The following is a 57,671-nucleotide window of genomic DNA, read 5'->3' on the forward strand; positions in this document are numbered from 1 at the left end:
CCGAGCAGCCGCAGGCCTTCCTCGTACACGGGCACCCATCGCGTGGAGTACGCGTCGAGCATCTCGCGATACGCCTTCGTGGCAACGGACCGCCACTTCGCGTCGATGGTCAGCGAGAGCTGGAAGAGCCAGTACCGCGCCAGTCGCGTGCGCATCCGGAGGTCGTGCGTGGCGATTTTCGTGATGAGGTCGGTGAGTTCGAGCTCTCCCGCGCGCACCCTGGGCAGTTCGGCGAGTGCCCGGCGCGGTCCGTAGTCGAGGAAAAGCCCCCAGCGCGGCGCCGTGCAGGTGTACTTGATGAGGCACATGAAGAAGTTCGCCATACCGCCGTGGCTCGGCCAGCGATCCTTGAACGCGCCTTCGCCCACGCTCACCGCGCAGGGCAGGTCAGCGGCGAGCGCGGCAGCCCTGCGCACGACAACGGTCCGCGTCAGCCGTGCACCGGCGAGCTCGTCGCGGCTGCGGCGGCTGCGGCCGGACAGCTGGTCGTCGATCTCCTGGAGCCCGCCCTCCAGGAACACCATCGTGGCGGCGTAGACGGACCGGCGCGGGTTGCGCGGATCCGCGAGGCTGGGCCGGGAAATGTGCTCCCCGAACACCTCCGGCCAGTCGACTTCGTCGTTGAAGTGCACGGCACCCCCTGGAGATCACCTCATTCCAGCACGCGCCCGGCGCATCAGCAACGCCCTGACGAGCCTCCTGAACAGGAGGATGACGAACAGGACCGCTGCCGACATCGTGTAATCACGAGCAGCCGGAAGGGAAGACCGATGCGCATCGTGGTGGAGACATCGTTGTTGTCCATTCGCGTGGCCGAGGTGCTGGTGGTCCTGCTGACCGCCGTCGTGTGCGGGCTACGGCGACGCAAGGGCCCTCCACCGTGAGGCACGGCTCGGTGATGTAGCGCGAACCCGGTGCCCGGCCCGTCGAGCAGAACACCCGGAACGGCAGCCGCGCACGCCCAGCCCGATCGTCGTCTGCCCCTCGAACTGCCCCGCCCACGCGACGTGGCGGAACGTGCTGTACCCGCTGACATCGTCGGTGGAGCCGGGGCTCGCCTCCTTCGGCAGGGAAACCCCAGGTGATGCCGCGGGTTGTCGATCACGTGGCCGTCAATACCTGTCTTGCGCGCATTTGCACAAGCTCCGCCTGTGTGAACGCGTGCAGACCGTCGTGCACGCCTTCCGGCACGGTCCGATGGCCTGAGGGAATCGTCGGGTTATTGGTCCGGTGTGGACAATCAGGGGCCGATGCGGACTTCTGAAGTGCATATTCCCGGCTGACGTCGTCGAATCGGTGAATTTGAAATGTCCACCAGCCGAGTTCATCTCACCGTAATCGCACGGTTACACGGCGTGATCGAACGGTCTTTCGTTCAATTGAGGGTGAGTGGGCTCAATGGGTGATTTCCTGGTCCTTTCGGCGTTCTGACTGGATCGTGCCGATGGGGCGCGCAGGAGTAGGCCGCTGACTTTATTCGCGAGTAGGTTGCGGCCGTGCCACCTGGACTGGTCCATCGTGTGGTGACGGTCTCCTGGTTGGCGTGTCCACAACCGGTTGACTGGCGGCTGAGCTGTGGTAAGAGGGCTGGTCGCCGGGGTGCGCCCGTTCGCGGGTTAGCCTTTTAACCTAACGTGACGTGCGCTGCCGTGTCTGCACTTTCAGCTCTGGCTTAAAGGCCGAGAAGTGTTCGCGGTGAAAGACTTTCGCTCTCTTCAATGAGGTGCGGCGGTTTCCCTCTCGAGTATGTAGGCTGGGATGGACGCACCTGACGCGCGGTCCTGGGGGAACGTTTGCCTGCGCTCAGGAGATCAGGGCTGCCCTGGTCTTGCGGACAAACACGGGCTGGGAGGAGCTTTAACCTTCAGGTGCTCCGTTCGGTCCACATTGGACTGGTCCCGAATCGGCTGAGTTCGCGATCGACGCGTCAGCCGAACGGGCCAACAACCGGGGGGCAGGGTTGCAGAGGATTCATTTCACCAGCGAGGATCTGGCGCGGGTGAAAGTCTCGGCGACGTTGGGCATGGGTGCGGAGACCGTGTTCGCCATGGAGTCGCTCGGACGTACACGAGGTGGTTTCTTCGGGATCTGGCGCGAGCGCGTGGGCGAGCGTCTGGGCAAACGTGCCGGTCGCATCGAACGCATGCTGCACGCGCTGCGGCCGGTCCCGGATTTGTTGTGGCTGGTGGACGGAGGTTTCAAGGCTGACGAGAGAGCACTGGGCAAGGTCGGGCTGAGTCGCGAGGACGTGCTGGAGACCGCGCACGGGTTCTGCCGCGTGGCCGTGTCGCCCTACTGGCGGCAGGTGCGCGGCTATCTCGAGACGGTCCGCGACGTCAGGGGGCGTCTGGCGATGACCGGGGGTGTGGAACGCCTGCTGGGGACGTTGCACCCCAAGGTGCGATGGCGCTCGTCGGTGCTGGAAGTGCCACACGACCAGGAGATCGACGTCCACCTCAACGGCCGCGGGTTGCTGCTGGCGCCGTCGCTGTTCCTGCACGACGGTGCGGCGGCCGTGCTGATCGGCGCCGAGTGGGACGAGTCCAGCCCGATCCTCGTGTTCGCCGCGCCGCCCGTCAGCGCGGCGGCGAGCGCGGCGACGGCTTTCTGGGACGTCACCGAACGCGGCGAGCAGGCGCTGGCCGCGCTGGTCGGGCGGACGCGTGCGGCGGTCCTGCAGGAGCTGGTGGAGAGCTGCACCACCGGCGAGCTGGCCGAACGCCTGAACATCTCGTCGGCCAGCATCAGCCAGCACACGTCGGTGCTGCGGGAGGCCGGCCTGATCACCAGCCGCCGCAACCGGAACACCGTGCTGCACAGCGTGACGCCGCTCGGCACCGCGCTGCTGGAGTACACGACGTACCAGTTCATGGAAGCGGCGGCTGGTGAGTGAGCGTCACGCCCGTGCGGCGGTCTCCCGCGGACGAAGATCCGTCCAGTGGCCCGACACGTAGTCGAGACACTCCTGCCTGGTGCCCGGCCCGTGGACCTCGGTCCACCCGCTGGGCACCGGGATCGCCAGCGGCCACAGCGAGTGCTGGCCCGCCGAGTTCACCAGCACGAGGTAGGTGCCGTCGGGGTCGTCGAAGGGGTTGCTGCTCATGGGAATCTCCTTTTGTGTCAGCCGGTCGCGAAGGTGCGTGCGACCGCCAGGAAGGCGTCGTTGTCCGCGGGGTTGCCGATCGTGACCCGCACGCCTTCGCCGGCGAACGGGCGCACCATCACGCCGTCGGCCATGCAGTGCGAGGCGAAGGCGGCCGCCCGGTCCGCGAGCGGCAGCCACAGGAAGTTGCCCTGTGACGGCACGAACTCGTGCCCGAGCGCGTGCAGCCCCGCTCCGACGCGGTCGCGTTCGGTGCGCACGAGCCGGCAGCGTTCCGCCAGTTCGTCGGCGGAGTCGAGGCTGATCAGCGCCGCGGTCTCGGCCAGGGTGCTGACGCTGAACGGCACACCGACCTTGGTGACCGCCTGGATCAGGTTCACCGGTCCCGCGCAGTAGCCGATGCGCAGTCCCGCCAGGCCGTAGGCCTTCGAGAACGTCCTGAGGCTGACGAGATTGCCCCGGCCTGCGGCCTCGCGCACCAGCTCCAGCCCGTCCGGGATGTCCGGGTCGGTGACGAACTCGTGATAGGCCTCGTCGAGCACCACCACGACGTGATCGGGCGTGGCGGCGAGGAACTTCGCGAGCGCCTCCCGGTGCAGCGCGGTTCCGGTGGGGTTGTTGGGATTGCAGATGATGATCATGCGGGTCGTCGGCGTCACCGCGGCCAGCATGGCGTCGAGGTCGTGCGTGAGGTCGCCGGCCAGCGGCACCGGTCGCGGCTCCGCGCCCGCCACGCGCACGAGGATCGGGTAGGCCTCGAAGGAACGCCAGGGGTACACGATGCTGCTCGGTCCGTGCACCACCGCTTGCATCAGTTGCAGCAGTAGCGTGGCCGACCCCGCGCCCACCGCGACGGAGCCGGCGGGGACGCGGAGGTGCTCGGCGAGGTGAGTCGCGACCGCGTGCGGGCTGACGGGGGGATACCGGTTGATGTGCTCGAGGCCTTCCGCCAGCGCGGCGGCCACCCGCGGCAACGGCGGGAAGGCGGTCTCGTTGTTCGACAGCTGGACCCGCGCGGTCGTGGGCAGCTGCTGGTAGAGGGGCAGCGCGTCGAGGTCTGGGCGAACCAGGATGGTCATCGGGTGCTCCGGTTCAGCTCAGCTCGAACACGACGGCTCCGGCGAGGCTTTCGACGTGGTGCGCCTCGACGCACTTCCACCCGGCCTCGTCGAAAACGTCCAGCCATTCGTCCAGCGTCGGCAGGTACACGTCCATCATGGCGTGGCCGAATTCGAAGGCCAGCGTGAACACCGGGATTTCGTCGTCCGGCACGCCGGTGGTGCGCACGTTGTCGCCGAGCAACAGCCTGCGGGCGGACGGGAATGCCTTCCGCAGCTGCTGGAGCGAGGTGATGCACCGTTCCCTGGGCCAGAAGTCGTGGCCCATCATGAAACAGGTGAGCAGATCCACGTCGGCGAATTCTGCGGCCGGCTCCAGCTGCCGCACGTCGGCCTCGATGAACGTGAGCCGGTCACCCATGCCGGCCTGCTGCGCCTCGGTGCTCGCCATGTCGATCGCGGGGCTCGCGATGTCGATTCCGATACCACGCGCACCGGGGTGGCGCTTGAGAATCTGGAGAAGTCGCTCACCACTTCCCGAACCAAGGTCGGCGACCACGGTCGGATCGAAGTCGAGACCTTCGAGGACCGGCCAGAAAACCGGGTCGTAGAACTGCGCGTTCGCTTCCCGGCACGCGGCGCTGATGGCCTTCGCGTCACGCCGGTAGAAGGCGCCGGTGCGGTTGCCGTTGCGCAGCACCGCCGGGATTTCCGCGAACAGCGGGGCAGAACCCCGCATGAGCCAGTGGAACAGCGATTTTGCCTGGTAGACCTCGTCGAAGTGCTCGCCGGTGGCCACCGTCGAGCCGTCGCGCCGCACCACCCCGACACTGGCGAGAGCCACGAAGAGGCCCATTGTGGACTGCTCGTGCAGATCATGCCTCGCGGCGAATTCGGGTACGTCCAGCGTGCCGGACTCGCGCAGTTCCGCCAGCGCCCCCAGTTCCCACGCCGCGGCGATGGCGGACGCGGCCACCGCCGAGTTGAAGATCTGCGCGGTCGCCCGCGTGGTCGTGCTGGTCATGGACAGCCTCCTGTCGCGCGGCGACGCCGCGACTCCGATTTTCGGAAACGGTGGTACAGGCGGGCGTCGAGAACTCGCTCGGCGTTCACCGAATGTTTGCCCGGCAATGCCGGAACACGTGTCCGGTCCATCGCAGGCATTGCCGCGTGCAGGACTGCGAACGGCACGGTTGCCCGGCCACAACAGCCTTGCGCAGGACGCCGCAGGATTCCACCTCCTTTAGGTACTGCCGAAAAGCCCAGCTCGGCGGAGCCCGGCAGCGAGTCCTTTTTGGTCTCGGCTTAAAGACGTTGCCGTGGGTGGGCCGCCGAACAACACTTCCGGTGGGCGGGCCACATGGGGGTGTGGTGTCCGCATTCTTCCCGGGGGAATCGACAGAACGGAGCGGCAGCGTGGATACCGTCATGCCCACGGTCGTGCACGAGCTGTTCGAGCAATGGGTCCGGCGCACGCCCGACGCGACCGCGGTGTCCGCGGCCGGGCTGAGCCTGACCTATGCCGAACTGGACGCGCGCGCCTCGCGGCTGGCGCGTTTCCTGGCCGGGCGCGGCGTCGGTCCCGGCGTCGTCACCGGCCTGTGCCTGGACCGCGGCGTCGACCTCGTCGTGGCCGAGCTGGCCGTGCTCAAGGCGGGCGGTGCCTACCTCCCGCTCGACCCGGGCTACCCGGCCGAACGGCTGGCGTTCATGCTCGCCGACACCGCCGCGCCGCTCGTGCTGACCGAGCGGCGGCTGCGCGACCGGGTTCCGCCCGGTGCCGCCGCCGTCGTCTGCCTGGACACCGACGCGGACCTGATCGCGGCGCAGCCCGCGGAGTCCCCCGAGGTCGAGGTCACGGGCCGCGATCTCGCCTACGTCATGTACACCTCGGGCTCCACCGGGCAGCCGAAGGGCGTGCTGGTCGAGCACCGCGGTGTCGTGCGGCTCGTCCGCGGCCAGAGCTACGCCGCGCTGACTCCCGCCGATGTCGTGGCGCACCTGGCATCGGTGTCGTTCGACGCGTCGACCTTCGAGGTGTGGGCTGCGCTGAGCAGTGGCGCGAGCCTCGCCGTGGGGCCGTCCGGTGCGGTGTCCGTGGCCGAGCTGGGCAGGTTCCTCTCCGGCTTCGAGGTGAGCGTGCTGTGGCTGACCGCGGGCATGTTCCACGAGGTGGTGGACGCGGACGTCACCGTGTTCGGCGGGTTGCGCTTGCTGCTTGCGGGTGGCGACGTGCTCTCACCCGGCCACTGCGCGCGGGTGCTGGCGCGGTTCCCGGATCTGGGGCTGGTCAACGGCTACGGGCCGACCGAGGGCACCACCTTCACCGCCTGCCACCGGATCACCGAGGTGACCGGTCCGGTGCCGATCGGCGTGCCGCTGGACGGCACGACGGTGCGGGTGCTGGACGAGAACCTGCGGCCGGTGCAGGAGGGCGAGCTGTACATCGGCGGTGACGGGCTCGCGCGGGGCTACCTGAACCGTCCCGCCCTCACCGCGACCCGGTTCGTCGCCGCGCCGTCTGGCGAGCGGCTGTACCGCACCGGTGACCTCGTGCGGGTGGACGACGCCGGCCGGCTCGAGTTCCTCGGCCGCACCGACGACCAGGTCAAGATCCGCGGCTTCCGCGTCGAACCCGGCGAGACGCAGACCCGGCTGCGGCAGTGCCCCGGCGTCACGGACGCCGTCGTGGTGGTGCGCCGCGGTGAGGCGGAGGGTGCTCGCCTGGTCGCGTACGTCGTCGCGGACAGCGGTGCGGGCGTCACGCCGGCGCTGCTGCGCGAGCGGCTGACCGGGGTGCTGCCGGAGCCGTTCGTGCCGTCGGAGTTCGTGCTGCTGGACCGGTTCCCCTTGACGCCCAACGGAAAGGTGGACCGCGCCGCGCTGCCGGAGCCGGGACGCGGGGCCGAGTCGGGTCATCGGGCACCCAGCGGTGAGGTCGAGACCGCGCTCGCGGAGATCTGGGCCGAGGTGCTGCCGGTCGACCGCGTGGGCGCGGGGGACGCGTTCTCCGCGCTCGGCGGCAACTCGCTGCTCGCCGTGCGCGTGCTGGCGCGCATTCTCGCCCGGTTCGGTGTCGAGCTCACCGTCGCGGACCTGTTCGACGCGCCGACGCTCGCGGAACTGGCGTCGAAGATCACCGCGCGTCCCGCCGCCGAGGTGACCGCGGCACCGCACCACACGCCCGGTTCGGTCTTCCCGTTGTCGTTCCCGCAGGAACGCCTGTGGGTCGCGCACGAGCTCGACCCCGGCGCCGTCGACAGCAACGTGCACTTCGCCTACCGGATCAGCGGCCCGTTCGACGCCGCCGCGCTCGCCCTGGCGTGGCGCGAGGTGGTCGAGGCCCACGAACCGTTGCGCACCACCGTGGACAGCGGACGGCGTCAGGTGATCCGTCAGGAATCGGCGGCCATCACGGTGACCGATCTCCGCGGGCAGGACGCCGCCGAGCTGGACCGCCTGCTGCACCAGGAGGTCGCCACCCCGTTCGACCTCGCCGCCGGACCGGTGGCGCGGGTGCGCCTGATCAGGGTGGCCGACCAGGAGCACGTCCTCGTGCTGGGCGTGCACCACATCGCGATCGACGGCTGGTCGATGGGCGTGCTCGCGGGCGAACTGGGTGAGCGGTACGCCGCCGCGCTCGAGCGGCGGGCGGCGCGGATCGAGCCGCTGCCCGCGCGGTACGCGGACTTCGCGGTGTGGCAGCGCGCCGCGCTGACCGGCTCCGCGCTGGCCAGGTCGCTGGACCACTGGCGGCACGAGCTGGAGGGCGCGGCACCGCTGCAGCTGCCGACCGACCGGCCGCGTCCCGCGGTGCGCACCTCCGCCGGCGCCGAGCACCGCTTCCGGCTTCCCGCGGGCCTTTCCGCGCGGCTCGGGTGGCTGGCGGAGGCGCACGGGACCACGTTGTTCACCGTCCTCGTGGCCGCCTGCCAGGTGTTGTTCGCCCGCTACAGCGGCCAGCGCGACGTCGTGGTCGGCACGGCGGTGTCCGGTCGCGGCCGGGTCGAGTTCGAGCGGCTGGTGGGGTGTTTCATCAACACGCTGGCGCTGCGCTCGACGGTCGACGCGGCGCTGCCGTTCACCGAGTTCCTCGGCCACGTCCGCACCACCGTGCTGGAGGCGTTCGCCCACCAGGACGTGCCGTTCGAGCGTGTCGTCTCCGAGGTGCGTACCGACCACGACCCCAGCCGCACGCCGCTGGTGCAGGCGCTGGTGGTGCTGCAGAACACCCCGGCGGAGCCGCTGCGGTTCGGGGACGCGCGGGTCGAGCGGCAGGCGCTCCCGCACGTGTCGTCGATCTTCGAGCTGACGGTGGAGTTCACCGAGCTCGACGACGGCATGGACGTGATGGTCGAGTACAACACCGACCTGTTCGACGCCGCGCGGATCGAGCGCATGGCCGGCCACCTGCACGTGCTGCTGGACCAGCTCGCCACGACTCCCGACCTGCCGGTGGGAGAACTGTCCCTGCTGACCGCGGGGGAGCGCAGGCAGCTCGCGGAGTGGAACGACACCGCTGTCGACCACGACCTGGACGTGAGCGTCCACGAGCTCGTCGCGCGGCGGGCACGGCGTGATCCCGGCGCGGTGGCGGTGGTCTGCGGGGAGCGGGTGCTGACCTTCCGCGAGCTCGACGAGCGGGCCAACCGGATCGCGCACCACCTCATCGGCCTCGGCGTGGGCCCGGACGTGCCCGTGCCGGTGTGCCTCGACCGCGGCGCGGACTTCGTGGTCGCGCTGCTCGGGGTGCTCAAGGCCGGCGGCGCGTACGTGCCGCTGGACCCGGACAGCCCGGCGGCCCGGCTGGCGTTCGTCGTCGGCGACACCGGGGCGCGGGTGGTGCTGACCCAGCGCTCCGTCGCCGCGCGAGTGTCCGAAGTAGACGCAACGGTCGTGCGCCTTGACGACGACTGGCCGGTCATCGCGGCGAATCCCGCTACCGCACCGGAAACGGGCGTCGCGGCGACCGATGTCGCGTACGTCGTCTACACCTCGGGTTCGACCGGCAGGCCCAAGGGCGTGATGGTCGAGCACCGCTCGTTGGTCAATCTTTGCCTCTGGTACCACGACTACTACGACGTCACCCCGGACGACCGGTCGTCGCACCTGGTCGCGCAGGGGTTCGACCCCGTCGCGCTGGAGATCTGGCCGGCGCTCACCGCCGGTGCCTCTGTCGCCGTGGCGACGCCGGACGTGCTGGACGACCCCGCTGTGCTCGTCCGCTGGCTCGCCGGGCAGGGCGTCACGCTGTCCGTGGTGATCACGCCGCGCGTCGACGCCGTGTTCGACCAGCTCGAGCGGGTGGACACGAAGCTGCGCGTGGTGATCGCGGGTGGTGACGTGCTGCGCCGCCGCCCGAGCCCCGAGTTCCGGTTCCTGATGGTGAACCACTACGGCCCGACCGAGGCGACGGTGCTCGCGACCGGGTCGCGGGTCGCGCCGGAGGGCACCGTCGAACCCGGTGTGCTGCCGACCATCGGCGTGCCGGTCGCGAACACGACGGTGCACGTGCTCGACCCGCACGGCAACCAGCTGCCGGTCGGCGTTCCCGGCGAGCTGCACATCGGCGGTGTCTGCGTCGCCCGCGGTTACGTCAACCGGCCCGAGCTGACCGCGACCCGGTTCGTGCCGGACCGCTTCTCGCCGGATCCCGACGCGCGGCTGTACCGCACCGGTGATCTGGTGCGCCGGCTGCCCACGGGCGAGCTGGACTTCCTCGGCCGCGTCGACAACCAGGTGAAGATCCGCGGCTACCGCGTGGAACCCGGTGAGGTCGAGGCCGTGCTCGCCGAGCACCCCGACGTCGCGGCGGCCGTCGTGGTGGCACGGGAGGACGCGCAGGGACGCGTGCGCCTCATCGGGTACGTCGTGCCGTCGGGACGTGACCCGGAGGTTTCGGTACTCCTCGACCACGTGCGTGGCGTGCTGCCGGAGTACATGGTGCCGGCCGCGGTCGTCGTGCTGGCGGAGTTCCCGCTCACGTCGCGGGAGAAGGTGGACCACGCCGCGCTGCCCGAACCCGAGGCCGTCGGCGTCGTCACCCACGTCGAGCCGCGCACGGAAGTCCAGCGGGTGCTCGCCGGGATCTGGGCCGAGGCGATCGGCGTGCCGCAGGTCGGCGTCGAGGACAACTTCTTCACCCTGGGCGGCGATTCGATCGTGGCCATGCAGGTCGTGGCGAAGGCGCGGGACGCCGGATTCCGGCTGAGCGCACGGGACCTGTTCCAACGCCCGACGATCGCGGCGCTGGAGGTCGTGGCGACGGGAGAACCTGTTGCCGCGCCGTCGGTCCGGTTCGAAGGACGCGCTCCGCTGACTCCGATCCAGCGGTTCTTCTTCGACACGTTCACCCCCACTGCGGCTTTCCACCAGCACGTGACGCTGGAACTGCCTCCCGTCGCGCCCTCCGCCGTGCGTGCGGCGGTCGAAGCACTTGTGGCGCACCACGGCGCGTTGCGCACCCGGTTCTTCTCGGAGAACGGCCAGTGGTGGCAGGAGGAGACCGCCGCGGGCGCGGCGTTCGAGACCGTCGACGAGGTCACCGCGGAACGCGCCGTCGAGATCGCCTCGGCCTCCACCGACATCACCGAGGGCAGGCTGGTGGGGGCAGTCCTGGCACAGGGGCGCCTCACGCTGGCGGTGCACCACCTCGCCGTGGACGGCGTGTCGTGGCGCGTGCTGATCGAGGACCTGCGGGTCGCGCTCGACCAGGCCTCGCGCGGCGAGCGGATCGTGCTCGACGCGACCACCGACTCCCCGCAGGCCTGGGCCGGCAGGCTCGCCGGCCACCTGGCCGCGGGCGGGTTCGACGACGAGCCTGCCCATTGGTCCGCGCTGGACGGCGTGGACGTGACCGTGCCCGTGGACGGAACCGGGCCGAACTCGGTGGAGAGCACCAGGATCGTCAGGGCGGGTCTCGACGCGGACACCACCGCGAAGCTGCTGCGCGAGGTGCCGAAGGCGTACCGGACCGAGGTCGGCGACGTGCTCGTGGCCGCCCTCGGGCGGGTGCTGGCGGCGTGGACCGGGCAACGGCGCGTGCCGCTCGGCATGGAGGGGCACGGCCGCGAGGAGTTGTTCGAGGACCTGGACATCACGCGGACGGTCGGCTGGTTCACCACGCGGTTCCCGCTCGTGGTCGAGGCGGGCGGCGACTGGGACGCGGCGTTGAAGTCCGTGAAGGAGCAGGTGCGTGCCGTTCCCCGGCGCGGACTGGGCTACGGCGTGCTCCGCGACGCCGGACGGGTACCGGAGCTGGACCCGCAGGTGGTGCTGAACTACCTCGGCCAGTTCGGCTCCGCCGCGGGTGATTTCGGCTCCGTCTCGGAGATCGGGCTGCACCAGCACCCCGGCGACACCAGGCCGCACCTCGTCGACGTCGTCGGCACGGTGCGGGGCGGTCGTCTGGAGTTCCGCTGGTACTACTCGGCGAACGTGCACGACGAGCAGACGATCACGGGGCTCGCGAACCACCTCGTCACCGAGCTCACCGCCGCCGTCGCGCACTGCCTGACTCCGGGCACCGGCGGGCGGACGCCGTCCGACTTCCCGCTGGCGGCGCTGGACCAGTCCACAGTGGACGAGATCGTGGGGACGCGTCGAGACGTCGAGGACATCTACCCGTTGACGCCCATGCAGAACGGCATGCTGTTCCACAGCCTGATGGACACCAGCGGAACGGCCTACTTCGAGCAGATCTCCGCGGTTCTGGACGGCGTGCGCGACTCGTCGGTGCTGGCCGCGGCGTGGCAGCGGGTGGCCAGCCGGGTGCCGGTGCTGCGCACCGCGTTCGTCTGGGAGGACCTGCCTGCGCCGTACCAGGTCGTGTACGAGCACGTCCGGATTCCGGTGACCGTGCTGGACTGGCGCGGCTTGGCGAAGGCCGAGCTGGACGCCGCCGTCGCGCACTACCTCGACCAGGACCGCAAGGCGGGACTCGACCTCGGTGAGGCGCCGCTGATGCGGGTGGCGATCATCCGCCTCACCGACGCGCGCGTCCGTCTGGTGTGGACGTTCCACCACGCCCTGCTCGACGGCTGGAGCGGGATGCAGGTGCTCTCCGAGGTGCTCGGGGAGTGCGCGGCCGAGGCGGTGCCCGTACCCAGGCGCCCGTACCGCGACTACGTGGAATGGCTGGCGCGGCAGGACTTCACCGCCGCGCGCGAGTACTGGCAGCGGGCGGTGGCCGGGTTCGAGGCCGCCACGCCGCTGCCGTTCGACCGGCCGAAGTCCGGCCTGCACCGCACCGTGTCGTCGGCGCGGCTGCGGGTCGCGCTGCCGGAGGACCTCACCGCGCGCGTGTACGCCACGGCGAAGCGGGCGCAGGTGACGATCAACACGGTCGTCCAGGGCGTGTGGGCGCTGCTGCTGTCCCGCTACAGCGGCGAGACCGACGTGTGCTTCGGCGCGACGGTCGCCGGGCGGCCCGCCGATCTCGCGGGTGCCGACCAGATCGCGGGCATGTTCATCAACACCCTCCCGGTGCGGGTGAGCGTCGACCCGGACGCCGACGTCGTCACCTGGCTGCGCGACCAGCAGGCGGGGCAGGCTGCGGCCCGGCAGTACGACCACGTGTCGCTGTCGGAGGTCGTGGAGTGGTGCGGGCTGCCGCGCGGCCGCGACCTCTTCGACAGCATCGTCGTGTTCGAGAACTACCCGGTCGACCCCGCCGAGGGCGATGCACCGTCCATTGTGGACATCGGCTCGACGAGCGGCACCAACTACCCGCTCAACGTGGTCGTCTACCCGGAGGACGAGCTTTCGCTGCTGCTGCACTACGACCCGGCGTTGTTCGACCCGGCCACCGTGGCGCGGATGGCGGGACACCTGCGCATGGTGTTCGAGTCGGTCGCGGACTCCGGCGGCCGGCGCGTCGGCGAGCTGTCCCTGCTCACCGAGGCCGAGCGGCGGACGCTGCTGACCGAGTGGGCGAGCACCGGGCCGGCTCGGACCGGCGGTCGTCTGCACGAGGTGATCGGCGCTCGCGCCGCCGCCGCGCCGGAGGCGGTCGCGGTGGTGCACGACGGGGTCGCCACGACCTACGGCGAGCTGGACGCGGCGGCGAACCGGCTGGCACACCACCTGTCCACGTTCGGAGTGGGCAGGGACGTGCTCGTCGGTGTGTCGGTGCCACGCAGCACCGACCTGGTCGTCGCGGTGCTCGCGGTGCTCAAGGCCGGTGGCGCGTACGTGCCGCTGGACCCGGACTACCCCGCCGAACGGCTGACCACGATGCTCGCCGAGACCAAGCCGCGTGTGCTGCTGACGCTCGAAAACCAGGCAGGCCGGTTCGCCGGGTCCGATGTGGACATCGTGCTGCTCGACCGCGACCGCGCGGACGTCGAGGCCCGGCCGGCCACCGCGCCGGACGTCGCCGGTGACGACCGGGATCTGGCCTACGTGATGTTCACGTCCGGTTCCACGGGCACGCCGAAGGGCGTGATGGTGGAACACCGGTCGCTGTACAACGTCGTTCAGGCGATCAACGAGACGTACGGCCTCACTCCGGACAGCAGCGTGCTGCAGGTCTGTTCGATGAGCTTCGACGGCGGCGTGCAGGACATCTTCAGCACGCTGGTCGCGGGCGCCACGCTCGTGCTCTCCGGCCCGGACGCGTTGCACGACCCGGCGGCGCTGGCCAGGCAGCTGCGCGCGGACGGCATCACGGTCGCCTCGCTGCCGCCCGCCGTCCTCGCCGCGCTGGATCCGGTCGAGCTCTCCGGACTGGAGTGCGTCGGCACCGGTGGCGACGTGTGCCCGGTCGAGCTGGTCGAGGCGTGGGCGCCCGGCCGCACGTTCGTGAACATCTACGGCCCGACGGAGTCCACCCTCGCGGTGACGCTGTTCCCAGCCCGGCCGGGCGCGGGACATCGCAGCGTGCCGCTGGGCGAGCCGATCGCGGGTGTTCGCCTGTACGTGCTGGACACCGGTCTGGCGCCGGTTCCGGTGGGCGTGACCGGTGAGCTGTACATCGGCGGTGCGGGGCTCGCGCGCGGCTATGCCGGCCGGCCCGACCTGACGGCCGAGCGGTTCGTCGCCGACCCGATCGGCGCGCCGGGTGAACGCCTGTACCGGACCGGCGACCTGGTGCGGTGGCGGCCGGACGGGCTCCTGGAGTTCGTCGCGCGCACCGACGAGCAGGTCAAGATCCGCGGGTTCCGGGTGGAGCCCGGCGAGATCGAGAACACGCTCATCCGGCACCCCTCGGTCGCCGAGGTGGTGGTCACCGCGCCCAGGACGGAGGCGGGGGCCAGGCAGCTGGTCGCCTACGTGGTGCCGGCGCCCGATGCCGCCGAACCCGTCGGCGACACCCTGCGCAGGCACCTGTCGAAGTCGCTGCCGGACTACCTGGTGCCCTCGGCGTTCGTGCGGCTGCCCAGGCTGCCGCTCACGCCGAACGGCAAGGTCGACCGCAGGGCGCTGCCGCGGCCGTCGCGGACCGACGTGATCGCCGCCGCCTACCGGGCACCCGCCAACCCCACCGAGGAGGCGCTGTGCCGGGAGTGGGCCGAGGTGCTCGGCCGCGACGAGGTGGGAGCGGACGACGACTTCTTCGCCCTCGGCGGTGACTCGATCAGCAGCCTGCGCCTGATGTCGCGGGTGCGGCGCTCGTTCGGCGTCGAGGTGTCACCGCGAGACCTGTTCGACGCGCCGACCGTGGCCGGGCTCGCGGAACGGATCGTCGACCTGGTGCTGGCGAAGCTCGAGAACGACCTGGCGCTCGGCGCGAGCGGCCGGAACTGACGTGGGGGACGAGATGGGCCTTTCGCCCGAGCAGGAGAAGCGGATCGCGTCGCTGCCGGAGCACCTGCGGGAGCTGGCCCGGCGCACGCTGGCGGGCGGGGCGGCGGAGGCGGCCGACCGCATCCCCGCGGTGCGCGGGGACGACCTGCCGGCTTCGGCCGCGCAGCAGCGGTTGTGGTTCTTCCACGAGTTCGAGCCGGAGAGCGTCGAGTACAACGCCCCGCTGGTGCTGCGGCTGACCGGCGAGCTCGACGTCGTGGCGCTGCGCCGCTCGCTGGACCTGGTGGTGCGGCGGCACGAGTCGCTGCGCACGACGTTCGGCTCGGTGGACGGGCGGGTGCGGCAGGTCGTGCACCCGCCGGCCGAGGTGCCGGTGCTCGTCACCGACCTGACCGGCGCGGGTCCGGAGGCGCTGGACGAGGTGCTGCTCGCCGAGGTGACCACGCCGTTCGACCTGCGCACCGGGCCGTTGTTCCGGGTGGGCCTGGTCAAGCTCGGTGCGACCGAGCACGTGCTGGTGCTCGGCATGCACCACATCGTCGGCGACGGCTGGTCCACCGGCATCCTGCTGAACGAGCTGACCGCGGCGTACACGGCGGAGGTCCGCGGTGAGCAGCCGGCACTGCCGGAACTGCCGGTGCGGTACGCGGACTTCGCGGCCTGGCAGTGGGAACGCCTGCGCGGCGACGCGCTCGCGGGCCAGCTCGACCACTGGCGCGCGAAGCTCGACGGGCTGGCGCCGGTGGACCTGCCGTCGGACCGCCCCCGTCCCGCCGTGCGCACGTCGGCGGGCGCGGTGCACCGGTTCGAGGTCGCGGACGAGGTCGCACAGGCGTTGCGAGCACTGGCGAAGCGGCGCGGGGCGACGCTGTTCATGGTGCTGCTGGCCGCGTCGAAGGTGCTGTTCTCCCGGTACGCCGGGCAGTCCGACATCGCGGTGGGCACGGTGACCGCTGGCCGCAACCGCGACGAGCTGGAGAACCTGGTCGGGTTCTTCGTCAACACCGTCGTCGTGCGGTCCACCGTGGACGAGGAGCGGTCGTTCGCGGACTTCCTCGACTCGGTCCGCGAGACCGTCGCCGACGCGCTCGCCCACGACGAGGTGCCGTTCCAGGCCGTGGTCGAGGCGCTGCGGCCCGAACGCGACCCCAGCCGCCCGCCGCTGGTGCAGGTGATGGTGAACCTGCAGAACGCGCCCGCCGGGCTCGACGGCGCACCGGGCCTGGTGATCGAGGACGTCCGCCCGCCCGCGCTCGCCACGAGTCTCGACGTCACGATCGACTTCCACGAGGGGCCGGAGGGCATCACCGGTTTCCTGGAGTACAGCACCGACCTGTTCGACGAGTCCACTGTGGACGGGATGGCGCGCGACCTCGGTTTCGTGCTGGAAACCGCGGCGGCCCAGCCGGAGCGGCCGATGCGGGAGCTGCCGCTGCTGCCCGCCGCCGAGCTGGAACGGCTGATCGCGGACGGCACCGGCGAGACCGTCGAGTTCGGTGCGCCGCGTCCCGTGCACGAGCTGGTCGACGAGCGTGCCGCGGCCACCCCGGACGCGATCGCGGTGCGTTCCGGCGACGCTGAGCTGACCTACCGCGAGCTGCGGGCCCGCAGCGCGAAGCTCGCCCGCCACCTCGCCGGACTCGGCGTCGGCAGGGGCACGCTGGTCGCGCTGTGCCTGCCCAGGGGCGTCGACGTCGTGGTCTCGCTGCTCGCCGTGCTCAAGGCGGGCGCCGCGTTCGTGCCACTGGATCCCGCCCACCCCGCCGGACTGCTCGCCCGGCTGCTGAGCGACGCGGCCGCGCCGGTGCTGATCACCGAGGACCAGGTCGCCGGCCGGCTGCCGGACACCGGTGCGCGGATCGTCCGCGTGGACACGGCCGAGTGGGAAGCCGAGCCTGCGGAACCGCTCGACGTCCAGGTGTCGCCGGACGACCTCGCCTACGTCATCTACACCTCCGGCTCGACCGGCACACCCAAGGGCGTCCTCGTCGAGCACGGCAACTGCCACCACACCGCGCACGCCTGGAACGCGCGCTACGGGTTCGACGTCCGCCCGCCGCGTTGCCTCTCCGTGTCGAACCCGTCGGTCGACCTGTTCGTCGGCGACGTGCTGTTGTCGCTGCTGTTCGGCGGCACCCTGATCATGTGCCCGCAGGACGTGCTGGGCGACCCGCGCGCACTGGTCGCGCTGATCGAGGACAGCGGTGCCGACGTGCTGGCCACGGTTCCCTCGGTGGCCAGGACGATCACCCGCGAGCTCGCCGCGCGCGACCGGCGCCTCGACGGGCTGCGGCTGCTCGCGGTCGGCTCCGAGGGGTGGCAGGTGCGCGACTGCGCCGAGCTGCTCGACCGGTTGTCGCCGGAGACCACCGTGGTCAACGCCTACGGCGTCACCGAGGCGACCGTGGACAGCACCGCGTTCCCGGTGACGGACGGCCTCGGCGCCGGTCCGTTCGTGCCGATCGGCAGGCCGCTGCCCAACACCAGGACCTACGTCCTCGACGCGTACGGCCGCCCGGTGCCCGCCGGTGTTCCCGGTGAGCTCCACCTCGGCGGTCCCGGTGTCGCCCGCGGCTACCTCGGCCGCGACGACCTCACCGCCGAACGGTTCGTGCCGGACCCGTTCGCGGGCGCCCGCATGTACCGCACCGGCGACCTCGTGCGACGGCTGGCCGACGGCACGCTGGTGTACCTGGGCCGAACCGACCAGCAGGTCAAGGTCAACGGGTACCGCGTCGAACCGGGCCAGATCGAACACGTGCTCGGCGAGCACCCGGCCGTGCAGGCGGCGGCGGTCGTCGCCCGCACGGCCGGTCGCACGCGCATCGACGCGTACGTCGTTTTCGTGCCGGGCGACGAGATCGCGGTCCACGACCTGCGCTCCCACCTGGCCGACCTGCTGCCCGCGCCCGCGCTGCCCGCCACGATCACCGTGCTCGGCGAGCTGCCGCTGACGGCGAGCGGCAAGACCGACTACCGCGCGCTGCCCGAGCCCGACGCGGCCGACCGGCAGGTCACCCACACCCCGCCTGTCACAGAAGCGGAGACCGCACTCGTCCGGATCTGGGCGCGGGTGCTGGACCTCGACCCGGAGACGCTGGGCACCACGCACAACTTCTTCGACCTCGGTGGCGACTCGATCCTCGGGCTCCAGGTCGTCGCGCAGGCGCGGGAGGCCGGCCTGCTGCTCACGTCGAAGCAGATGTTCCTGCACCAGACGATCGGCGAGCTCGCCGCGCGGGCGGGTGCGGTCGAGGCGGAAACCGTTGTGCCGCAGGTCGCCGAGGGCGAGGCACCGCTCACCCCGATCCAGCACAACTTCTTCGAGGAGACCCCCACCGCGCGCGAGCACGCGACGCAGTCGGTCTACCTGGAGCTGGCGGAGCGCGTCGACGCCGATGAGCTGCGCGCCGCGTTGCGGACGCTGGCCGAGCAGCACGACGCTCTGCGGCTGAGGTTCGAGGAGGCCGACGGGGAGTGGCGGCAGCGCTACGCGGACGACGGTGAGCACATCCCGCTCACGACGGTGCAGGACGAGGAGCAGGTCGCCGAGGCCCGAACGGGTCTGCGGCTGGACGACGGACCGCTGATGCGCGCGGTTCTGGTCGAAACCGGTGGCGCGCAACGGTTGTTCCTCACCGCGCACCACCTGGTGGTCGACGCCGTCTCGTGGCGGGTGCTGCTCGGTGATCTCGAGCGCGCTCATCGCGGTGCGGACCTCGGCCCCAAGTCCACCTCGTACGGCGAGTGGGCGCACCGGGTGCGCGACCACGTGGCCGCAGGGGCGTTCGACGCCGAGCTGGACCACTGGCGGCAGGCCGAGCAGACCGGCGCCCCGCTGCCCGTCGACGGCGCCGGGGAGAACTCGGTCGCATCCGAGCGCGAGGTGACCGTCCGGCTGTCCGAGTCCGTCACGTCGGCGCTGCTGCGCGACGTGCCACCGGTGTACCGGACTCAGGTCGACGACGTGCTGCTCAGCGCGCTCGGCACGGTGCTGGCCGACTGGACCGGCGACGACACGGTGCGGTTGCTGTTGGAGGGCCACGGCCGCGAGGACCTGTTCGACGGCGTCGACGTCAGCCGCACGGTCGGCTGGTTCACCACGCTGTACCCGGTCGTGCTGACCGTGCGGGAACGGGACTGGGACACGGTTCTCAAGTCCGTCAAGGAACAGCTCCGCGCGGTGCCCCAGCGCGGTTTCGGCTACGGCGCGCTGCGGTACCTCGCGGACACCGATCTCGGGCCCGGCTGGCCGCAGATCGCGTTCAACTACCTCGGCCGGTTCGGCGCGGAGTCCGGCGGCGGACTCTTCGGAGCGTGGCTGGACGTGCCGGGCAGCGACCGCGCGCCGAACCACACCAGGTCGTGCCTGCTCGACGTCACGGGACTGGTGCGGGACAACCGCCTGGAGTTCCGGTGGTCGTACTCGGCGAACCTGCACCACGAACGCACCGTGCGCGACCTGGCCGACCGGTTCGCCGACGCGCTGACCCGCATCGCGGAGCACTGCGCCCTGCCGGAGGCCGGAGGGTGGACGCCGTCGGACTTCCCGCTGGCGGCACTTGACCAGTCCACTGTGGACCGGATCACGGCCGGTCGCGCGGTGGAGGACGTCTACCCGCTGACGTCCGTGCAGCGCGGCATCCTCTTCCACTCGCTGACCGGTCACGGGTCCGACGTCTACCTGAGCCGGTTCGGCATGGTGCTCGACGACGTCGAAGATCCCGCGGCGCTGGCGCAGGCGTGGCAACGCGTCGTCGACCGCACCCCGGTGCTGCGCACCGAGATCGTCTGGCAGGACGTGCCGGAGCCGCTGCAGGTCGTTCGTGCGCCTGGACTTCGCGTGCCGATGGAGCACCACGACCTGCGTGGCCTGCGTCCGGACGAGCAGCGGGCGAAGGTGGAGTCGTTGTGGGACGAGCACTCGGCCCGCGAGCTCGACCTCGGTACGGCACCGTTGATGTGGCTCGCTTTCCTGCGCTTGGACGACACACGTGTGCACGTCTTCTGGTTCTCGCACCACATCCTGCTCGACGGCTGGAGTTTCGCGGGAGTGCTGTCCGACGTGTTCGAGCAGTACGCCGCCTTCACCGGCGCCCCGGCCGCACTCACCCCGAGGCGTCCCTTCCGGGACTACGTGGAGTGGCTCGCGGAACAGGACGTCCCCGCGGCAGAGGAGTACTGGCGGGGCGTGGTGGCCGGGATGACCGCCCCGACACCGCTGCCGTTCGACCACGCTCCCTCCGGCGCGCACCGGTCCCGCACCTCCGGCCGGATCGAGGTCGGCCTGCCCGCCGGTCTCTCCGAGCACGTGCTGCGGTTCTGCCGCGAGGCGCGGCTGACGCCGAACACCGTGATCCAGGGTGCGTGGGCGGCGTTGTTGTCGCGTTACAGCGGCGAGTCCGACGTGTGCTTCGGTGCGACGGTCTCCGGCAGGCCCGCCGACCTGGCGGGGGCGGGCGACGTGCTCGGCCTGTTCATCACCACCGTTCCCGTGCGCGTGGACGTGACGGGAAGCGACGACCTCGCCGGCTGGTTGCGGGCGCTGCAGGACACCGTCGCCGAGTCGCGCCAGTACGAGTACGTCTCGCCCGGCCAGATCCAGGGCTGGAGCGAGGTGCCGAGCGGCGTGAACCTGTTCGACAGCATCGTCGTCTTCGAGAACTACCCGTACGACGAGGCAGCGGCGTCGCGCAACGGCATCACGGTCCGCGAGTACGTCGGTGACGAGCAGACCAACTTCCCGCTCGCGCTGACCGCGCACCTGAGCGACTCGCTGCACCTGTTCCTGAACTACGACCCCGAGCTGTTCGCCGACGAGACCGTCCAGGCCGTGGCGGGCCATCTGAGCACCGTGCTGACCGCGTTCGCGGACGGTGCGTCAGGTCCGGTGGCCGGCCTGCCGTTGCTGGACGTGCGGGAGCGCGAGCAGCTGCTGGTCGGGTGGAACGGGCGGGAGACCTCGGAGGTCGCGGAGACGCTGCCCGAGCTGTTCGAGGCGAGGGCACGCGCGGTGCCGGACGCGGTCGCGATCACCGACGGCGCCACCACCCTGACCTACGCCGAGCTCAACGCCGCGGCCAACCGGCTCGCCCGCGTGCTGGTCTCCCGCGGTGCCGGACCGGGCCGGTTCGTGGCGCTCGTGCTGCCGAGGTCCGCCGAGCTGGTGGTGGCGGTGCTGGCCGTGCTGAAGGCCGGTGCCGGCTACGTGCCGATCGACCCGGACTACCCCGAGCAGCGCGTCCGCGAGGTGTTCGTGGACTCCGCCCCCGCGGTGATCGTCGCGACGTCCGGGATCGACGCGGACGTGCCCGTGGTGGTGCCGGCGGAGACCGAGCTGGCCGGACTGTCCGATGTGGACCTCGACCACGCCGGTCTCACCCCGGCACATCCCGCCTACGTCATCTACACCTCCGGGTCGACGGGCCGGCCGAAGGGCGTGGTCGTCCCGCAGTCGAACGTGGTGCGGCTGTTCACCTCGACCAGGTCTTGGTTCGAGTTCGGCGCGGACGATGTCTGGACGTTGTTCCACTCCTACGCGTTCGACTTCTCGGTGTGGGAGCTGTGGGGACCACTGCTGCACGGCGGCCGTCTGGTCGTGGTGCCGCACGCGGTGTCGCGCACACCGCAGGACTTCCTGCGGTTGCTGGCGGAGGAACGCGTCACCGTCCTCAACCAGACGCCGTCCGCGTTCTACCAGCTGATGCGCGCCGATGCGGAGAGCACGGGCCACACGCTGTCGCTGCGCTACGTGATCTTCGGCGGCGAAGCGCTCGATCCGCGCCGGCTGAACGACTGGTACGAGCGGCATGCCGACGACGCTCCCGCTCTCATCAACATGTACGGCATCACCGAGACGACGGTGCACGTCACCTACGCCCCGCTGACGGCCGCCACGACCGGCGGAGTGATCGGCGTGCCGATCCCGGATCTGCGCGTCTACGTGCTGGACGAGCGGCTCGCACCGGTCGCTGTGGGCGTCCCGGGCGAGATGTACGTGGCGGGCGCGGGTCTGGCCGACGGCTACCTGAACCAGCCCGGCCTGACCTCCCAGCGGTTCGTCGCGGATCCGTTCGGCGCGCCGGGCAGCCGCATGTACCGCACGGGTGACGTGGCGAAGTGGACCCGCGCGGGTGCGCTGGAGTACCTCGGGCGTTCCGACGAGCAGGTGAAGATCCGCGGCTTCCGCATCGAACCCGGCGAGATCGAGGCGGTGCTCACCGCGCACCCCGCCGTAGCGGAAGCGGCTGTCATCGCCCGCGAGGACGGTCCCGGCGGCAAGCGGCTGGTGGCCTACGTCGTCGGCGACGAGCCGTCGCCCGGTGAGCTGCGCGACCACGCCCGCGACCGGCTGCCGGGGCACATGGTGCCGTCCGCGTTCGTCGTGGTGCCGGAGATTCCGCTGACCCGCAACGGAAAGCTGGACCGCAAGGCGTTGCCCGCTCCCGAGCAGGACCAGGCGAGCAGGCCCTACACGGCTCCCGGCACGGCCGCCGAACGCGCGGTCGCGGACGTCTGGCGGGAGGTGCTCCGGGTCGGCAGGGTCGGCGTCGACGACGACTTCTTCGAGCTTGGCGGCGACTCCATCCTCAGCATCCAGGTCGCGTCCCGGCTGCGGTCGGCGCTGGGCGCGGAGGTCTCGCCCCGGCAGATGTTCGACACGCCGACCGTGCGGGCGCTCGCGGACGCGCTCGTCCCCGGAGAGCCTGCGCAGGAGCGCGTTCCCCGGCTGTCCCCGCAGCCGGAGCAGGCGCCTCTCTCCTTCTCACAGCAACGGTTGTGGTTCCTCGACGAGTTCGCACCGGGCACCGCGGAGTACAACATCCTGTCCGCCGTCCGGCTGCGTGGCGAGCTGCGCGTGGATGTGCTCACCGAGGCGCTGGCGACGCTGGCCGGTCGCCACGAGGCGTTGCGGACCACGTTCGACTACGTCGGCGAACGCCCGGTGCAGGTGGTGCATCCCGTCGGCGACCTGCCGCTGGAGCGCCTCGACGGGGCGGACGAAGACATCCTGCGGCAACGGCTTCGGCAGGAGATGACCCGTCCGTTCGACCTGCGCACCGGCCCGCTGGCACGTGCGTTGCTGGTCGAGGTCGCCGACGACGAGCACGTGCTCGTGCTGACGCTGCACCACATCATCACCGACGGCTGGTCGATGGGCGTGCTCGTCGAGGAGCTGAGCGCCTGCTACACCGCCGCGCTCGACGGTGGGCGGGCGGAGCTGCCGGAACTCCCTGTGTCCTATGTGGACTACGCGGTGTGGCAGCGGGACCGGCTGTCCGGCGCTGCGCTCGACCGGCAGGTGGACTACTGGCGCGAGCAGCTGGCCGGCGTGACATCGCTGGACCTGCCGACGGACCGTCCTCGTCCGCCGGTGCGCACGTCCGACGGCGCGGCGTGGTCGTTCGAGGTCGACGCCGAGCTGCTCGGCCGTCTGCGCGCACTGGCCCGTGACCGGGAAGCCACGCTGTTCCACGCGTTGGTGGCCGCGGTCCAGGTGTTGCTCGCGCGCTACTGCGGGCAGCGCGACGTCGTGGTCGGCACGGCGACCGCCGGCCGGGACCGTGCCGAGCTGGAGGGCCTGGTCGGCTGCTTCATCAACACCGTCGCCATCCGGTCCGATGTGGACGAGTCGCTGTCGTTCGCGGACTTCCTCACGGCGGTGCGGGCGACGGCGCTGGAGGCCTTCGCGCACGGCGATCTGCCCTTCGAACGGCTCGTCGACGTGCTGCGGCCCGAGCGCGACCCGAGCAGGAACCCCCTGGTCGAGGCGATGGTCGTGCTGGACAGCACGCCGGAGCACCGTCTGGCACTGCCGGGACTGGTGGCCGAGGAGGTCGAGTTCGACGGCGGCGACGCGAGCCACGACCTCAGCGTGGACTTCACCGAGCGCGACGGACGGCTGCTCGGCCGGATCAGCTACAGCACCGGCCTGTTCGACCCGGCCACCGTCGAGCGGCTGGGCCGGCACCTGCTGCTGGTGCTGGAAAGCGTGGTGGCGCAACCGGCCCGGCCGATGCGGGAACTGCCGCTGATCACGGCGGAGGAACAGCACCGGATGCTCACCGAGTGGGGTGGCACCCCGGTCGACTTCGGCCCGCCGGAACGTCTGCACGACTTGTTCGACGCGATTGCCGCGGAACACCCGGACGGCATCGCGGTGCGGTGCGGCACCGACAGCCTGAGCTTCGCCGAACTGCGCACGAAGGCCAACAAGCTGGCCCATCACCTGGTGGGCAAGGGTGTCACCGTCGGGTCGCTCGTCGGTGTCTGCGCCGACCGTGGCGTCGACGCGGTGGTGGCGTTGCTCGCCGTGCTCAAGGCGGGCGGCGCGTTCGTACCGCTGGAACCGGGCTACCCGGCGCGCCTGCTGAAGGACATGCTCGCCGACGCGGGAGCCGAGGTGCTCCTCTCCGGCGACGGGCTGGCCGAGGAGCACGGGCTGACGGCACGCCACGTCGTGCCGCTCGACTGGTCCCTTGTGGACGGATATCCGGACACCACGCCGGTCACGGAGGTCACGCCGGAGGACCTCGCGTACGTGATCTACACGTCCGGTTCGACCGGCAAGCCCAAGGGCGTCATGGTGGAGCACCGCAACGTGCACCACCTGGCCCGCGTGTGGGACCACCGGTACGGCCTGACCGGGACGCGGCCGAGCTGCCTGTCCGTCTCCGGGTTCGGCGTGGACCTGTTCTTCTCCGACTTCGTGTGGTCGACCCTGTTCGGCGGCACGATGGAGATCTGCCCCGCGGACCTGGTGACCGATCCGCCCGCACTGGTGGACCTGCTCGCCGAGACGCGCGCCGAGCTGTTCGTGACGGTGCCGGTGCTGGCCACGGCGATCGCGCGTGAGCTGGCGCGCCGTGGCACGCGTGCCGACTCGTTGCGCGTGCTGGCGGTCGGTTCCGAGGCGTGGCACGCCGGTGAGTGCGCCGAGCTGCTCGAGCGGGTCGGTCCGGACACGATCGTCGTCAACGCCTACGGCGCTACCGAGAACACGGTGGACGCGACGCTGCACGAGGTCTCTCGCGAACCGATCGGCGCCGGACCGTACGTGCCGATCGGCAGGCCGCTGGCGAACACCGGCATCTACCTGCTCGACCCGCACGGACGCCCGGTTCCCGTTGGCGTGACCGGAGAACTGCACATCGGCAGCGCCGGTGTCGGACGCGGTTACCTGAACCGGCCGGAGCAGTCCGAGTGCGCCTTCCTGCCCGACCCGTTCCGGACCGACCCGTACTGGCCGGACTGCCGGATGTACCGCACGGGCGATGCCGCGCGGTGGCTGCCCAACGGCGTGCTGGAGTTCCTCGCGCGCACCGACGACCAGGTGAAGATCCGCGGTCACCGGGTGGAGCTCGGTGACGTCGAACAGGCGTTGACCGGCCACGCCCAGGTGTTGAGCGCGGCCGCGGCGGCGCGTGCCGACGGCGGCACCGTCCGGTTGCACGCCTACGTGGTGCCCGCGGACGAGATCGACCTGCCCGACCTGCGCAGGCACCTCGTCCAGGTGCTGCCCGCGCACGCCGTGCCCTCGACCATCACCGTGCTGGACGAGCTGCCGCTGACCCAGAGCGGCAAGACGGATCGGCGGGCACTGCCCGCGCCCGAGCTGGAGGACGTGACCGGAACCCCTTACCTGGCACCGGGAACACCTGCCGAGGAGACCCTGGCGGGTATCTGGGCCGACGTGCTCGGCGTGCCCGCGACCAGCGTCGGCACGGGACACAACTTCTTCGAGCTGGGCGGCGACTCGATCCTCGGCATCCAGCTGGTGTACCGCGCCCGCGAAGCCGGTCTGCAGATCTCTTCGCGGGAGTTGTTCCTGCACCAGACACTCGGCGAGCTGGCCGCGGTCGCCCAGCCGGCCGGGACGCGCGGACCGGGGGACGAACCCGTGGTGGGCGAGGTGCCGCTGACGCCCGTGCAGCACGAGTTCCTCACCACGAACCAGGTCGCACCGCACCACTTCACCCAGTCGTTCCTCGCGGAACTGGCGGCGGACGTGGACGAGCAGGCCCTGCGCAGGGCACTCGACGCGGTGACAGCGCACCACGACGCGTTGCGCGCCCGGTTCGTCTGCGAAGACGGCCGGTGGCGGCAGTTCTACGCGCCGCCCGCGCAGGTGGACGTGCTCGCCCGGCAGGACCTGAGCGCGATCGGTGACCAGGACCTGCGCGCCGAGCTGGACAAGCGGGCGGCGGAGGTGGACGCGAGCTTCGACCTCGCGACCGGTCCTCTGCTGCGCGCGCTGCTGTTCGACCTCGGCACGCACCGGCGGCCGATGCTGTTCGTCACCGCTCATCACCTCGTGGTGGACACGGTGTCGTGGCGCATCCTGGTCGACGACATCGAGTCCGCGTACCGGCAGGCGCTCGCGGGTGAGATCCGGTTGGGCGCCAGGACTTCTCCCGCTGGTGACTGGGTGCGCGCGCTCGCCGGCCACGTCGCGGACGGAGGCTTCGCGGAGGACGTGGCGCACTGGGAGGCACTGCCACCCGCCGTGCCGCTGCCCGCCGACGGGCCGGGACCGGACGTGGAGGCGTCGACCAGGACGGTGTCGTTCTCCTTGACCGAACGGGAGACCCGCGCCCTGCTGACGCTGGCGCCGGCAGCGTTCCGCACTCGGGTCAACGACGTGCTGCTGTCCGGCCTGGCGTGGGCGCTGACGAGGTGGACCGGCGAGCAAAGCGTCGTCGTCGACCTCGAAGGCCACGGCAGGGAAGAGCTGTTCGACGACGTCGACCTCTCCAGGACGGTCGGCTGGTTCACCGCGATCTACCCGGTGGCGCTGCACGTGCCCGCGGGCGAACCGGACTGGCCGGCACTGGTGAAGAACGTCCGGCGGCAGCTGCGGGCGGTGCCAGGCAACGGCATCTCCTACGGCGCGTTGCGGTACCTGGGCGCACCGGGCGCGCTCGCGGACCGCGCGAACGCCGGGGTGCTGTTCAACTACCACGGCCAGGCCGGTGCGGGCGGCGCGGAAAGCCCGCTGTACCAGAGCTTCCACGACCCGGTGGGCGCACCTCGGCACCCGGCCGAGCGCAGGAGCCACGCGCTGGAGGTCGTCGGCGCGGTGAGCGACGGTGTGCTGGCGTTCGACTGGCACCACTCGGCGGACGTGCACGACGAGAAGACGGTCAGGCACGTCGCGGACGAGCACCTCGCCGCACTCCGCGCGATCGCGCACCACCTCGATCCGGAGGGGACGGCATGAACCCCTCCGAGTTGCTGGAACGCTTGGCGCGCAAGCACGACGTGCCCGGTTCCCAGCTCGTGATCCGGCGTGGCGGCGAGGTCTTCGAGGCGTGCCACGGCGTTACGAAGGAGTCGGCGTTCCCGTTGGGATCACTGACGAAACCGTTCACCGCGGCGCTCGTGCTGACGCTCGCCGAGGACGGTGACCTCGGTCTGGACGAGGTGCTGCCGCGGCTGCCGGTGACACCGCGCCAGTTGCTCACCCACACCGCGGGTCTCGCGGCGAACGTCGAGCAGCAGGAGAGGGTCTCGCGGAAACGTTGGGTCGCCCGCCACTGCCGGCCGGAGGACCTCGTGCACCGGCCCGGCGAGGTGTTCTCCTACTCGAACGCGGGTTACGTCCTCGCCGGGCACCTCGTCGAGGACGTCACCGGCGTGAACTGGTGGGACGCGGTCGAGTCGATCCTGTTGTGGCCGCTGGGAATCACGCCGTCGTTCGTGGCAGGGCCGCCGACCGAACGCCGGCCGGTGCCGGGGCACAGCGGCTCGCGGGTCATCACGGACCAGGCGTTGCCCGAGCTCGAGGCACCGGCGGGCGCGCTCGCGCTGAGCGCGGCCGACCTGGCGGCGTTCGCACTGAAACACGACGCCGCGATGCGCCAAGACCACCTGGCCGGGCACCCGGCGGGCCCGTACGGCCTCGCCGACGGCTGGGGTCCCGGCTGGGCGGTGTACCGGGAAGCGGGCCGCACCTGGTTCGGCCACGACGGCACCGGCGACGGCACCTCGTGCCACCTGCGGTTCGAACCGGACTCCGCGACGGTGGTCGTGCTGACCACGAACGCGGCCACCGGCTCGGCGCTGTGGCCGGATCTCGTCGACGAACTGCGGGCGGACGGCATCGCGGTGGCCGACCACCGGCCGGCGCCGGACGGACCCGAAGCGACTGAGGCACAAGCGGAAGAGCTGACCGGCCGGTACGCCAACGGCGACGCGCTGGTCGACGTCGCGCACCGCGGCGGCGGACGGCTGGACCTCTCGATCGACGGCGGGCCGGGCGTCACCGTGACCTGCCGGGCCGACCTGACCTTCACCGTGCCCGGCAGTCCGGTCACACCGGGACGGTTCCTGCCCGGTCGTCTGCTCCAACTCGGTGGCCGGACCGCCCGGCCGCTACCAGCACAAGGCAGGAGAACGTCACAGTGACGCCGACCGAGGCGGGAAGTGCGGTGCGGCCGTCCGTCCCGTTGTCCCGCAACCGCGACTACAACGTCCTGTGGATCAGCAGGCTCGTCTCCGAACTGGGCAGCGAGCTCGCGCTGATCGGCTTCCCCCTGCTGATCCTCGCCACGACGCGGTCGGCGGTGGAGATCGGCCTGGTCGCCACCACCATGGCGGTGGCGCTGCTGCTGGGATCGGTGCCCGCCGGCTATCTCGCGGACCGCTTCGACCGCAAGGTCGTGATGGTGGTGTGCGAGGCCCTGCGGGCGGTGGCGATGGCCAGCGTCGCGGTCGCGCTGTACTTCGACGCCTACTCGCTGCCGCACATCCTCGTGGTCGCGGCGATCGACGGACTGCTCGTCTCGGTGTTCGGTCCCGCGGAGGACGCCGCCCTGCCGAGCGTCGTCGCGCCGGAGCAGCTCTCGCAGGCGGTGGCACGCAACACCGCCCGCCCGTACCTCGCGAGCCTCGCAGGCCCGCTGGCGAGCGGCGTGCTGTTCACCGTGGACCACATGCTGCCGTTCGCGCTGAACGCGGCGATGCTCGTCCTGTCCTGCATCGCGTTGCTGACGCTCCGCCTGCCGAAGGGCGCGTCCCCGGCGGTGGAAGACGAGCAGGAAACCGGAGAACCGGTCGGGCTGCGCTGGGTGTGGCAGCACCGTCCTATCAGGACGACGCTGATCTGGGTCGCGCTCGTCCAGCTCGTGTTCAGCGCGCTGGTCGTCATCATCCTGGCCGTGTCCGGCGAGGACCAGGTCGGTCCCGGCGAGATCGGCGTGATGATGGCCTGCTTCGGCGCGGGCGGCCTGATCGGCGCCGCGCTCGCCGCCAGGCTGCACGACGCGCTGCCCGCGTCGGTGATCATCATCGGCTTCTCCTGGCTCGCGGCCGTGCTGATCTTCGTCATGGCCTTCACACCCGGCGGCGTGCTGCTGGGTGTCGTGCTCGGCGTGGTCGCGATGTTCATGCCCGTCACCGTCACGACGGTGATGACCTACCAGATGTCCGTCACGGCCGACGAGCTGCGCGGGCGGCTCAGCGGTCTCGTCGGTCTCTTCACCGGCGCCGCGGGCGCGCTCGGCCCGGTCGCGGGCGGTGCGCTCGCCTCCGGCGACGGCACGACCGGCCTGATGGCGTGCGCGGCCGCGGCCGCGGTGATCGCCGTCGGCGCCACCCTCAGCCCCACCCTCCGCCGTTTCCCGGCGCCCGGCAGGCAAGCGGCTTGACCTGTCTCCACCACCTGTTAAGGAGCTCGTGAGCACATGCAGGACACTCGGTCGACCGTGGTCAGCGACGACGCGCTGGGCAACCTCACCCAGTTCGAATTCCTGGCCCTCAACAGTTCTCTGAACCTCGCGGACGGTCACGCCCGCCAGGACCTCACCCTCGGCCAGTCGCGGGTGGTCGAGGACCTGCCGCAGCTGTGGGCGCAGGCCGTGAAGCAGCCCGTCGACGAGATCGAACGCGAGGCCATCGGCACCTACTTCGAACTCCTCGGCCAGCACTCCTACCCGGCGGCGGAGGGACGCGTCCTCAGCTGCTACTCGTCGTCCGTCGCGATGGAGATCTTCGCGCGGTCGCTCGCGACCGTGGCCGACCGGATCGCGTTGGTGCACCCCACGTTCGACAACATCCCGGACATCCTGCGCGGTGTCGGGCTGGAGCTCGTCGCCGTCGAGGAGGAGCAGCTGCACGGCGGCGACCTCGACGCGGCACTGCTCGACTCGGTGGGGTGCCTGTTCGTCACCACGCCGAACAACCCGACCGGCAAGGTCGTCTCCCGTGAGCGGCTGGCGCGGCTCGCCGAGCAGTGCGCCCGGCACGACGTCGTGCTGACGCTCGACACGTCGTTCCGCGGGTTCGACCCGGCCGCGCACTACGACCACTACGAGGTGCTGCGCGACAGCGGGTGCCGCTGGGTGGTCATCGAGGACACCGGCAAGCTGTGGCCGACGCTGGAGCTGAAGGTCGGCTGGCTGGTGTCGTCCGAGCACAACGGCCTGCCGCTGGGCAAGGTCTACTCCGACATCCTGCTCGGCGTCTCACCGCTCGTGCTGCTGATGATCAAGCGGCTCGCCGAGGACGCGGCCGACGGCGGTCTCGCCGACCTGCACCGGTTCATCGCGACCAACCGCGCGATCGTGCGCGACGGGCTCGCGGGGGTGCCGGAGGTGACCTTCCCCGATCCGCTCAGCCGTGCGAGCGTCGAGCGCGTGCACCTCGGTTCCCGCTCGGGTCTCGCGGTGTGGCAGGAACTGCGGCAGCACAACCTGTTCGCGCTGCCGTGCGGGCCGTTCCACTGGGCCCGGCCGGAGGAGGGCGGGAACTGCCTGCGGATCGCCCTGTCCAGGTCGCCGGAGGCCGTGGAGGCCGCCACGCGGCTGCTGCGGTCGGTGCTGGTGGCCTCGTGACGGAGTTCCCCCCTGGCTGGCGCCTCGGGGTCGTGCAGGAGGTGGCACCGCCCGGCGTGGCCGACCTCGGGCCGGGTTATCCCGGTCCGGACCTGCAACCCGTCGGGCTGGTGCGGTACGCGTACGCGAGGGCGCTGGACGAGTTCGGGTCCGCCGCCCTCGCCTACGGGGACAACGCGGGAGCGCTCCCGTTGCGCGAGGTGCTCGCGCGGCGGGCGCGTCTCGCGGACCCCGGCGGCGTGGTGGTGACGGCTGGTACCTCGCAGGCGTTGCACCTGCTCGGCACCACGCTGGCGGCACCGGGACAGACCGTGGTGACGGACCGGCTCGGCTACGACTACGGGCGGGCCATCCTCACCAGCTGCGGCCTGCGGCTCGCGCACGTGCCCGCGGACGCCGACGGGATGGACCCCGGCGCGCTGGACGACGCGCTGGCCGCGTCGGACACGGCTTTCGTCTACCTGAACCCGACCTTCCACAACCCGACCGGGCAGGTGGTGCCCGAGCGCAGGCGCCGGGAGCTGCTGGAGGTGACGGCCCGGCGCGGCGTTCTCGTCGTCGAGGACGACGCGTACGCCGAACTGGGCCTCACCGGGGCCGCGACCCCGCCGGCACTGGCCGAGCTGGATCCCGATGGCGTGATCCGGCTGGGCACCTTCTCCAAGACGATCGGTCCCGGCCTGCGGCTGGGCTGGCTGACCGCCGCACCGGCCGTGGCGTCCCGGCTGCTGCGGCACGGCCTGTTCCACAGCGGCGGCTCGCTGAACCACCTGGCGTCGCTGGCGGTGGCGGTGATGATCACCAGCGGCGAGTACGACCAGCACCTGGACTGGTTGCGCGGCAGGCTGCGCAGCCGCCGCGACGCACTGCTCGGGGCGCTGGGCGACCTGGACGCCACGACTCCGGACGGCGGCTTCTTCCTCTGGCTGCGCTTCGGCGCGGGACAGTCGGAGGACGACCTCATGGCCGCCGCGGCCGCCGCCGGGGTGCGGGTCGCCGCCGGCTCCCGGTTCGGGGCGGCGCGCTCGCCCCGCATCCGGCTCTCCTACAGCCTCAACCGTCCCGCAGAACTCGCGTCCGCGGGTCGTGCGCTCCGCACGGCCTGGGCGCGGTCCGGGGCACTACCGGAACGGATCTCCTCATGACCGCGACGAGCCTGCCCACGCCCGTCGGCTACAGCCTGCCGCTGTCGCCGAGCGGCACGTCCGCGATGATCACGCCGCCACCGTGGCACTTCGCCGGTGACGTGATCATGGTCGACTACCGGGTGGATCCGGACGCCGCCGCCCGGTTCCTGCCGCCGGGACTCGACCTCGGACCCGATCCGGGCGCGGCCGCCGCCGTGTTCGCCGAGTGGCAGTGGTGCTCGGAGTCCGGCGCCGAGCTCGCGGATCCGGCGACCTGCCAGTTCACCGAGTTCCTGCTGCTGATCGGCTGCAGCCACGAGGGCAGGCCGATGGCCCGCTGCCCGTACGCGTGGGTCGACCAGCCGGTGCCGCTGGTGCGCGGCTGGATCCAGGGCATGCCGAAGCAGTTCGGCGCGATCCACCAGACGCGGCCGAAGCCGGTCGGTGTCGCCGGGCAGCGGCCCGCGCCGGGAGAGCGCTTCCACGGCTCGCTCTCCGTGTCCGGCAGGCGGGTGGCGGAGGCGAGCGTCAAGCTGACCGGACTCGCGGACGAACCTCCCGTGCTGCACACCGTGCCGTTGGTGCACACGAGGTACTTCCCTGCGTGGACGCCGGAGGACGAGCCGGTGAGCGAGCTCGTCACCTCGGAGGTCACCGGGGTCGAGTTCACGCCGGTGTGGCGGGGTGAGGCCGATCTGCGCCTGTTCGACGTGCTGGACGGTGACTTCGCCGCGCTGGCACCGGTCGAGATCGGCACGGGGTACGTGTTCTCCTACGCCGAGACGCTCCAGGGTGGCCGCCTGCTCGGCTCCTAGCCCGATCCGGGAAGATGGCCTGGCGCCGGGACACGGGGAGGTGGCGCGGGGGTGAGTGCGGTCTGGGGCGGGGTGCGTCGCACCGTGCCCACCATGGTGCTCATGGCGCCGTCCTCGGTCGTGACGGCGTTGTTCCCCCTCGCCCTGCTCGTCGCCGCGCTGGCGATCGTCGCGGGCGGCGTGGGCCTGGTCTTCCTGCCGATGGTGCTGGTGGTGCTGCGGCTGTGGACCGACACGCACCGCGTCCTGGCGGGCCATCTGCTCGGCAGGCCGGTGCGCCGGCGGTTCCAGCCGTTGCGCGGCGGGGTCTTCAGCTGGTGGCGCGGCGTGTTCGGGGACCCGACGACGTGGCGCGACCTCGCCTGGCTGCCGGTGCACGTCGTGATCGGGCTGCCGCTCGGCCTGCTGACGGCGTTGCTGCTGGGACTGCTGCTGGCCTCGCTGGGCGGCACGTTGTTCTGGTGGGCGCTGCCCGACTCGGATCCCGTGCAGCTGCTGCCGGGGGTGACGATCGCGGACTGGGGCACGGCGGTGCTCAGCGGCGTCCCGGTGCTGATGGTCTCGGGGGTCCTGCTGATCTTCGTGGTGCCGGGCCTCGCCCGGTGGTGGGCCGCGCTGACGCTGGCGGTGCTGGACCGCTCGGACGCCGAGCAGCTCGAGGAACGCGTCGAGGTGCTCACCGAGTCGCGCGCCGGGGCACTCGCCGCGCACGGCGCCGAACTGCGCCGCATCGAACGCGACCTGCACGACGGGATCCAGGCCCGGCTGGTGTCGATCGCGCTGCGGCTGGGCATCGTGCGGCAGACGATGACCACCGAGCCCGACGTGGCGAGCACGTTGCTGGCGGAGGCGAGCGAGGGCGTCGAGGCGGCGATGACGGAGCTGCGCACCATCGTGCGCGCGATCTACCCGCCGATCCTCGCCGACCGCGGCCTCGCCGGCGCGGTGCGGTCGCTCGTGGCCGACTGCCCCGTGCCCGCCCACCTCGACCTGGACGAGACCGGTGAGCTGCCGGCCGCCGTGGAGACGGCGGCCTACTTCGCGCTGGCGGAGGCACTCACCAACGTGGCCAAGCACAGCGGCGCGAAGTCCGTCGACGTGCGGGTGCGCACAGCGGGGGAATGGCTGGTCGTCGAGGTGACCGACGACGGCAGGGGTGGTATCGACGAGGCGGGAGGCAGCGGCGTGGTCGGCATCCGGCGCCGGGTCGCCGCGCTGGACGGAGTGGTGAAGGTGGAGAGCCCGGCGGGCGGACCGAGCAGGATCGTGGTGGAGCTGCCGTGCGGGCGGTGATCGCGGAGGACAACGTCCTGCTGGCGGAAGGACTCGCGCTGTTGTTGTCCAGGGCGGGGTTCGAGGTCGTGGCCAGAGTCGTCGACGGCGACAGCTTCGTGGAGGCCGCGGTCGAGCACCGCCCCGAGGTGTCGATCGTGGACGTGCGGATGCCGCCGACGTTCCGCGACGAAGGCATCCGGGCCGCGCTGGAGGCCCGGCGCCGCGTGCCCGGCCTGCCGGTGCTGGTGCTCTCCCAGTACGTGGAGACCAGCTACGCCACCGAGTTGATGGCCGGAGCGCCCGGCGGTGTCGGCTATCTGCTCAAGGACCGCGTGTCACGGGTCGAGGAGTTCGTCGACGCGCTCGTCCGGGTCGCGGGCGGCGGCACGGTGATGGATCAGGAAGTGGTGCGGCAGCTGCTGACCCGCCGCACCAGCGATCCGATCGACAACCTGTCCCCGCGCGAGCGCGAGGTGCTGGCGCTGATGGCGCAGGGCCAGGACAACACGACCATCAGGAACCACCTGCACATCACCGAGTCGTCGGTGCAGAAGCACATCGGCGCGATCTTCACCAAGCTCGGCCTGCAGCCGGCGGACAGCGGCAACCGGCGGGTGCTCGCGGTGCTCGCGTATCTCAACAGCGAGCGCGCCTGACCTGCTTTGACCCGATCGGGGGTGTGGCCAGCTACACCCCCAAGATCGCAGCGAACTGCGATGTGGCGGGACCGCCGGCCGAGTTGACTTGGGTACATGTTCGGCACAAGGGGACAAACGACCGCACCGGTGGGCAGGTCGATCGGCGACGCCGTCACGCTGGTGGACGTCACGATGAACTACGGCACGAAGTACGCGGTGGTGCACGCCGTCCGTCAAGTGGCGCTCGGCTTCGGCCGCGGCTCGATGACAGCGGTGATGGGCCCGTCCGGTTCCGGCAAGACCACGTTGCTGCACTGTGCGGCAGGGTTGATCAGGCCGAGCGCCGGGCAGGTGTTCATCGGCGAGACGGACATCAGCAGGCTCGACGAGGACTCGCTCGCACGGTTGCGCCGCAGCCGCATCAGCATGGTGTTCCAGGCCTACAACCTGCTGCCCGCGCTGACCGCCGAGCAGAACGTCATGCTGCCGCTGCGACTCGCCGGGCACAAGCCGGCCTCGGCCCAGGTGATCGACGCGCTGCGCCAGGTCGGGCTCGCCGACCGCGCCAAGCACCGCCCTGGACAGCTCTCCGGCGGTCAGCAGCAGCGCGTCGCGATCGCCCGCGCGCTGATCACCAACCCGGAGGTGCTCTTCGCCGACGAGCCGACGGGTGCGCTGGACGTCCACAATGGACGTGAAGTGCTGAGTGCGTTGCGGCACCTCGTCGATGTACGTGGACAGACGGTGGTGATGGCGACCCACGACCCGATGGCTGCCGCGTGCGCGGACCGGGTCGTGTTCCTCAGCGACGGAGTCGTGGTCGCCGAGCAGCGGCAGCCCACGCCCGAGACGGTCGCGGCCAAGCTCGCCGCGCTGGGGGGCTGAGGTGTTCTGGATCTCCGCACTGTCGGTGCGAACACGCTGGAGGCTGTTCACCGGCCTGATCGTCGTGGTCGTGCTCGGCGTGACGATGCTGGCGGCCACCGGCCAGATGCTGCTCGCCACCAGGGACGCCTCTCTCGTGCGCGACCAGATCGGTGCGGGCCGCTTCGAAGCCGCGTCGGTCGTCGTGCGTGCCCAGCAACGCGCGCACATCCCGACTGACGACGGTGACACGACGTTCGACTACGCGCCGCTTCTGCTGGAGGCGCGCCGGATTCCCGTCAACCTGACGTCCAAAGTGGACGCTGTACCTGGGGTCAGGGCCGTCCATCCGGACCGCACGTTCTCGGCGACCCTCGTCGGAGGAGAGGACGGCACGCGGGCAGGGCACGGGTGGTCGAGCGCCGCGCTCGCGCCGTACCGGCTGACCGAGGGCACCGAACCCCGCTCGCGGGACGAGGTCGTGCTGGACGAGGACACGGCGAAGCGTCACAACCTCGAACCCGGCGACCGCACCGATGTCATCACGCTCGGCGGTGTCCGCGCGGTGAAGGTCGCCGGCGTCGCGAAGGGACCGGGCGGCGACGGGCGGTTCGCCGTCGCCGCGGTGTTCTTCACCGACCAGGCGGCGGCCGAACTGACCGGCGCGAGCGACCAGGTCGACGCGATCGGGGTGTTCGGCGAGGACGGCACGACACCGGAGGCACTGGCCGAGCAGCTGCGCCAGGCGCTCGGTGACCCCTCGCTGGTGGTCGTGACGGGCGCGGACAAGCTCGACCCCGCGACGGTCAGCGACTACACCAGCGCCGTCACCGACGCGGGTTCGTTCCTCGCGATCACCGCGCTCATCTCGGCGTTCGTGTCGATCTTCGTCGTCGCCAGCACGTTCGCCTTCGTGGTGGCACAACGCAGGCGGGAGCTCGCGCTGCTGCGCACCGTCGGCGCCACGCCGAAGCAGGTGCAGCGGATGATGATCGGCGAGGCCGCCATCGTCGGAGCGCTGGCCTCGGCGGCCGGCTGCGTCCTCGGTGCCATTGGCGGGCAGGTGCTCGCGGGGCTGACCGTGAGCTTCGGCATCGCACCGCCGGGCTTCAGCGCACCCGTGTCACCACTGGCGCTCACCGTGGCTTTCATCGTGGGCGTGGGCGTTTCGGTGCTCGGCGTGTTCGCCGCGTCCCGCCAGGCGGGCAGGGTCGCGGCGGTGGAGGCGTTGCGGCAGGCCGATGTCGAGCAGGGCGTGATGACCCGCGGCCGCTGGCTGATCGGCATCGGTTTCTTCGGCCTCGCACTGCTGATGATCCTGCTGATGGCACGCGTCGGCGGCGAGGCCTCGGTCGTGTTCGCGATCGTCCTGACCGAGGTGCTGGTCGTCGCACTGGCCGCACTGGCACCGCTGTTCGTGCCACCGCTGGTGTGGCTGCTCTCCCGGCCGCTGACGGCCTGGACGGACGTGACCGGCCTGCTCGCCGGTGCCAACAGCCGGGTGGCGCCACGCCGCGTCGCCGCGCTGGCGGCACCGATCCTCATCACCGTGGCGATCGGCTCGTCGATGCTGGGCGTGATCGCGACGACCAGCGCGACAGCGGCGGCCGACGCGCGAGCGCACCTGTCCGCGCCGTTCGTCGTGACGGCACAAAGCGGAGCGGGCCTGCCGCAGGACACCATCGACAAGATGAAGTCCGTACCGGGCGTCGCGGACGTGACCGGCGTGGTGAAGACGAGCGGCTGGGCACCGAACCTGGGCGAACCGGACCAGGTGACCATGGGCGTCGCCGACCCGAGGACTCTCGGCGCGGTGTTCAAGGTGGCACCGGCATCGGGTTCGCTGGACCAGTTCGCCGGCGCGTCCGTGGTGGTGACCCGTGAGGCGTCGAACCTGCTGGGCTGGACGGCGGGCCAGCAGGTGACGGTGTACCTGGGCGACGGCACCCCGGCCCCCGTGACCGTGGCCGCCGTGCTGAGCGCCGACGCCGGCCTCCCGGACATCCTGCTGTCACCGGAGATCGCGCGCGGCCACGTGCACGACCCGCTGACCAGCGAGGCCTACGTGTTGCTGGCGCCGGGCGCCGACACCGGCGACGTGCGCAAGGCCCTCGCCGCCCTGCCTGCCGTGGAGGTGTCGACCGCGGAGGACTGGCTGACCACCCAGTCCCAGAACTCGCAGCAGGACAACCTGATCGCGATCGCCCTGCTGTTCGGCATGGCCATCCTCTACACGGGAATCTCCATCGCGAACACCCTGGCGATGTCGATGGGTGAGCGCACGGAGGAGATCAGGCTGATGCGCCGCATCGGTGCGACGGGCCGTCAGATCACCGGCGTGATGCTGGGCGAGATCCTGGCGGTGGTGCTGGTGGGTGTGGTGCTGGGTCTGCTGGTGGCCGTCATCACCATCATCGGCGTGTGGCGCGGCCTCGCCTCAACGGGCGCCGAAGCCGTCATGGACCTTCCGCTGCTGCAACTCGGCGGCGTGGTGTCGACGTGTGTGGTGATCGCGCTGGTGGGAGGCATGGTGCCGACGATGCGCGCCCTCCGCGTGACGGCGGCGGCACGGCCCGCCGAGTGAGTCGTGGCGGTGTCCCGGTACGTGCCGGGACACCGCCATGGAACTCCACTGTGGACGATTACTCCAGTTCGCCGATCATGCCGTGTCCGAGGTGCGTCAGTGGCCGGCCGTGGCCGAGAGCTGGCGGCGCATCCTGCCGAAGAGCTTGGCGTTGTTCATGGCGAGGACGCCGACGGCGTGGCCGTCGCGGCGGAACTCGGCGACGAACTTCCGGTCGTCGGGAGAGCCGTCGATCATGGCGATCTCGTCCGCGCCGCTGGTCTCACCCGCGAGCTGCAGTCGAACGCCGTACTGGTCGGACCACACGTAACCGGACGGCCGGAACGTGTCGAGGGTGGTGCCCGCCAGGAGGTTGCGCACGGCCACGACCGGTTGCTCCGAGGCGTTCGTCCAGTGCTCGTGGCGGACCTGGCGGCCCTCGGGTGTGCGGTACCTGGCGACGTCGCCGACGGCGACCACCGAGGGGATCGGCGTGACGCAGCCGGTGTCGCACAGCACCCCGTTGTCGAGCGGGAGCCCGGATCCGTGCAGCCAGCCGGTCGCGGGCTCCATGCCGACACCCGCCACCACGACGTCGGCGGGCAGGTGCGAGCCGTCCTGGAGGGTCACGCCGGTCACCCGCGTGCCGTCGGCGGTGAAGCCGGCGACACCGACGCCGAGGCGCAGGTCGACGCCGTGGTCCGCGTGCAGGTCGGCGCAGATCCGGCCCAGCGACGCGCCGAGGGCGCGTTCCATCGGTACCGGGGCGGCCTCGGCCACCGTCACGTCGAGGCCCAGTCCGCGGCAGGTGGAGGCGACTTCGGCGCCGATCCAGCCCGCGCCGACGACCACGACGCGGGCGTCGGGGCGCAGGTCCGCGCGCAGGGCGACGGCGTCGTCGAGGGTCCGCAGGGTGTGCACGCCGGCGAGCGCAGAGGTACCGGGCAGCGTGCGGGCGCGGCCGCCGGTGGCGATCACGAGGCCGTCTGTCCGCACGATCTCGCCAGTGGAGAGGTGGATCTCGCCCGCGTGCGGGTCGACCCGTTCGGCGCGGACCCCGAGGCGCCACTCGGCTGCCCATTCGTCGACGTCGCTCTGCTCGGCGAGTGCGAGCTCCTCGGCGGGCAGGGTGCCCGCGAGGAACGCCTTGGACAGAGGTGGCCGGTCGTAGGGCGCGTGGACCTCTTCGCCGATGACGACCACGCGCCCGTCGAAGCCCTGCTTGCGGAGCTCCTCCACGGAACGCAGGCCCGCCAGCGAGGCTCCGGCCACCACGACCGTTCTCATGCGACGGCCTCGCGACTCCGCGTGTCGACGTAGATCACGCCGTCCTGCACGACGACCGGATACGTGCGCACCGGCTTCTTGGCCGGCAGGCAGGTCGGGACACCGGTGCGGAGGTCGAAGCTCGCGGCGTGCAGCGGGCACTCGACGAAGCAGCCCTCCAGCCAGCCCTCGGAGAGGGAGGCGTCCTGGTGGCTGCACGTGTCGTCGATGGCGTAGAACTCGCCGTCCGCGTTGAAGACGGCGATCGCCACGTCTCCCGAAACGCGCACGGACTCGCCGGCGGGCAGGTCGTCCACGGCGCAAGCGGTGATCATCTCAAGCCCTCCGTTGCGTATTACGGAACATGGTGTGCGATACGCAACAGCAGGATGGCTTAGGATCAGGAGGGCCGTCAAGGAGCCAGGGTGTGTTGCGCCAGTCGGTTACCGTCGCGTCATGCGCAACAACGGGGAGGAGCGCGACGCCGCGCTCGTGCAGTCGGTCGACCGGGCGGTCGCCATCCTCGAGCTGCTGGCACGCAACGGCGAGGCTGGGATCACCGAGATCGCCGCCGAGCTCGGCTGCGGACGGCGTCGCGCGACCTCTCCGTCAGGATGGGGCACCCCGTGTCCTGACAGCCCGCGCCGACCAGCGAGCCCCCGGCCCGAGCCGGGGGCTCGTTCGCGTTCCGGGATTGTGACCACCCGGAACGTCGTCGTATCGGATGCGGCCGTCCGTGCGACGGGGGCTTGACAACCTCGCGCCCGAGTCTCACCGTGATGCGCGTCGCAGTTGCACAATGCGAACAAGGTTGCGCATTACGGAACAAGCTCGGAAGGGTTGGCCCGTTGTCACTCTCCGTCTCCACCTCTGTTCTGGAACTGGACCTCGACGAGCTCGATCCCGAGGTCGCCACCGAGATCCGCGCCGAGCTGCACCGCCAGCAGTCGACGCTGGAGATGATCGCTTCCGAGAACTTCGCGCCGGTGGGTGTGCTGCAGGCGCAGGGTTCGGTGCTGACGAACAAGTACGCCGAGGGCTACCCGGGGCGCCGGTACTACGGCGGGTGCGAGCACGTCGACGTGATCGAGGCGCTGGCGATCGAGCGGGTGAAGGCTCTCTTCGGTGCCGAGCACGCGAACGTGCAGCCGCACTCGGGTGCGCAGGCCAACGCCGCGGCGATGGCGGCGGTGCTCCAGCCGGGTGACACGATCATGGGGCTGGACCTGGCGCACGGCGGCCACCTGACCCACGGGATGCGGATCAACTTCTCCGGCCGGCTCTACCACGTCGTGGCGTATCAGGTGGACCGCGAGTCCGGACGCGTGGACATGGCCGAGGTCGAGCGGCTGGCGCTGGAGACGAGGCCGAAGCTGATCATCGCCGGCTGGTCGGCGTACCCGCGGCAGCTGGACTTCGCCGAGTTCCGCCGGATCGCGGACCTGGTGGGCGCCAAGCTCATGGTGGACATGGCGCACTTCGCGGGTCTTGTCGCCGCGGGCCTGCACCCCAGCCCGGTGCCGTACGCCGACCTCGTCACGACCACCACGCACAAGACGCTCGGCGGTCCGCGCGGCGGAGTGGTGCTGTGCACGAAGGAGCTGGCCAAGAAGGTCGACTCCACGGTGTTCCCCGGTCAGCAGGGCGGGCCGCTGCAGCACGTCATCGCGGCCAAGGCGGTGGCGTTCAAGGTCGCGGCGACCGAGGAGTTCCGCGAGCGCCAGCAGCGGGTTCTCGAAGGTGCGCGCATTCTCGCCGAACGCCTCTCCCGGCCCGACTGCGCCGCGGCCGGGGTGAAGGTGCTCTCCGGCGGCACCGACGTGCACCTGGTGCTCGTCGACCTCGTCGAGTCCGAACTGGACGGGCAGCAGGCCGAGGACCGGTTGCACCGCATCGGCATCACCGTCAACCGCAACGCGGTGCCGTTCGATCCGCGCCCGCCGATGGTCACCTCCGGACTGCGCATCGGTACCCCGGCACTCGCCACCCGCGGCTTCACCGCCGCGGACTTCACCGAGGTCGCGGACGTCATCGCCGCCGCGCTCCAGCCGTCGTACGACGAGACCGATCTCGCCGCGCGCGTCTCGTTGCTGGCGAAGAAGCACCCCCTCTACTCCCACCTTTGACGAGTCAGGAGAAGTACGTGGCACACGCAGTGAACGGTGTCGTGGCGGCGGGGCGCGGAGCCGAGGTCTCCGTCGAGACCATCCTCGTGCCGGACCCCGGACCCGGCGAGGCGCTGGTGAAGGTCCAGGCCTGCGGGGTCTGCCACACGGACCTGCACTACCGGGAGGGCGGGATCAACGACGAGTTCCCGTTCCTGCTCGGGCACGAGGCCGCGGGTGTCGTCGAGGCCGTGGGCGAGGGCGTGACCGGCCTGGAGCCGGGGGACTTCGTCATCCTCAACTGGCGCGCGGTGTGCGGCTCGTGCCGCTCCTGCCTGCGAGGGCGGCCGCAGTACTGCTTCAACACCCACAACGCCTCCCAGCCCATGACCCTCGCCGACGGCACCCCGTTGTCGCCGGCGCTCGGCATCGGCGCGTTCGCGGAGAAGACGCTCGTCCACAGCGGACAGTGCACGAAGGTGAACCCCAAGGCACCGGCCGAGGTCGCCGGTCTGCTCGGCTGCGGTGTGATGGCGGGTATCGGCGCCGCGATCAACACCGGTGGGGTCGGCCGGGGTGACAGCGTGGCGGTGCTCGGCTGCGGCGGTGTCGGGGACGCGGCCATCGCGGGTGCCCGGCTGGCGGGGGCGCGCACGATCATCGCCGTCGACCTGGACCACACCAAGCTCGAGTGGGCGCAGAGGTTCGGCGCGACCCACACCGTCGACGCCCGCAGCCAGGACGTCGTCGAGGCGATCCGCGAACTGACCGACGGGAACGGCGCCGACGTCGTGATCGACGCCGTCGGCCGGCCGGAGACGTTCCGGCAGGCCTTCTACGCGCGCGACCACGCCGGCACCGCCGTGCTGGTGGGCGTGCCGACCCCGGACATGACGTTCGAGCTGCCGCTGATCGACGTGTTCTCCCGCGGCGGCGCGGTGAAGTCCTCCTGGTACGGCGACTGCCTGCCCAGCCGCGACTTCCCGATGCTCATCGACCTCTACCTGCAGGGCCGGCTGGACCTCGGCGCGTTCGTCACGGAGACGATCGGCCTGGAGGACGTCGAGAAGGCGTTCGAGGACATGCACCACGGTCGCGTGCTGCGTTCGGTGGTGGTCCTGTGAGCGCACGGATCGAGCACGTGGTCACGTCCGGGACGTTCAGCCTCGACGGCGGAACCTGGGACGTCGACAACAACGTGTGGCTGGTCGGCGACGACTACGAGGTGCTCGTCATCGACCCAGCGCACGATGCGGAGGCCGTTCTCGCGGCTATCGGCGGCCGTGTCGTGACGGCGTTGGTCTGCACGCACGGCCACGACGACCACATCAACTCTGTCGTCGAGGTGGCGGACAAGACCGGGGCGCCGATCCAGCTCCACTCCGAAGACCGTGCACTGTGGACGGTGGTGTATCCGGACCGTGAGCCGGACGTCTGGCTGGCGGACGGTGACAAGCTCGCTGTCGCCGGTACGACCCTCGAAGTGCTGAGCACACCCGGCCACACCTACGGCTCGATCTGCCTGTATGCGCCCGGACTCGGAGCGGTCTTCAGCGGCGACACCCTGTTCGAGGGCGGTCCGGGAGCCACCGGCCGCTCGTACTCGGACTTCCCGACGATCGTCACCTCGATCCGCGAACGGCTGCTCACCCTGCCGCCGGACACGGTCGTCCACACCGGACACGGACCCACCACGACCATCGGCGCCGAAGCGCCGCGGATCTGACGCCACCCCACCACAGACGGCAGGAGAACCTTCCATGGCAACGCAACCACGCGTTGTGCTCATCGGAGCAGGAATCGTCGGGTGCGCGCTGGCGGACGAGCTGACCGCGCGCGGGTGGACCGACATCACCGTCCTCGAACAGGGACCGCTGTTCGCGACCGGCGGATCGAGCTCGCACGCACCCGGCCTGGTCTTCCAGACCACCGGCTGCAGGACGATGACCTCGTTCGCCAAGTACACCGTGGAGAAGTACACCGCCCTGACGATGGACGGGAAGTGGTGCTTCCAGCAGCTCGGCGGACTCGAGGTCGCCACCACCCCAGAGCGGTGGACGGACCTCAAGCGCAGGCACGGCTGGGCGACGTCGTGGGGTGTCGAGAGCTTCCTGCGCGACCCCGGCGAGTGCGCGCGGCTGCACCCGTTGCTCGACCCCGACAAGATCCTCGGCGGCTTCCACATCCCGTCCGACGGCCTCGCCAAACCGCTGCGCGCGGCCGAGGCGCAGGCCAGACGCGCGATGGAGCGCGGTGCGAGGTTCCTGGCGCACCACAAGGTCACCGGCATCGAACGCGGCGGCCGGCGTGTGCGCGCCGTCGTCACCGAGCACGACACGTTCGCCGCCGACATCGTCGTGTCCTGCGTGGGCATGTGGGGACCGCGGATCGGGCGGATGGTCGACCTCGACATCCCGCTCGTCCCGATGGCCCACCAGTACGCGAAGACCACACCGCTCAAGGTGCTCCAGGGCGTCAACGACGACCTGTCCGAGATGAGCAAGCCGTTGCTGCGGCACCAGGACGCCGATCTCTACTTCCGCGAGCACGTCGACCGCGTCGGCATCGGCGCGTACGGCCACCGGCCGATGCCGATCTCGGCGGACGACATCCTCGACTTCGACGTGGCGCCGACCATGCCGTCCGAGATCGCGTTCACACCTGAGGACTTCGAGACCTCCTGGGACGCCGCCGTCGACCTGCTGCCGGTCCTCGGCGACTCGAAGGTGGAGGAGGGCGTGAACGGCCTGTTCTCCTTCACCCCCGACGGGAACCCGCTGCTCGGTGAACACCCCGGCCTCGACGGCTTCTGGGTGGCCGAAGCCGTGTGGATCACGCATTCCGCCGGTGTGGCCAAGGCGATGGCCGAGTGGCTGGTGGACGGGCAGCCTGGCATCGACCTGCACGGCTGCGACCTCAACCGGTTCGAGGACGTGCAGCGCTCACCCGGTTACGTGCACGAGCGCAGCTGCCAGAGCTTCGTCGAGGTCTACGACATCCTGCACCCGTTGCAGCCGGCCGAGCGGCCGCGTCCGTTGCGCACCAGCCCGTTCCACGAGCGCCAGCAGGAGCTCGGCGCGGTGTTCCTGGAGGCGTCCGGCTGGGAACGGCCGCACTGGTACGAGGCCAACGCGGACCTGCCGGAGGTCGCGGAGATCCCGGGGCGCAACGAGTGGGCGTCGCGGTTCTGGTCGCCGATCGCCGGAGCCGAGGCGCTGGTGGCCCGCAAGCGGGTCGCGATGTTCGACATGACCCCGTTGAAGCGCCTGGAGGTCAGCGGCCCCGAGGCGTTGACGTTCCTGCAGACGATGACCACCAACCAGCTCGACCGCAAACCGGGGTCGGTCGTCTACACGCTCCTGCTCGACGAGGACGGGGGAGTGCGCAGCGACCTCACGATCGCCCGGCTCGGCGAGAACCGGTTCCAGGTCGGCGCGAACGGCCCGCTCGACCTCGACTGGCTGCGCAGGCACCTGCCCCCGAACGGTGGCGTGCACATCGCCGACATCACCGCGGGCACCTGCTGCATCGGCCTGTGGGGGCCTGCCGCGCGCAAGCTCCTGCAACCGTTGACCCGGGAGGACTTCTCCCACGAGGCCATGGGGTACTTCAAGGCCAAGCAGGCCTTCATCGGCGAGGTTCCGGTCACCGCGATGCGCCTGTCGTACGTCGGTGAGCTCGGCTGGGAGCTCTACACCACGGCCGACATGGGCCGCCGCCTGTGGGACACGCTCTGGGAAGCGGGTCAGCAGCACGGCGTCATCGCCGCCGGGCGCAGCGCCTTCACGAGCATGCGGCTGGAGAAGGGCTACCGCTCGTGGGGTGCGGACGTCACCACCGAGCACGACCCGTACGAGGCGGGACTCGGGTTCGCGGTCCGCATGAACAAGGGCTACTTCCACGGCCGCAAGGCGTTGGAGGGCCGTTCCGAGGACACGGTGTCGCGCAGGCTCACCTGTCTCACCATCGACGACGCCCACCAGGTCGTCATGGGCTCGGAGCCCGTGTTCGCGGGCGGGCGGCCGGTCGGGTACGTCACCAGTGCCGCGCGCGGCTACTCGATCGGCAAGAACATCGCCTACGCCTGGCTGCCCGCGAACGTCGCGGTGCCGGGAACTCCGGTCGAGATCGAGTACTTCGGCGAGCGCGTCCAGGCGGTCGTGGCCGCCGAACCGCTCTTCGACCCCGAGATGAAGCGGATCCGCTCATGACCCACGACGCGATCGTGATCGGGCTCGGGCAGACCGGCGGGGCCGCCGCCCACCGGCTCGCCGCGCGGGGACTGCGAGTCCTCGGCCTGGACAGCAAGCCGCGAACCGACCTCCCCGACGCGGACGAGGCCCTGCGCGCGGGTGCCGACCTGCGCTTCGAGGAGACCGTGATCGACTGGCACGTCGAGCCCTCGGGAACGGGTGCCCGCGTCCTGACGCGGTCGAGCACCCACTCCGCTCCGCTGCTGGTCATCTGCGCCGGCACGGACGCGCGAACCCTGCTTCTCTGACTTCACCACGGAGTGACCATGACTGCGACCGAGCTCCCGTCCAGCCTGATCCCCACCCTGCCGGGGAACACCTACACCGACCCGGCGATCTTCGAGCTGGAGCAGGAGAAGATCTTCGAGCAGATGTGGTTCTGCGCGGTCCGCGGTGCCGACCTGCCGGACGCGGGCAACTTCAGAACCGTCCAGATCGGACGCGAGAGCGTGCTCGTCACCCGCTCGCGCGACGGCTCCCTGCGCGCGTTCCTCAACATCTGCCGGCACCGCGGCGCGCGGCTGTGCGTCGAGGAGACCGGCACGGTCAAGCGCAACTTCCAGTGCCCGTACCACGCCTGGACCTACGGGCTCGACGGCAAGCTGGTGGCGGCCCCGAACCTGACGTCGATGCCGGACATCGACCGCACGGAGTACGGCCTGAAGCCGGTCCACCTCCGCGAGTGGCTCGGTTACGCGTGGCTCTGCCTCGCCGCGGAGCCGCCGTCGTTCGAGCAGACCGTCCAGCAGGACGTCCGGGAGCGGCTCGGCAACCTCGACGCGATCGGCAACTACCAGGTGAGCGAGCTCGGCCTGGGACGGCGGATCACCTACGACGTCAAGGCCAACTGGAAGCTCATCATCGAGAACTTCATGGAGTGCTACCACTGCGCGACGATCCACCCGGAGCTCACTGAGGTCCTGCCGGAGTTCGCGGGCGGGTACGCGGCGCAGTACTACGTCGGGCACGGGGCGGTGTTCGGTGACGAGATCAAGGGCTTCACCATCGACGGCGGCGAGGGCTTCGACCGGCTCGACGGCGTGGACTCCGACCAGGACCGCCGGTACTACGCGATCACGGTGCGCCCGCAGGTGTTCATCAACCTCGTGCCCGACCACGTGATCATCCACCGGATGTTCCCGATGGCCGCGGACCGGACGATCGTGGAGTGCGACTGGCTGTACGCGAAGGACGTCGTCGCGACCGGCAAGGACGTCTCGCGGTCCGTCGAACTCTTCCACCGCGTCAACGAGCAGGACTTCGAGGCGTGTGAACGGTGCCAGCCCGCGATGTCGTCGCGGGCCTACGCGCAAGGGGGTGTGCTGGTTCCCTCCGAACACCACATCGGGGAGTTCCACCGCTGGGTTCAGGAAGTCACATCGACGAAGGGGTGGTAGATGCCATGCCCGGACTGAAGTTCCTCCCCACCACGAAAACAGGCACGGACCGGGTCGTGTTCGTCCTGTCCGCCGTCGTCGCCGCCGCGTTCCTCGCCTGGGGCGTCTTCGGCACCGCGAGCCTCGGCAGCGTGTCGTCCGCCGTGCTCGGCTGGGTGATCCGCAACACCGGCTGGGCGTTCCTCACCGCGGCCACCGGTTTCGTGATCTTCGCACTGTGGCTGGCGTTCAGCCGCTACGGCCGGATCCCGCTCGGCCAGGACGGCGAACGGCCGGAGTTCCGGACGGTGTCGTGGGTCGCGATGATGTTCAGCGCGGGCATGGGCATCGGGCTGATGTTCTACGGCGTCGCGGAACCGTTGTCGCACTTCGTGAAGCCGCCACCCGGAACGGTGGAGGGCGGCACGGACGCGGCGGTCGAGACCGCGATGGCGACCTCGTTGTTCCACTGGGCGATCCACCCGTGGTCGATCTACGCGGTCGTCGGTCTCGCCATCGCCTACGGCACGTTCCGCCGCGGCCGCAAGCAGCTGATCAGCGCCGCGTTCGCCCCGCTGTTCGGCGACCGCGTGTCGGAAGGTCCGCTCGGCAGGCTGATCGACATCCTGGCGATCTTCGCGACGCTGTTCGGTTCGGCCGCGTCACTGGGTCTTGGCGCGCTGCAGATCGGCAGCGGGCTGAAGGCGGGCGGTTTCGTCGCCGACAACCCCGGTGTCGGCGTGCTCATCGGTGTCATCGCGGTGCTGACCGTCGCGTTCGTCGCGTCGGCTGTTTCCGGTGTGGCCAAGGGCATCCAGTGGTTGTCGAACATCAACATGGTGCTGGCGACCGTGCTGGCGCTCTTCCTGTTCGTGGTCGGGCCGACGGTGCTGATCCTCAACCTGGTGCCGGCGGCCATCGGTGACTACTTCCGCGAGATGGGCGAGATGATCTCCCGCTCCGGCGCGTCCGGCGGCGAGGCCATGGAGAGCTGGCTGGCGTCGTGGACGATCTTCTACTGGGCCTGGTGGATCTCGTGGACCCCGTTCGTGGGGATGTTCATCGCGCGGATCAGCCGCGGCCGGACGATCAAGCAGTTCGTCAGCGGCGTCATCCTCGTCCCGTCGGTGGTCAGCCTGATCTGGTTCACGATCATGGGTGGCACGGCCATCACGTTGCAGCGCGGTGGCACGGACCTGGCCGGCGCGGGCAACCCGGAGTCGCAGCTCTTCGCGGTGCTCGACCAGTTCCCGCTGGCGGCGGTCGCCGGTGTGGTGGTGATGGTCCTCGTGGCGATCTTCTTCGTTTCCGGCGCCGACGCCGCATCGCTCGTGATGGGCACGTTGTCGCAACGGGGCGCCATCGAACCGCGCCGCGGCCTGGTGGTGTTCTGGGGCGTCGCGACCGGTGGTGTGGCGGCGGTGATGCTGCTGGTCGGTGGCGGTGGTGCGACCGCGCTGACCGGGCTGCAGAACCTCACGATCATCGCCGCGGCACCGTTCGCGCTCGTCATGGTCGTGCTGTGCGTGGCGCTGGCCAAGGACCTGCGCAGCGACCCGATGGTGCTGCGGGAGAAACACTGTGCCGAGATCGTCGAGCAGGCCGTGGTCGCGGGCAACGAGGAGTACGACGGCGATTTCTGCCTGCAGGTGGCGCCGACGCCGGTCAAGGTCAACGGCCAGGTCGTGGAACGGGTTGCCGTCGATGAGAAGACCTGAGCGGTCCGCGGCCGGCGTGAGCTCAGATCAGGGCGCGGATGGCGCGTTCGAACCCGATGACGTGCTGGGAGGCGAGCTCGCTCGCCTTCTTGCCGTCACCCTCGATGATGGCGGTCAGCAGGGGGACGTGCTCGTCGACGTGACCGGCCATTCCGGACAGCCGCGGCAGGAACACGCACCAGATGCGCGTGGCCAGGTTGTCGTAGGAGATGAGCGTGTCCTCGAGGAACGGGTTGTGCACGCAGCGGTAGATGGCGCGGTGCACACCGACGTCGGCGCGGAGCAGTTCCGTGTTGTCGCCCGAAGGCGCCGCCGTGTCCAGCTGGGAGCGCAGCTCGGTGAGCGCGGTCCTGTCCGCGGCCGTGGCGCGTTCGGCTGCGGCTGCCGCGGCGAGGGGTTCCAGAGTCCGCCGCACCTCGGAGATGTGCGAGAGGTCGGAGATGTTCACGTCGGTCGCGAACGTGCCGCGGCGCGGGAAGGCGACGACGAGCCGTTCCTGCTCCAGCCGTTTCAACGCCTCGCGGATCGGGGTGCGGCCGACGCCGAGCTCGGTGCGCAGCCGGTCCTCGTTGATCGGTTCGCCGGGCTTGATCTCCAGCATCACCAGGCGGTCGCGCAGGACGGCGTACGCCTGCTCCGTGAGTGAGGCGGCCGCGGGCTCGTCGTTGACCCGTGTGTTCATGTGACCTACTGTACAACGAAGACTGATATACCAGTAGTCGACCAGATGACTTCGCTGGAGGCGTCGCGCATGACCAGCTCGGTTCAGCCACCCGGAGCGCACCTGCCCGAGCACCCGGACTTCCTGTGGGAGAACCCGGAACCGAAGGCCTCCTACGACGTCGTGGTGGTCGGAGGTGGAGGGCACGGCCTCGCGACCGCCTACTACCTGGCGAAGGTCCACGGCATCACGAACGTGGCGGTGCTGGAGAAGAGCTGGCTCGCCGGCGGCAACATGGCCCGCAACACCACGATCATCCGGTCCAACTACCTGTGGGACGAGAGCTCCGGCATCTACGAGCACTCGCTGAAGCTGTGGGAAGGGCTGGAGGAGGACCTCGGCTACCCGATCCTGTTCGACCAGCGCGGTGTGCTGAACCTCGCGCACAGCCTGCAGGACGTGCGCGACAGCGTCCGGCGGGTCAACGCCAACCGGCTCAACGGCATCGACGCGGAATGGGTGGATCCCGCCGGGGTCAAGGAGATCTGCCCGATCGTCAACGTCTCGCAGGACGTGCGCTACCCCGTGCTCGGGGCGACGTACCAGCCGCGCGCGGGTATCGCCAAGCACGACTACGTGGCGTGGGGCTACGCGCGGGCCGCGCACGCGATGGGCGTGGACCTGATCCAGAACTGCGAGGTCACGGGAATGGAGACGAGCGGTGGCCGGATCACCGCCGTCGAGACCTCGCGTGGTCGCATCGCCGCCGGGAAGGTCGCGTTGTGCGCGGCAGGGCACAGCTCGGTGCTCGCGAAGATGGTCGGCCTGCGGCTGCCGCTCGCCTCGCACCCGTTGCAGGCCCTGGTCTCCGAGCTGCTCGAACCGGTGCATCCGACCGTCGTCATGTCCAACGCGGTGCACGTCTACGTCTCCCAGGCGCACAAGGGAGAACTGGTGATGGGCGCCGGGATCGACAGCTACAACGGTTACGGCCAGCGGGGTTCGTTCCACATCATCGAACAGCAGATGTCGGCGGCGCTGGAGCTGTTCCCGATCTTCGCGCGCGCCCACCTGCTGCGGACGTGGGCGGGCATCGTCGACGTCAGCCCGGACGCGTCACCGATCGTCGGTCTCACGCCGGTCGGCGGGCTGTACCTGAACTGCGGCTGGGGAACCGGCGGGTTCAAGGCCACGCCCGGTGTCGGTGACTGCTTCGCGCACACCATCGCCCACGACAAGCCGCACCCGTTCAACGAGCCGTTCACCCTCGAGCGCTTCACCACCGGCGCACTCGTCGACGAGCACGGCGCCGCCGCCGTCGCGCACTAGTAGGAGCTGAGAATGCAACTCATCCCGTGCCCGTGGTGCGGCCCGCGTGAGGAAGCGGAGTTCCACTACGGCGGCCAGGCCCACGTCGCGTACCCCGAGGACCCGTCGGCGCTGACCGACGAGGAGTGGGCGCAGTACGTGTTCTTCCGGGAGAACCCGAGCGGCCCGTTCGCCGAGCGCTGGAGCCACAGCGCCGGGTGCCGGCGGTGGTTCAACGCCGTCCGCGACACCCGCACCCACGACCTGCTCGCCGTGTACCGCGTGGGCGAGCCGATGCCGGAACTCGGCGAGAAGGACCAGGTGGCGTCGTGAACTTCCGCAAGCCCACCGGTGGCGCGATCGACCGGAACACCTTGCTGCGCTTCACCTTCAACGGCCGGGCACTCACCGGCCACCCCGGTGACACGCTCGCGTCCGCGTTGCTCGCCAACGGTGTGCACGAGGTCGGCAGCAGCGTGAAGCTCGGCCGGCCGCGCGGCATCGTCGCGGCGGGGTCCGAGGACCCGACATCGCTGGTGCAGATCGAGGCACCGTTCCCCGAGCCCATGCTGCTCGCGACCACCGTCGAGCTGTACGACGGCCTGGAGGCGCGTGGTCTGGCTGGGCAGGGGCGGCTGGCTTCGCTGCCGGACCCGGCACGCTACGACGCCAAGCACGAGCACTGCGACGTGCTGGTCGTCGGCGCTGGACCGGCAGGGCTGGTGGCCGCGCTGACCGCCGCCCGCAGCGGTGCGCGCGTGGTGCTGGTGGACGAGCAGAACCAGGCCGGCGGCGCGTTGCTCGGTGTGGAGGAGTACCTGGACGACCGGCCGTCGGCGGAGTGGGTGGCCGACATCGTCGCGGAGCTCAGGAGCACGCCGGGGGTGCAGGTGCTGGAGCGCACCACGGCGTTCGGCATGTACCAGGACGGGTTCGTGCTCGCGCTGCAGAAGCGCACCGACCACCTCGGGTTCGCGGCGCCTGCTTCGGTGGCCCGGCAACGGGTCTGGCGGATCAGGACGAAGCAGACCGTGCTCGCGACCGGTGCGCACGAGCGTCCCGTGGTGTTCGCGGACAATGACCGGCCCGGGATCATGCTGGCGTCGGCCGCTCGCACGTTCCTGCACCGCTACGGCGTGCTGCCCGGCTCGCGCGCGGTCGTCTTCACCACCAACGACAGCGCTTACTGCGCGGCGATCGATCTCGCCGAGTCCGGTGTGGACGTTCCGCTGATCGTCGACGCCCGTCCAGAGGCTCCCGCCAGGCTCGCCACCGAGTGCGCCGCGCGTGGCATCGAGGTGCGCGCGGGCCACGTGGTGACAGGAACCGAGGGTGCCGGGCGCGTGACCGATGCGCACGTCGCCCCGCTCGGTGACATCAAGGGCAGAGGCGTCGCGGGCCACCCCGACACCGTCGTGTGCGACACGGTGCTGGTGTCGGGCGGCTGGAACCCGGTGGTGAACCTGTTCAGCCAGGCCCGCGGAAAGCTGCGCTACGACGCGGTTCTCGGTTCGTTCGTGCCGGGGGAGGAACTGTCCTCCGTCCGGGTCGCGGGATCCGCGACGGGCGAGCTGGACCTCACCTCGTGCGTGCGGCAGGGCCGGGAGGCCGGTGAGGCGGCCGCGATCGCGACCGGGTTCACGCCGGGTGGGCAGGTGCCGCTGCCGGTGTCCGACTCGCGGTGCACCCAGCGTTCCGGTCTGGTGTTGTGGCGCGTTCCAGGTGCCGAGGACGCCAGTTTCGTCGACCTGCAGCGGGACTCGACGGTCGCGGACGTGCTGCGTGCCACGGGTGCGGGCCTGCGGTCGCTGGAGCACATCAAGCGGTACACCACCATCGGCACCGCGCACGACCAGGGCAAGACCTCCGGCATGATCGCGGCGGGCATCGTCGCCGAGGCACTGGGCGTGGAGCTCGCCGACCAGCGGCCCACGACGTTCCGCCCGCCGTACACCTCGGTGTCGTTCGCCGCGCTGGCCGGCCGGGACCGCGGCGAGCTGCACGACCCGGTGCGCGTCACGGCGATCCACCCGTGGCACGTGGCGCGCGGAGCGTTGTTCGAGGACGTCGGCCAGTGGAAGCGGCCCTGGTACTACCCGCGACCGGGCGAGGACCTGCACGCGGCCGTGTTGCGGGAATGCCGTGCCGCGCGGGAAAGCGTCGGCCTGATGGACGGCTCGACGCTGGGCAAGATCGACGTGCAGGGCAGCGACGCCGGCAAGTTCCTGGACATGCTCTACACCAACATGATGAGCACGTTGAAGGTCGGCCGGATCCGGTACGGCGTCATGTGCGGTGTCGACGGGATGGTGATCGACGACGGCACCGTGATCAGGGTCGGCGAGGAGCGGTACCTGGTCACCACGACCACCGGCAACGCCGCGAAGATCCTCGACTGGATGGAGGAGTGGCTGCAGACGGAGTGGCCGCACCTCGACGTGCACTGCACCTCGGTCACCGAGCACTGGGCGACGATCCCGTTGGTGGGCCCGAAGTCCCGCGACGTGCTCGCCGCGGTCGCTCCCGGTCTCGACGTGTCCAACGAGGCGTTCGAGTTCATGACGTGGCGCGACACGGTCGTGGCGGGCGTTCCCGCGCGGGTGTGCCGGATCAGCTTCTCCGGCGAGCTGGCGTACGAGATCAACGTGACCGCCTGGCACGGCCTCGCCGTGTGGGAGGCGCTCATGGCGGCGGGGGAGCAGTACGGGATCACGCCGTACGGCACCGAGACCATGCACGTGCTGCGCGCCGAGAAGGGCTACCCGATCATCGGCCAGGAGACCGACGCGACGGTCACGCCGCAGGACCTGGGCATGTCGTGGGCCGTGTCGAAGAAGAAGCCCGACTTCATCGGCAAGCGTTCGTTCGCCCGCGCGGAGAACAACCGCACGGACCGCAAGCAACTGGTCGGTCTCCTTCCGGTGGATCCGACCGTGCTGCTCCCGGAGGGCTCGCAGATCGTCGAGACGGACCGGCTGCCGGAACCGCCGGTCCGGATGCTCGGCCACGTCACGTCCAGCTACCCCAGCGCGGCGCTGGGCCGCACGTTCGCCCTCGCCCTGGTGCGGTCGGGGCACGAACGCATCGGCGAGACCCTGTACGTGCCGGTCGACGACTCGCTCGTGCCGGTCACCGTCACCGATTCCGTGCTGTACGACAAGGAAGGAGCCCGCCGTGACGGCTGACCCGACCAGCCCTCTCGCCGCCTGGACCGACCGGCTGGCGGCGCTCGCGCCCGCGTTGACCGTGGCGGAGCGGCCGTTCCGCGCACAGCTCACCGTCCGCGTGTCGGACCCCTCCGCGATCGAGGCGATGGGTTCGGCGCTCGGAGTCGCCTTCCCGCCGGTTCCGTGCACCTTCACCTCCGGCTCCGGGCCGTTCGGGGACGTCGAGGTGCTGTGGCTGGGACCGGACGAGTTCCTCGTCGTGGCACCGCCAGACCTGCAGATCCCTCTGGAGGACGCGCTGCGTGCCGCACGCGGATCCGCTCGGGGATCCGTTGTGGACACTTCGGCCCAGCGCACGACCGTGGTCCTGGAAGGGGCGCACGTCCGGGACGTGCTGGCGCACGGGTGCTCCGTAAACCTGCACCCGTCTTCGGCTCCCGTCGGCACCTGTGTGCAGACGTTGCTCGCGAGGACGGGGATCATCCTGCAGGTGACCGGTGAGGACCGCTTCACCGTGCTCGTGCGGTCGTCGTTCGCCGGGTACCTCGCGGCCTGGCTGAGCGACGCCTGCGTGGAGTACCGGACGTGAGCTCACTGCATCAGTCGACCACCAGGACGACGCGAGACGAGGAGAACGCCGTGGCGCGACACTTCACCCTGACCCTGAACTGCCCGGAGCGCACGGGAATCGTCCACGCGGTGACCTCGTTCCTGGTCGACCACGGCTGCGACATCGTGGAGCACCAGCAGTTCGACGACGACGTCCGCAGCAGGCTGTTCCTGCGCACCGCGTTCACCTGCGCTTCCGCCGACGTCGACGACCTCACGCGCGAGTTCGCCGCGGTGGCGAGCGAGTTCGAAATGGACTTCGACCTCTGGGACGAGCGCCGGCCTCGCGTGCTCGTGATGGTGTCGAAGGCCGGTCACTGCCTGAACGACCTGCTCTTCCGGTGGCGGGAGGGAAGTCTCGGCGGCGAGATCGCCGCGGTGGTGTCCAACCACGAGGACCTGCGCCCCATGGCAGAAGCGGCCGGACTCGACTTCGTCCACGTGCCCAACACCGCCGACACCAAGCACATCGCCGAGCAACGCCTGCTGGAGCTCGTCGAGGAGTACCAGGCCGACCTGGTCGTCCTGGCCCGCTACATGCAGGTGCTGTCGAACGACCTGTGCGCCAAGCTCGCCGGCCGAGTCATCAACATCCACCACTCGTTCCTGCCCGGCTTCAAGGGCGCCAAGCCGTACCACCAGGCCTACGACCGCGGCGTGAAGTACGTCGGCGCCACGGCGCACTACGTCACCCCGGACCTCGACGAGGGCCCGATCATCGAACAGGAGGTGCTGCGGGTGGACCACACCTTCGACCCGCGCGCCCTCACCGCCGCCGGCCGCGACGCCGAGGCCCTCGCCCTGTCACGCGCGGTGCGCTGGCACTGCGAGCACCGCGTCCTGCTCAACGGCAACGGCACAGTCGTCTTCCGATGACCCGGATGATGTGACTGCGAACGGACGTGGCCTGGCGCGACTGGCGGACAGCGCTTTCCTTCTCCTGGTCGGTTCCGCGCCCGGCAGGTCGTGTGAGACTCGAGTGATGGGAGTTCGTCGATTTGCTGTGGGTGGTGTCCTCGTAGCCGGGTTTTCGACGTGGTCGGCGGTGTCCGGCACAACGGTGGCGTCAGCCGACCAGTTCGACTGCACGTTCTACGCGATGACGCAGGGCTACAGCGGCAAGATCGTGGACATCGGATGCGCGGATGGGGCAGAGGGGAATCTGGTCCTCTGCAAAGGATCACTGCGGATCGCCGGGATGCCCGAAGGCATCGCCGAAGAAGCCTGCCGCCGAGCCGCTCTTCGTTGAGCCGCCCCGCTCGGAGGTTCAAAGGCACGTTCAGGCTGAACGTGCCTTTGCTCAAAGAACGTCACCCACAAGGGCTCACACCGAGCAGGCCAGCGGGCCACCGTTGAAGGCGATGGCGTCGCCGAGCGCGGCGGCCACGTTGACGTCCACCCCGTCGGCGTCGGCGTAGGCGCGGTGCAGGTTGAGCACGAGCCGCTCGGCGTCCGGCAGGTCGGCGAACTCGCCGAGCCCGGTCTCCCGCGCCGCCTCCAGCGGCGTCCAGCCCTTCTCCCGCCCGATCAACGCGGTGTCGCGGACGAACTCGTAGTACCGCCGGTGCGCGGCGAGCACGCCGGCGAAGTCGGCGCCGGCCACCAGCGGGCCGTGGCCGGGCACCACGACGGCGGGCTCGAACGCGGCCAGCCAGTCCAGCGACCGCAGGGCACCGTCCAGCGATCCCATCGCGATCATCGGCGTCACGCGGTGGAACACGAGGTCGCCGGTGAACAGCACGCGCTCCTCCGGCAGCCACGCGACCGCGTCGCCGACGGTGTGCGCTGCGTAGCCGGGATGCCGCACCACGACGGGCTTTGCGCCCGCGTACAGGGTGATCTCATCGCGGAACGAGATCGTCGGCGCGCGGACGGCGTCGACTCCCCAGTCGGGCGTCGGTGACCACGCGGGCGGGGTGTTGGCGAGGATGAAGTCCTGCAGGATGCCCTGCCGGGTGTGCTCGTGCGCGACGATCGTGGTCGAGCCGGGCAGCAGCGCGTTGCCGTACACGTGGTCGCCGTGCAGGTGCGTGTTCACCGCGAGCCGGATCGGGGCGCTCCCTGTGGCCGCGTCGAGCGCGTCGAGGAAGAGCTTCGTGCGGCGGGCCGTCGCGCACGTGTCGATGAGAACGACCTCACCACCCGAGTGCACGGCGCCGGCGTTGTTGATCCACCAGGTGCCGTCCGGCTGGATCCACGCGTGGACGCCGGGCGCGAGCTCTTGCAGCTGTGGTTCCGCGGTCATGGCCAGCAATCTACTGGTCGCTGCCTGTCCCGAACGTCAGGTGCTTGGGTGTGCGCGTGCTGTTTCAGGAAGAGCTGATCGGGCGTGTTCGCGAAGTGTGCGCGGCCGATGAAGGGTTGGACGCGGCGCTGATGTACGGCTCTTTCGCCGCAGGGAGGCGGATGAGCACAGCGACATCGAGTTCTGGCTGTTCTTCACCCCGCAGAGACGCGCCGAGATCGATCCGGCGTCGTGGTGCGCCGGCATTGCGCCGATCAGCTACGGCCTGCTCAACGAGTTCGGCTCCTATGTGGCGTTCTTCCCCGGCCTCGTGCGTGGCGAGTTCCACTTCGCGACCGTGGACGAGATCGCGAGCGTGGGCGAGTGGCCGGCGCGCGGTGCCGCGGTCGAGCGGATGCTGATGGTGGATCGCAGTGGAGCGCTGGCTCCGGTGCTGCGCGGCCTGCCCGAGCGTTACGTGCCGCCGGTCGACAGCCCCGAGATCATCACGGCGTACTGCGACCCTTTCGTCAACTGGCTGGTGCTGGCGCATCATCTGGCGGCGCGGGGTGAGGATCTCCGTGCGTGGGACGCGCTCGGGCACGCCCAGCGGCATCTGCTGTGGATGGCACGCCTTGCCGAGGAGTCCACCGCGCATTGGCTGACCCCGTCGCGAGGTGCCGAGCGCGAGTTGTCCGCGGACACGGTGGCGGGGCTGAAGGCAGCCACCTCTGCCGCGTCACCGCAGGAGCTGACCGGGGCGCTGCGTGCCGCCTTGGAGCTGGGCCGCCGGCTGTGGCCCGTGATCGCCGCCCGCCACGGACGGAGTGCCCCGGACGCGCTGTTCGCCGAGCTCGACGCTGCCCTCGAGCAGCGGAGCCGCGGGTGACGCCGACGACTGTTCAGCCGCGGGCGTCGTAGGCCTCGCGTGCCGCGAGCACCTGCTCGATGTGCTCCTCCGC

General features: G+C 70.8%; 36 protein-coding genes and 1 pseudogene (2 of these 37 only partly in view). 27 read left to right on the top strand and 10 right to left on the bottom strand.

Annotation, left to right across the window (positions count from 1 at the left end; translation table 11 throughout):
• A protein-coding gene (locus ABFX45_RS33465) for a hypothetical protein (protein ID WP_346134356.1) crosses the window boundary here: on the bottom strand, positions 1 to 632 show its 5' portion. Its footprint begins 226 nt before the window's first position; the window shows 632 of its 858 coding nt (coding positions 1-632); it begins with the start codon at positions 630 to 632; its stop codon lies beyond the left edge, outside the window.
• 222 nt (positions 633 to 854) lie between these two features.
• Positions 855 to 1,070 (bottom strand): AMIN-like domain-containing (lipo)protein, encoded by a 216-nt coding sequence (locus ABFX45_RS46600; RefSeq protein WP_428834267.1) that lies wholly within the window; start codon positions 1,068 to 1,070, stop codon positions 855 to 857.
• Between the two features lie 929 nt (positions 1,071 to 1,999).
• Between ABFX45_RS46600 and ABFX45_RS33470 the strand changes: the two genes are divergently transcribed.
• Positions 2,000 to 2,893, top strand: a complete 894-nt coding sequence (locus ABFX45_RS33470) for an ArsR/SmtB family transcription factor (protein WP_146231593.1) — start codon at positions 2,000 to 2,002, stop codon at positions 2,891 to 2,893.
• A 3-nt stretch (positions 2,894 to 2,896) separates the two neighbouring features.
• Here the strand turns inward: ABFX45_RS33470 and ABFX45_RS33475 are convergent, their stop codons facing one another.
• Genes ABFX45_RS33475 through ABFX45_RS33485 form a run of 3 tightly spaced genes read right to left on the bottom strand, consistent with a single transcriptional unit; the run spans position 2,897 to position 5,185 of the window.
• Entirely contained in the window at positions 2,897 to 3,103 is a 207-nt protein-coding gene (locus ABFX45_RS33475; protein ID WP_109637605.1) for an MbtH family protein, read from the bottom strand.
• Between the two features lie 17 nt (positions 3,104 to 3,120).
• Entirely contained in the window at positions 3,121 to 4,182 is a 1,062-nt protein-coding gene (locus ABFX45_RS33480) for a histidinol-phosphate transaminase (RefSeq protein ID WP_346134358.1), read from the bottom strand.
• A 13-nt stretch (positions 4,183 to 4,195) separates the two neighbouring features.
• Positions 4,196 to 5,185, bottom strand: a complete 990-nt coding sequence (locus ABFX45_RS33485; RefSeq protein WP_109637610.1) for a class I SAM-dependent methyltransferase — start codon at positions 5,183 to 5,185, stop codon at positions 4,196 to 4,198.
• Positions 5,186 to 5,589: 404 nt separating this feature from the next.
• Here ABFX45_RS33485 and ABFX45_RS33490 point away from each other — a divergent pair, with 404 nt between their 5' ends.
• The 11 genes from ABFX45_RS33490 to ABFX45_RS33540 all read left to right on the top strand — a co-directional run bounded on the left by ABFX45_RS33490 (position 5,590) and on the right by ABFX45_RS33540 (position 38,043).
• Entirely contained in the window at positions 5,590 to 14,907 is a 9,318-nt protein-coding gene (locus ABFX45_RS33490; RefSeq protein WP_346134360.1) for an amino acid adenylation domain-containing protein, read from the top strand.
• A 1-nt stretch (position 14,908) separates the two neighbouring features.
• Positions 14,909 to 27,127 carry an amino acid adenylation domain-containing protein gene (locus tag ABFX45_RS33495; protein ID WP_346134362.1) on the top strand — a complete coding sequence of 4,073 codons (12,219 nt, stop codon included), beginning with the start codon at positions 14,909 to 14,911 and terminating at the stop codon, positions 27,125 to 27,127.
• Positions 27,124 to 28,314, top strand: coding sequence for a serine hydrolase domain-containing protein (locus ABFX45_RS33500; protein ID WP_346134364.1), 1,191 nt, complete (start codon positions 27,124 to 27,126; stop codon positions 28,312 to 28,314). The genes ABFX45_RS33495 and ABFX45_RS33500 overlap by 4 nt, the downstream gene beginning before the upstream one ends.
• Positions 28,311 to 29,555 (top strand): MFS transporter, encoded by a 1,245-nt coding sequence (locus ABFX45_RS33505; protein WP_346134366.1) that lies wholly within the window; start codon positions 28,311 to 28,313, stop codon positions 29,553 to 29,555. Before ABFX45_RS33500 ends, ABFX45_RS33505 begins: the two co-directional genes overlap by 4 nt.
• A gap of 36 nt (positions 29,556 to 29,591) precedes the next feature.
• Complete coding sequence (mppP, locus tag ABFX45_RS33510; protein ID WP_109637619.1) at positions 29,592 to 30,740, top strand: enduracididine biosynthesis enzyme MppP; 1,149 nt, start codon at positions 29,592 to 29,594, stop codon at positions 30,738 to 30,740.
• Entirely contained in the window at positions 30,737 to 31,885 is a 1,149-nt protein-coding gene (locus ABFX45_RS33515; protein WP_346134368.1) for an aminotransferase class I/II-fold pyridoxal phosphate-dependent enzyme, read from the top strand. The genes mppP and ABFX45_RS33515 overlap by 4 nt, the downstream gene beginning before the upstream one ends.
• A complete protein-coding gene (gene mppR, locus ABFX45_RS33520; protein ID WP_346134370.1) occupies positions 31,882 to 32,682 on the top strand; it encodes an enduracididine biosynthesis enzyme MppR in 801 nt (266 codons plus the stop codon). The genes ABFX45_RS33515 and mppR overlap by 4 nt, the downstream gene beginning before the upstream one ends.
• 51 nt (positions 32,683 to 32,733) lie before the next feature.
• Positions 32,734 to 33,975, top strand: coding sequence for a sensor histidine kinase (locus tag ABFX45_RS33525; protein ID WP_346134372.1), 1,242 nt, complete (start codon positions 32,734 to 32,736; stop codon positions 33,973 to 33,975).
• Positions 33,963 to 34,613: a response regulator transcription factor gene (locus ABFX45_RS33530; protein WP_112227972.1), complete on the top strand. Its 651-nt coding sequence runs from the start codon at positions 33,963 to 33,965 to the stop codon at positions 34,611 to 34,613. The genes ABFX45_RS33525 and ABFX45_RS33530 overlap by 13 nt, the downstream gene beginning before the upstream one ends.
• 96 nt (positions 34,614 to 34,709) lie before the next feature.
• Positions 34,710 to 35,480, top strand: a complete 771-nt coding sequence (locus ABFX45_RS33535) for an ABC transporter ATP-binding protein (protein WP_428834265.1) — start codon at positions 34,710 to 34,712, stop codon at positions 35,478 to 35,480.
• Positions 35,481 to 35,505: 25 nt separating this feature from the next.
• Positions 35,506 to 38,043, top strand: a complete 2,538-nt coding sequence (locus ABFX45_RS33540) for an ABC transporter permease (RefSeq protein ID WP_346134375.1) — start codon at positions 35,506 to 35,508, stop codon at positions 38,041 to 38,043.
• Between the two features lie 96 nt (positions 38,044 to 38,139).
• Here the strand turns inward: ABFX45_RS33540 and ABFX45_RS33545 are convergent, their stop codons facing one another.
• Together ABFX45_RS33545 and ABFX45_RS33550 are read right to left on the bottom strand one after the other, a co-directional pair.
• A complete protein-coding gene (locus tag ABFX45_RS33545) occupies positions 38,140 to 39,309 on the bottom strand; it encodes an NAD(P)/FAD-dependent oxidoreductase (RefSeq protein ID WP_346134377.1) in 1,170 nt (389 codons plus the stop codon).
• A complete protein-coding gene (locus tag ABFX45_RS33550) occupies positions 39,306 to 39,623 on the bottom strand; it encodes a bifunctional 3-phenylpropionate/cinnamic acid dioxygenase ferredoxin subunit (RefSeq protein WP_109637632.1) in 318 nt (105 codons plus the stop codon). Before ABFX45_RS33550 ends, ABFX45_RS33545 begins: the two co-directional genes overlap by 4 nt.
• A gap of 121 nt (positions 39,624 to 39,744) precedes the next feature.
• Between ABFX45_RS33550 and ABFX45_RS33555 the strand changes: the two are divergent.
• From ABFX45_RS33555 to ABFX45_RS33590, 8 genes and pseudogenes are all read left to right on the top strand, one after another.
• A pseudogene (locus tag ABFX45_RS33555) lies at positions 39,745 to 39,891 on the top strand (helix-turn-helix domain-containing protein); the annotation flags it as partial.
• A 245-nt stretch (positions 39,892 to 40,136) separates the two neighbouring features.
• On the top strand, positions 40,137 to 41,414 hold the full coding sequence (gene glyA / locus ABFX45_RS33560; RefSeq protein ID WP_346134380.1) for a serine hydroxymethyltransferase: 1,278 nt from the start codon (positions 40,137 to 40,139) through the stop codon (positions 41,412 to 41,414).
• Positions 41,415 to 41,431: 17 nt separating this feature from the next.
• Complete coding sequence (locus ABFX45_RS33565; RefSeq protein ID WP_109637639.1) at positions 41,432 to 42,517, top strand: S-(hydroxymethyl)mycothiol dehydrogenase; 1,086 nt, start codon at positions 41,432 to 41,434, stop codon at positions 42,515 to 42,517.
• Positions 42,514 to 43,119, top strand: coding sequence for an MBL fold metallo-hydrolase (locus tag ABFX45_RS33570; protein ID WP_109637641.1), 606 nt, complete (start codon positions 42,514 to 42,516; stop codon positions 43,117 to 43,119). The genes ABFX45_RS33565 and ABFX45_RS33570 overlap by 4 nt, the downstream gene beginning before the upstream one ends.
• 34 nt (positions 43,120 to 43,153) lie before the next feature.
• Positions 43,154 to 45,604: a GcvT family protein gene (locus ABFX45_RS33575; RefSeq protein ID WP_346134383.1), complete on the top strand. Its 2,451-nt coding sequence runs from the start codon at positions 43,154 to 43,156 to the stop codon at positions 45,602 to 45,604.
• Entirely contained in the window at positions 45,601 to 45,894 is a 294-nt protein-coding gene (locus ABFX45_RS33580; RefSeq protein ID WP_109637646.1) for a hypothetical protein, read from the top strand. The genes ABFX45_RS33575 and ABFX45_RS33580 overlap by 4 nt, the downstream gene beginning before the upstream one ends.
• 18 nt (positions 45,895 to 45,912) lie before the next feature.
• Positions 45,913 to 47,043, top strand: coding sequence for an aromatic ring-hydroxylating oxygenase subunit alpha (locus ABFX45_RS33585; RefSeq protein ID WP_346134385.1), 1,131 nt, complete (start codon positions 45,913 to 45,915; stop codon positions 47,041 to 47,043).
• 5 nt (positions 47,044 to 47,048) lie between these two features.
• Positions 47,049 to 48,740: a BCCT family transporter gene (locus ABFX45_RS33590; protein ID WP_112227978.1), complete on the top strand. Its 1,692-nt coding sequence runs from the start codon at positions 47,049 to 47,051 to the stop codon at positions 48,738 to 48,740.
• Positions 48,741 to 48,762: 22 nt separating this feature from the next.
• On the opposite strand, the gene ABFX45_RS33595 is transcribed toward ABFX45_RS33590, so the two are convergent.
• Positions 48,763 to 49,422 carry a GntR family transcriptional regulator gene (locus tag ABFX45_RS33595; RefSeq protein WP_109637651.1) on the bottom strand — a complete coding sequence of 220 codons (660 nt, stop codon included), beginning with the start codon at positions 49,420 to 49,422 and terminating at the stop codon, positions 48,763 to 48,765.
• A gap of 69 nt (positions 49,423 to 49,491) precedes the next feature.
• Here ABFX45_RS33595 and ABFX45_RS33600 point away from each other — a divergent pair, with 69 nt between their 5' ends.
• The 6 genes from ABFX45_RS33600 (at position 49,492) to ABFX45_RS33625 (ending at position 55,734) form a co-directional block, all read left to right on the top strand.
• Positions 49,492 to 50,730 (top strand): sarcosine oxidase subunit beta family protein, encoded by a 1,239-nt coding sequence (locus ABFX45_RS33600; protein ID WP_346134388.1) that lies wholly within the window; start codon positions 49,492 to 49,494, stop codon positions 50,728 to 50,730.
• A gap of 12 nt (positions 50,731 to 50,742) precedes the next feature.
• Positions 50,743 to 51,042, top strand: coding sequence for a sarcosine oxidase subunit delta (locus ABFX45_RS33605; protein ID WP_109637653.1), 300 nt, complete (start codon positions 50,743 to 50,745; stop codon positions 51,040 to 51,042).
• Positions 51,039 to 53,894: a 2Fe-2S iron-sulfur cluster-binding protein gene (locus ABFX45_RS33610; RefSeq protein WP_346134391.1), complete on the top strand. Its 2,856-nt coding sequence runs from the start codon at positions 51,039 to 51,041 to the stop codon at positions 53,892 to 53,894. Before ABFX45_RS33605 ends, ABFX45_RS33610 begins: the two co-directional genes overlap by 4 nt.
• Positions 53,884 to 54,465 carry a sarcosine oxidase subunit gamma gene (locus ABFX45_RS33615; protein ID WP_346134393.1) on the top strand — a complete coding sequence of 194 codons (582 nt, stop codon included), beginning with the start codon at positions 53,884 to 53,886 and terminating at the stop codon, positions 54,463 to 54,465. Before ABFX45_RS33610 ends, ABFX45_RS33615 begins: the two co-directional genes overlap by 11 nt.
• Positions 54,466 to 54,515: 50 nt before the next feature.
• Positions 54,516 to 55,361 carry a formyltetrahydrofolate deformylase gene (gene purU / locus ABFX45_RS33620; protein ID WP_109637963.1) on the top strand — a complete coding sequence of 282 codons (846 nt, stop codon included), beginning with the start codon at positions 54,516 to 54,518 and terminating at the stop codon, positions 55,359 to 55,361.
• Between the two features lie 169 nt (positions 55,362 to 55,530).
• A complete protein-coding gene (locus tag ABFX45_RS33625) occupies positions 55,531 to 55,734 on the top strand; it encodes a hypothetical protein (protein ID WP_146231595.1) in 204 nt (67 codons plus the stop codon).
• Positions 55,735 to 55,809: 75 nt separating this feature from the next.
• On the opposite strand, the gene ABFX45_RS33630 is transcribed toward ABFX45_RS33625, so the two are convergent.
• Positions 55,810 to 56,730, bottom strand: a complete 921-nt coding sequence (locus ABFX45_RS33630; protein ID WP_346134396.1) for an MBL fold metallo-hydrolase — start codon at positions 56,728 to 56,730, stop codon at positions 55,810 to 55,812.
• A gap of 289 nt (positions 56,731 to 57,019) precedes the next feature.
• On the opposite strand from ABFX45_RS33630, the gene ABFX45_RS33635 reads away from it, so the two are divergent.
• Positions 57,020 to 57,598, top strand: coding sequence for a hypothetical protein (locus ABFX45_RS33635; RefSeq protein ID WP_346134398.1), 579 nt, complete (start codon positions 57,020 to 57,022; stop codon positions 57,596 to 57,598).
• Positions 57,599 to 57,611: 13 nt separating this feature from the next.
• On the opposite strand, the gene ABFX45_RS33640 is transcribed toward ABFX45_RS33635, so the two are convergent.
• A protein-coding gene (locus ABFX45_RS33640; protein ID WP_346134400.1) for a winged helix-turn-helix transcriptional regulator crosses the window boundary here: on the bottom strand, positions 57,612 to 57,671 show its 3' end. It continues 309 nt past the right edge of the window; the window shows 60 of its 369 coding nt (coding positions 310-369); its start codon lies beyond the right edge, outside the window; the stop codon is at positions 57,612 to 57,614.

Source organism: Lentzea roselyniae (assembly GCF_039537795.1).
Lineage (GTDB): Bacteria > Actinomycetota > Actinomycetes > Mycobacteriales > Pseudonocardiaceae > Lentzea > Lentzea atacamensis.

What these genes read in the sequence shown, in the direction of transcription:
- ABFX45_RS33475 (WP_109637605.1), bottom strand. Translation starts at nt 3,103, where the DNA reads ATGAGCAGCAACCCCTTCGACGACCCCGACGGCACCTACCTCGTGCTG.
- ABFX45_RS33480 (WP_346134358.1), bottom strand. Translation starts at nt 4,182, where the DNA reads ATGACCATCCTGGTTCGCCCAGACCTCGACGCGCTGCCCCTCTACCAG.
- ABFX45_RS33485 (WP_109637610.1), bottom strand. Translation starts at nt 5,185, where the DNA reads ATGACCAGCACGACCACGCGGGCGACCGCGCAGATCTTCAACTCGGCG.
- ABFX45_RS33490 (WP_346134360.1), top strand. Translation starts at nt 5,590, where the DNA reads ATGCCCACGGTCGTGCACGAGCTGTTCGAGCAATGGGTCCGGCGCACG.
- ABFX45_RS33500 (WP_346134364.1), top strand. Translation starts at nt 27,124, where the DNA reads ATGAACCCCTCCGAGTTGCTGGAACGCTTGGCGCGCAAGCACGACGTG.
- mppP (WP_109637619.1), top strand. Translation starts at nt 29,592, where the DNA reads ATGCAGGACACTCGGTCGACCGTGGTCAGCGACGACGCGCTGGGCAAC.
- mppR (WP_346134370.1), top strand. Translation starts at nt 31,882, where the DNA reads ATGACCGCGACGAGCCTGCCCACGCCCGTCGGCTACAGCCTGCCGCTG.
- ABFX45_RS33535 (WP_428834265.1), top strand. Translation starts at nt 34,710, where the DNA reads ATGTTCGGCACAAGGGGACAAACGACCGCACCGGTGGGCAGGTCGATC.
- ABFX45_RS33545 (WP_346134377.1), bottom strand. Translation starts at nt 39,309, where the DNA reads ATGAGAACGGTCGTGGTGGCCGGAGCCTCGCTGGCGGGCCTGCGTTCC.
- ABFX45_RS33550 (WP_109637632.1), bottom strand. Translation starts at nt 39,623, where the DNA reads ATGATCACCGCTTGCGCCGTGGACGACCTGCCCGCCGGCGAGTCCGTG.
- ABFX45_RS33575 (WP_346134383.1), top strand. Translation starts at nt 43,154, where the DNA reads ATGGCAACGCAACCACGCGTTGTGCTCATCGGAGCAGGAATCGTCGGG.
- ABFX45_RS33580 (WP_109637646.1), top strand. Translation starts at nt 45,601, where the DNA reads ATGACCCACGACGCGATCGTGATCGGGCTCGGGCAGACCGGCGGGGCC.
- ABFX45_RS33585 (WP_346134385.1), top strand. Translation starts at nt 45,913, where the DNA reads ATGACTGCGACCGAGCTCCCGTCCAGCCTGATCCCCACCCTGCCGGGG.
- ABFX45_RS33590 (WP_112227978.1), top strand. Translation starts at nt 47,049, where the DNA reads ATGCCCGGACTGAAGTTCCTCCCCACCACGAAAACAGGCACGGACCGG.
- ABFX45_RS33595 (WP_109637651.1), bottom strand. Translation starts at nt 49,422, where the DNA reads ATGAACACACGGGTCAACGACGAGCCCGCGGCCGCCTCACTCACGGAG.
- ABFX45_RS33600 (WP_346134388.1), top strand. Translation starts at nt 49,492, where the DNA reads ATGACCAGCTCGGTTCAGCCACCCGGAGCGCACCTGCCCGAGCACCCG.
- ABFX45_RS33605 (WP_109637653.1), top strand. Translation starts at nt 50,743, where the DNA reads ATGCAACTCATCCCGTGCCCGTGGTGCGGCCCGCGTGAGGAAGCGGAG.
- ABFX45_RS33630 (WP_346134396.1), bottom strand. Translation starts at nt 56,730, where the DNA reads ATGACCGCGGAACCACAGCTGCAAGAGCTCGCGCCCGGCGTCCACGCG.